This window comes from Pseudomonas sp. MWU12-2020 (assembly GCF_023100605.1).
Taxonomy (GTDB): Bacteria; Pseudomonadota; Gammaproteobacteria; order Pseudomonadales; family Pseudomonadaceae; genus Aquipseudomonas; species Aquipseudomonas fluorescens_H.
Genome location: NZ_JALMEX010000010.1, coordinates 1 through 57,219, shown reverse-complemented (window position 1 = coordinate 57,219; position 57,219 = coordinate 1). Strand labels below are relative to the sequence as shown.

Genomic DNA, 57,219 nt, shown 5'->3' with positions numbered 1-57,219 from the left:
AGCGACCGGATCGCGCTCGTCCTGCTGCAACGCATAGCGGTCGAGCAGACGGGTGGCGGCGGCGGAATACACCGCGCAGTTGCGGCAATGAATATGTTCGGCCAGCAACGGGCACGACTTGTCGCCATGAATACCGATACGGTTCCAGCAATCATCGATGGCCCGGGCGTCTTCGTGGGTGACGTTCAAGGTGTCGGACGGGATCATCGTTTACGCTCACTGTCGGCGGTGCGGCCGCTGCGGGCGGCGCGTTCCTGCAATCGTCTGGCACCGGCGCTGTCACCCTGGGCCTGCAGCAAGGCAGCCAGGTGCATCAACGCTTCGGGGTGTTGCGGTTCAAGGTACAAGGCCTTGCGGTAATAACTCTGGGCTTCGAGGGCGGCGCCGGCAACGTCGCTGAGCAGGCCGAGCCAGTAGAACACCTGGGCCACCGGTTCGTGACTGCGCAGATACTGCTCACATGCCGCGCGGGCTTCGGCACTCTTGCCTTCGTTAGCCAGCGCAGCGATGTTGGCGAGCAAGGTCGCCGCGTCCGGGTGGGCACTTTTGCTGTTGACGGGCAACGGTGCAACGCTGGCAAACGGCCGCGGACGCACCGGCGGTGGCGGCGGCGGACTGCGCAACGGTTGGCGCACGGGCAGTGGCGTGGGGGTCGGCAATGACACCGGCTCCGGCAGCGGATCATTGTGCCGACTGAAGCCGAACGACTGCGGAATGCCGATCGAACGCATGCCCAGGCGCCCGAGCAGACTGCCTTCGGCCGGGCCGATGAACAGCACGCCATCGACGTGAGTCAGGCGCTTGAGCACTTCGAAGACTTGCTTCTGGGTCGGCTGATCGAAATAGATCAACAGGTTGCGGCAGAACACGAAATCGAACGGTGGCTCGCCCGCCAGCAGCGTCGGATCCAGCACATTGCCGGCCTGCAGGCGCACCTGCTCGCGCACCGCTTCGTTGACCCGATGCCCCTCCGGCTCGGCGGTGAAATGACGCTCGCGATAGTCCAGATCCTGACCACGAAACGAGTTCTTGCCGTAAAGAGCCCGCCGCGCCTTGTCCACCGACAGCGGGCTGACGTCCATGCCGTCGACCTTGAACTGATGCGGTTTGAGACCGGCATCGAGCAAAGCCATGGCAATCGAATAGGGCTCCTCGCCGGTCGAGCACGGCAAGCTGAGGATGCGCAGCGCGCGCATGTTGTTCAATGCATCCAGACGCTTGCGCGCCAGCTTGCCAAGCGTGGCGAAGGATTCCGGGTAACGGAAAAACCAGGTTTCGGGGACGATCACCGCTTCGATCAGCGCTTGCTGCTCGTCACGCGAGCCTTGCAGCAGTTGCCAGTACTCATCGCTGTGCGCCGCTTGCGAAAGCGTGGTGCGCTGACGCACCGCCCGCTCGATGATCGCCGGGCCCACCGAGGTGACATCCAGACCGATGCGTTCCTTGAGGAAATCGAAAAAACGCTGGTCGCTGCTCATGACTGCGCCTCAAGCGGCGCCGGAAACAGCAGGCTGCGCACCGCGTCATCCAGCAAGTCGTTGACCCGCACCCACTGCACCAGTCCCTGGGCATCTTCGCGCACCGGGCCGAGGTACGGCGCCTGGCGATTGTCCAGACCATACGGCTGGAAGTCTTCGGGGTTGCAGCGCAGGGTATCGGTCGCCTGCTCAAGGATCAGCCCGAGCCAGCGCGACGGCTGCCGTTCATCCGGACGGTAATGCACCAGCACCAGCCGCGTACTGGTGCGCGCCTCGGCAGGCTGGCCGAAGGTCAGCGCACTGAGGTCGAGCGCCGGTACCACCGTAGCGCGATAGGCGAACACCCCGGCGACCCAGTCCGGTGCCTGGGCAATCGGCTTCAACGGCAGGCGCGGCAGCACTTCCGCCACCTCGGTGGCGCGCAAGGCGTAACGTTCGTTGCCGATGCGAAACAGCAGGAACAACGCCTGCTTCGCCACTGGCGCAGCGCTGCGTTTGGCGGTGATTTCACTCATCAGACTTTGAATCGCGAAACGCCGCTGCGCAGCCCGACGGCCACCTGGCTCAGTTCGTCAATGGCGAAACTGGCCTGACGCAACGACTCGACAGTCTGGCTGCTGGCATCGCCCAACTGCACCAGCGCGTGGTTGATCTGCTCGGCACCGGTGGCCTGGGCCTGCATGCCTTCGTTGACCATCAACACCCGCGGCGCCAGCGCCTGCACTTGATGGATGATCTGCGACAGCTGCTCGCCGACCTGCTGCACTTCGGACATGCCACGGCGCACTTCTTCGGAGAACTTGTCCATGCCCATCACGCCGGCGGACACCGCCGACTGGATCTCGCGAACCATTTGTTCGATGTCGTAAGTGGCGACGGCGGTCTGATCCGCCAGACGCCGCACTTCGGTGGCGACCACGGCAAAACCGCGACCGTACTCACCGGCCTTCTCTGCCTCAATGGCAGCGTTGAGCGACAGCAGGTTGGTCTGGTCGGCGACTTTTACGATGGTCACCACCACCTGATTGATGTTGCCGGCCTTCTCGTTGAGGATCGCCAGTTTGGCGTTGACCAGATCGGCCGCGCCCATCACCGAGTGCATGGTGTCTTCCATCCGCGCCAGACCTTGCTGGCCGGAACCGGCGAGCACCGAGGCCTGATCGGCAGCGGTGGACACTTCGGTCATGGTGCGCACCAGATCCCGCGAGGTAGCGGCGATCTCCCGCGAGGTCGCGCCGATCTCGGTGGTGGTGGCCGCAGTTTCGGTAGCGGTGGCCTGTTGCTGCTTGGAGGTGGCAGCGATTTCGGTCACCGAGGTGGTCACCTGCACAGAGGAGCGCTGGGCCTGGGACACCAGCGAAGTCAGCTCGGTCATCATGTCGTTGAAGCCGGTTTCCACCGCGCCAAACTCGTCTTTGCGGTCGAGGTTCAGACGGCTGCTCAGGTCGCCGGTACGCATGATTTCGAGGATCTTCACGATGCGGTTCATCGGCGCCATGATCGCGCGCATCAGCAGCAGACCGCAGGCACCGGCCGCCAGCACCGCCACCAGCAGCGAGACGAACATGCTGACCTTGGCCGCTGCCACAGCTTCGTCGATGTTGGCCATGGCCTGATCGGCAACCTTCTTGTTCTCGCCGATGATGTCATTGAGTTTCATGCGGCCGGTGTACCACGCCGGGGTCAGCTTCTCGGTGAACAGCTTGACCGCTTCGGCTTCCAGGTTGCGCTTGTGCAAGTCGAGCACCTGATCCTGGATCTGCATGTAGACGTCGTGGTCTTTCTCGAACGCGGCGAACTCCACCCGGTCTTCATCGGTGGTGACGGTGTTGCGGTAGTTGGCCATCTGCTCTTGCAGGCGCGTCTCGAATGCCTTGTAGTCCGCTGCGTCTTCGCTGCTGATGCCCTGCCCTTCCTTGAGGCCGAGCAGTTCCTGGGTCTGCAGATAGCTGTCGACCCAGGCGCCACGAATCATCGAGCTGTAATAGACGCCGGGCACCGCGTCGTCACGCACACTGCTTTCACTGGCTTCGATCTTCAGCAAGCGTGAATACGAAACAACGACCATCAGCAACATGATGGCGATAATCACCGCAAAGCTCGCCAAAATGCGTTGGCGCAACGTCCAGTTCTTCACAGTGAGTCCTCGTGCCTAAGTCGAAATGCGGGGAGTATAGCCGAGGGCGGTGTTTCATTTATAAGACGCTTTTTAACCCTCGGGCCGGCCCGACGTGGTTCGCGGGAAGGCTCTGGGGTGGGACTGTCCGACAATCCCGGGCTGGCGTGCCAGCGATGGAATGGCAAAAAGGGGCGATGGATCGGCCATTGCTGTTGTTGTGAGGCTGGAAACGCAATCGCGAGCAGGCTCACTCCTACACATTTCGGCGTCCAGTCCAAAACCTTGTAGGAGCTGCGGCACGCTGCGATCTTTTGATTTTTAAAGCCAACATCAAAAGATCGCAGCGTGCCGCAGCTCCTACATGAGTACCGTGTTCAGGTAGTTCTATAGCGACGCCTGTCGTACCTGTTTCTCCAGCTCTACCTTCAACCCCGGCTCCAGCTTCAGTTGCTTCGCCAACTCTTCCAGATAGGCCTTTTCCATAAAGCTTTCCTCATCCACCAGCATCACACTGGCGATGTACATCTCCGCGGCCATTTCCGGCGTACTGGCGGCGCGGGCGACATCGGCTGGGTCGAGGGGTTTGTTGAGTTCGGCGTGCAGCCAGTGTTGCAGTTCCTGATCGTTGTCGAGTTTGGTGAACTCGCCTTCGATCAACTGGCGCTCACGGTCATCAATGTGGCCGTCAGCCTTGGCGGCGGCGACCAGTGCTTTGAGAATCGCCTGGCTGTGCTGCTCGGCTTGCGCGGGTGGCAGTCGATCCAGCGTCTGCGGTTCGTTTTGTGGCGCGGTGCCTTTTTGCGCGTTCCAGTTGCCGTAAGCCTTATAGGCCAGCACACCAAGGGCAGCGAGGCCACCGTAGACCGCAACTTTGCCGCCGACCTTTCGCGCCTTTTTGCTGCCGAGCAGCAGGCCCATGGCCCCGGCAGCCAACGCGCCACCGCCTGCCCCCGAGAGCAGGCCGCCCAGCGCACCGGAGCCTGAAGATCCACCCAGCAAACCGCCCAGTCCGCCAGCAGCGGGTTTGTTCTGCGCGCCACCGGCCTTGTTCTGCAACAGATCCTGGCCAGACTTGAGAAGTTGATCGAGCAATCCACGGGTGTTCATGTTCCGCCTCCAAAACAGGGGTTATCCGGATCTATCAGGCCCTCAGCCTAGTTCGAAAGTGCCCCGGCCCGGCCTGCAAGTGTGCTTCCAGATGTTGCTCCGCCTGCAGCAGCCCTTCGTGAAAATAGATATACACTCCAGCCAATCTATAAAAGCCGCCCACCGGGTACCCTGCTCATGATGACCCTGCGTCAAATCCGTCACTTCATTGCGGTGGCCGAGACCGGCTCGATTTCCGCGGCGGCGCAAACCGCGTTCATTTCCCAATCGACGTTGACCCTGGCGATCCAGCAACTGGAAGAGGAAATCGGCGTCAGCCTGTTCAGCCGCCACGCCAAGGGCATGACCCTGACTCACCAGGGCCATCAATTCCTGCGGCAGGCGCACCTGATTCTGGCCACGGTGGATAACGCCAAGCGCAGCCTGCAACAAAGCACCGATCAAGTTGCCGGGCAGTTGATCGTCGGGGTGACCAGTCTGGTCGCCGGTTACTACCTCGCCGATCTGCTCACCCGTTTTCAGCGCGCCTACCCCAACGTCGAGATCCGCGTGATGGAGGACGAGCGGCCGTACATCGAGCATTTGCTGGTCAGCGGCGAAATCGATGTTGGCGTACTGATCCTCTCCAACCTCGAAGACCGTCACGCCCTGCAGACCGAAGTGCTGACCCACTCGCCGCACCGTCTGTGGCTGCCGGCCCAGCATCCATTGCTGGAACACGACAGCATCAACCTCGCCGACGTCGCTCGCGAACCGCTGATTCAACTGAATGTTGATGAAATGGATCGCAATGCCCAGCGACTGTGGCGCGGCGCCGGGCTGCAACCGAAGATCACCCTGCGCACGGCATCGACCGAAGCCGTGCGAAGCCTTGTCGCAGCAGGTCTGGGCGTATCGATTCAACCGGACATGACTTACCGCCCGTGGTCACTGGAGGGCGACATCATCGAAGCGCGGCCGATTGCCGACCTCAACCAGACCCTCGATGTCGGTCTGGCCTGGCGCCGCGGTACTGCACGCCCCGCTCTGGTCGACCCGTTTTGACTGTGGCCCGCGAACAACCGCACGGCGGACGCAAGCCATCTATTTAATCGAATGCCACCTTCAGTATTTAGAATTTGTCGACCTCGGAGCCGCGCACTAGTCTTGCAGCATCTATAAGACGGTCGGCTCCCGGGCACGGGAGCAACAATGACCACACAAGAAAAGAGATCGCGGAAAATGGCTGGCGTGCAGACCCCGATGTGTACCGCGTTATTGATCGACGGCGAACTGGTCGCCGGGCAAGGTTTTGTCGAACCGATCCTCAACCCGGCCAGCGGTGAAATCCTCACCCACATCGCCGAGGCCAGCACTGAGCAGGTCGAAACTGCGATCCTCGCCGCCCACCGCGCCTTTGCCGAATGGTCACGCACCACGCCGCAACAACGCTCGAACCTGCTGCTGGACATCGCCAGCGCGGTGGAAAAACACGCCGACTACCTCGCCCGCCTCGAATCCTTGAACTGCGGCAAGCCGCTGCACCTCGCGCGGCAGGACGATCTGACCGCCACCGTCGACGTGTTCCGCTTCTTTGCCGGCGCCGTGCGCTGCCAGACCGGTCAGCTCAGCGGTGAATACCTGCCGGGCTACACCAGCATGGTGCGCCGCGATCCGATTGGCGTCGTGGCGTCGATTGCGCCGTGGAACTACCCGATCATGATGGCCGCGTGGAAAATCGCCCCGGCCCTCGCCGCCGGCAACACCCTGGTGTTCAAGCCATCCGAACACACGCCGCTGTCGATCCTCGCACTGGCGCCAGCACTCGCCGAGATCCTGCCGCGCGGGGTGATCAACATCATCTGCGGCGGCGGTGAAGGCGTCGGCAGCCATCTGGTCGGGCACGCCAAGGTGCGCATGGTCTCGCTGACCGGCGATATCGTCACCGGGCAGAAGATTCTCCAGGCTGCAGCGAAAACCCTCAAACGCACACACCTTGAACTCGGCGGCAAGGCCCCGGTGATCGTCTGCAACGACGCGGATATTCAAGCGGTGGTCGACGGCGTGCGCACCTACGGTTACTACAACGCCGGGCAGGACTGCACCGCCGCGTGCCGGATCTACGCGCAAACAGGCATTCACGACAAACTGGTCGCCGAACTCGGCGCAGCGGTCAGCAGCCTGCGCTTCGCCGGCAAGCGCGATGCCGACAACGAGATCGGCCCGCTGATCAGCACCCGCCAGCGCGACCGCGTGGCCAGTTTCGTCGAACGCGCCCTCGGCCAGCCGCACATCGAGCGCGTGACTGGCGCGGCGGTGCATTCCGGCGCCGGGTTCTTCTACCAGCCGACGTTGCTGGCCGGTTGCAAACAGACTGATGAAATCGTCCAGCGCGAAGTGTTCGGCCCGGTGGTCACCGTGACCCGCTTCGACGAACTCGCGCAAGCGGTGGACTGGGCCAACGACTCCGAATACGGCCTCGCGTCGTCGGTGTGGACGCAGAATCTGGACAAGGCGATGCAGGTCGCCGCCCGTTTGCAGTACGGCTGCACCTGGATCAACAGCCACTTCATGCTGGTCAGCGAAATGCCCCACGGCGGGCTGAAACGTTCGGGTTACGGCAAAGACTTATCCAGTGATTCGTTGCAGGACTACAGCGTGGTGCGGCACATCATGGCCCGCCACGGCCAGCATCTCTGACTACGCTAATAACAAGCCGCAAAACGGCATGGCTTCACCGCGTTCACAACTGCCCCGACCATAATTTAAAGAAGAGGGTTCAACCATGTTCGTGCACAAGACCGCACTATTCAGTGCAATCACCACAGCCTTGCTGGCCAGCGCCAGCCTGCAAGCGGCCGAGCCGCTGAAGGCTGTCGGCGCCGGCGCCGGCGAAGGTCAGTTGGATATCGTGGCCTGGCCGGGCTACATCGAACGTGGCGAAAGCGACAAGGCCTACGACTGGGTGAGCGGTTTCGAGAAGGAAACCGGCTGCAAGGTCAACGTCAAGACCGCTGCCACCTCCGACGAGATGGTCAGCCTGATGGCCAAGGGCGGTTACGACCTGGTCACCGCGTCCGGTGATGCATCGTTGCGCCTGATCGTCGGCAAACGCGTGCAACCGATCAACACCGCGTTGATCCCGAACTGGAAAACCCTCGACCCACGTCTGAAAGATGCGCCGTGGTACGTGGTCAACAACCAGACCTACGGCACCCCGTATCAGTGGGGCCCGAACGTGCTGATGTACAACACCAACGTGTTCAAGACGCCGCCGACCAGCTGGAACGTGTTGTTCGACGCGCAGAATTTCCCCGACGGCAAGCCGAACAAGGGCCGCGTGCAGGCCTATGACGGCCCGATCTACATCGCCGACGCGGCGCTGTACCTGAAAACCGCCAAGCCTGAATTGGGGATCAAGGATCCGTATCAACTGACCGAAGTGCAGTACAAAGCCGTGCTCGATCTGTTGCGCGCGCAGCAGCCGTTGATTCACCGCTACTGGCATGACACCACCGTTCAGATGAGCGACTTCAAGAACGAAGGTGTGGTGGCGTCGAGCGCGTGGCCGTATCAGGTCAACGGCCTGATCAACGAGAAACAGCCGATCGCTTCGACCATTCCGAAAGAAGGCGCCACCGGTTGGGCCGACACCACCATGCTGCACGCCGAAGCCAAGCATCCGAACTGCGCGTACAAGTGGATGGACTGGTCGTTGCAGCCGAAAGTCCAGGGTGATGTGGCGGCGTGGTTTGGTTCCCTGCCAGCAGTGCCGGCGGCGTGCAAGGAGAGCGAACTGCTCGGCGCCGAGGGTTGCAAGACCAATGGCTTCGACCAGTTCGACAAGATCGCCTTCTGGAAAACCCCGCAGGCCGAGGGCGGCAAGTTCGTGCCTTATAGCCGCTGGACTCAGGACTACATCGCGATCATGGGCGGCAGGTAAGCCCGAGAGCAACTTGGTCTAACTCCCTTTCCCCCTCTCCCCCCTGGGGGAGAGGGCTGGGGTGAGGGGGTGGCTTTTGACTTTGCTCTTGATTGAAGGGCGACGGCCAATGAGGCCACCCTCACCCCCCGCCCTCTCCCGGAGGGAGAGGGCGCTAAAAGCGGATCGCATTCACCGTTAGATGTTTCAGCTTTTTCAGAAGTCCAGGCAGGGCCGCTGCGACGGCCCGCGCCTTTTTGGAGCACCGCACCATGACGCTTGCAGTCCAGTTCACCAACGTTTCCCGGCAGTTCGGCGAAGTGAAGGCCGTTGACCGGGTTTCCATCGATATCCAGGACGGCGAGTTCTTTTCCATGCTCGGCCCTTCCGGCTCGGGCAAGACCACCTGCCTGCGCCTGATCGCCGGTTTCGAACAACCGAGTGCCGGCTCGATCCGCATTCACGGCGCCGAAGCCGCCGGTCTGCCGCCGTATCAACGCGATGTAAACACCGTCTTCCAGGATTACGCGCTGTTCCCGCACATGAACGTGCTGGACAACGTCGCCTATGGCTTGAAGGTCAAAGGCGTGAGCAAAACCGAGCGCCACAAGCGCGCCGAAGAGGCGTTGGACATGGTCGCCCTCGGTGGCTACGGCGCACGCAAACCGGTGCAGTTGTCCGGCGGTCAGCGCCAGCGTGTCGCCCTCGCCCGCGCCCTGGTCAATCGCCCGCGCGTGCTGTTGCTTGATGAGCCATTGGGTGCCCTCGACCTGAAATTGCGCGAGCAGATGCAGAGCGAACTGAAGAAGCTGCAACGCCAGCTCGGCATCACCTTCATCTTCGTCACCCACGACCAGACCGAAGCACTGTCGATGTCCGACCGCGTGGCGGTGTTCAATAAGGGCCGCATCGAACAGGTCGACACCCCGCGCAATCTGTACATGAAACCGACCACCACCTTCGTCGCCGAATTCGTCGGCACCTCGAACGTGATTCGCGGCGATCTGGCGCGCCAGCTCAGCGGCCATCCGCAGCCATTTTCGATTCGCCCCGAGCACGTGCGTTTCGCCGAAGGGCCGCTCGCCAGCCATGAAATCGAAGTCAGTGGTCTGCTCCACGACATCCAGTATCAGGGCAGCGCCACGCGCTATGAACTGACGTTGGAAAACGGCCAGACCCTGAGCATCAGCCACGCCAACAATCAGTGGTGCGACAGCAGCGCGCAGCACCAGACCGGCCAGCGCCTGAGCGCACGCTGGGCGCGGGAAGCGATGATCCCGCTGCATGACACCGTCGCGAGCGGGGTCTGACATGAGCACGCTCGCAATGACCCAGGCACCGCCGTTGCGGCGGTTTTCCAACCTGCTCTATCGCAAGCCGAATCTTTATCTGTCGCTGCTGCTGGTGCCGCCGTTGCTGTGGTTCGGCGCGATCTACCTCGGCTCGTTGCTGGTGCTGTTGTGGCAAGGTTTCTACACCTTCGACGACTTCACCATGGCGGTCACCCCTGACCTCACACTGGCGAATTTTGCCGCGCTGTTCCAGCCGTCGAACTTCGACATCATCCTGCGTACGCTGAGCATGGCCATCGTCGTGTCGATCGCCAGCGCCATCGTCGCGTTCCCGATTGCCTACTACATGGCGCGCTACACCACGGGCAAGACCAAGGCGTTTTTCTACATCGCGGTGATGATGCCGATGTGGGCCAGTTACATCGTCAAGGCCTACGCGTGGACGCTGCTGCTGGCCAAGGGCGGCGTCGCGCAATGGTTCGTCCAGCATCTGGGACTGGAGCCGGTGTTGCAGTTCATCCTCGGCATTCCCGGCGTCGGCGGCAGTACCTTGTCGACCTCGCATCTGGGGCGCTTCATGGTGTTCGTCTACATCTGGCTGCCGTTCATGATCCTGCCGATTCAGGCCTCGCTGGAACGTCTGCCGCCGTCACTGCTGCAGGCCTCCGCCGACCTCGGCGCCAAGCCGCGCCAGACCTTCATGCAGGTGATTTTGCCGTTGTCGATCCCGGGGATTGCTGCCGGTTCGATCTTCACGTTTTCGCTGACCCTGGGCGATTTCATCGTGCCGCAACTGGTGGGCCCGCCGGGCTACTTCGTCGGCAGCATGGTCTACGCGCAGCAAGGTGCGATCGGCAACATGCCGATGGCCGCGGCGTTCACGTTGGTGCCGATTGTGTTGATCGCGGTTTACCTGTCCATCGTCAAACGTCTGGGGGCCTTCGATGCACTCTGAGCGCGCTTCACTGGGTCTGCGCATCGCCGCCTGGGGCGGGCTGGTGTTCCTGCACTTCCCGATCCTGATCATCTTCCTTTACGCCTTCAACACCGAGGAAGCCGCGTTCAGCTTTCCGCCGAAGGGCTTCACCCTGCACTGGTTCAGCGTGGCGTTTTCACGGCCGGATGTGCTGGAGGCGATCAAGCTCTCGCTGCAGATTGCCGCCATCGCCACGTTGATCGCGATGGTGCTCGGCACGCTGGCTTCAGCCGCGTTGTACCGCCGCGATTTCTTCGGCAAACAGGGCATTTCGCTGATGCTGATTTTGCCGATCGCCCTGCCGGGGATCATCACCGGGATCGCGCTGCTGGCGACGTTCAAGACGCTGGGGATCGAGCCGGGGATGTTCACCATCATCGTCGGCCACGCGACCTTCTGTGTGGTGATCGTTTACAACAACGTCATCGCCCGCCTGCGCCGCACGTCGCACAGCCTGATCGAAGCCTCGATGGACCTCGGCGCCGACGGCTGGCAGACCTTCCGCTACATCATCCTGCCGAACCTCGGCTCGGCCTTGCTGGCCGGCGGCATGCTGGCGTTTGCGCTGTCGTTCGACGAAATCATCGTCACCACGTTCACCGCCGGGCATGAGCGCACGTTGCCGTTGTGGCTGCTCAATCAACTCAGCCGCCCACGGGATGTACCGGTGACCAACGTGGTTGCCATGCTGGTGATGATGGTGACCATGCTGCCGATTCTTGGCGCGTATTACCTGACCCGGGGTGGCGAGAGCGTCGCCGGTAGCGGCGGGAAATGAATATCTGACAGACACCTAGATCCCCTGTGGGAGCGAGCTTGCTCGCGAAGGGGCCATGACATCCAACATTGATGTCGGCTGACACACCGCCTTCGCGAGCAAGCTCGCTCCCACAGGTTTCTCAATTCGGCCAGAACAATAAAAGTGTTAGCGAGGACAATGAAATGCAAACCAGACTCTTGATCAATGGCCACCTGGTCAACGGCGAAGGCCCAGCCCAACCGGTGCTCAACCCGGCGCTCGGCAGCGTGCTCGTGGAAATCAACGAAGCCTCCGAGGCCCAGGTCGACGCCGCCGTGCGCGCCGCCGATAACGCCTTCGCCGAGTGGTCGCAAACCACCCCGAAAGACCGTTCGCTGCTGCTGCTCAAACTCGCCGACGCCATCGAAGCCCATGGCGAGGAACTGGCGAAACTCGAATCCGACAACTGCGGCAAACCCTACAGCGCCGCACTGAACGACGAGATCCCGGCGATTGCCGATGTGTTCCGTTTCTTCGCCGGCGCCAGCCGTTGCATGAGCGGTTCGGCCGGTGGCGAATACCTGCCCGGCCACACCTCGATGATCCGCCGCGACCCGGTGGGCGTGATCGCCTCCATCGCGCCGTGGAACTACCCGCTGATGATGGTCGCCTGGAAAATCGCTCCGGCCCTCGCCGCCGGTAATACGGTGGTGCTCAAGCCGTCGGAACAGACCCCGCTGACCGCGTTGCGTCTGGCCGAACTGGCGTCGGAAATCTTCCCGGCCGGTGTACTCAATCTGGTGTTTGGTCGCGGTCCTAGCGTCGGCAGCCCGCTGGTGACTCACCCGAAAGTGCGCATGGTCTCGCTGACCGGCTCCATCGCCACTGGCTCGAACATCATTTCCAGCACCGCCGACAGCGTGAAACGCATGCACATGGAACTGGGCGGCAAGGCGCCGGTGATCATCTTTGACGACGCCGACATCGATGCGGCGGTTGAAGGCATTCGTACGTTCGGTTTCTACAACGCCGGGCAGGACTGCACCGCCGCGTGCCGGATCTACGCGCAGCAAGGCATCTACGACCAGTTCGTCGAGAAGCTCGGCGCAGCGGTCAGCAGCATCAAGTACGGCTTGCAGGATGATCCGTCGACCGAACTGGGGCCGCTGATCACCGCGCAACATCGCGACCGCGTCGCCGCATTCGTCGAACGTGCCGTAGCGCAGTCGCACATTCGCTTGATCACCGGCGGCAAGGCTGTAGAAGGCAACGGGTTCTTCTTCGAACCGACGGTGCTGGCCGACGCGCAACAGGATGACGAGATCGTTCGCCGCGAAGTGTTCGGGCCGGTGGTCTCGGTGACCAAATTCACCGATGAAGCGCAGGCGCTGGAGTGGGCCAACGATTCGGACTACGGCCTCGCCTCCTCGGTATGGACGGCGGATGTCGGACGCGCGCATCGCTTGTCCGCGCGGTTGCAGTACGGCTGCACCTGGGTCAACACGCACTTCATGCTGGTCAGCGAAATGCCGCATGGCGGTCAGAAATTGTCCGGCTATGGCAAGGACATGTCCATGTTCGGACTGGAGGACTACACCACGGTTCGGCATGTGATGTTCAAGCACTAAGGTCAAAAGCTTCGCGAGCAGGCTCGCTCCCACATTAATTGAAATGCGTTCCACCTGTGGGAGCGAGCCTGCTCGCGAAGGCGTCACCTCGGTTTCAGGAAGGAAACCGGCATTACGCACCACCAGGATCCCAAAACAATAACTACCGACCCGGGCGGCGCCCGCAAAGCCCCGCCACGGCCTCGGCCATCCGAAATCTGCCGATTTCCCGGAGCAAAACACATGAGTGCCTCACCCGAACTCTCGGCCGCCATTGCCGACAGCGATGCCGAACAACTGCGCAAACTCGGCTACACCTCGAACTTCAACCGCAGCATGAGCCTGTGGGAAAACTTCGCTTTAGGGTTCACCTATCTGTCACCGGTCGTAGGGGTTTATACCCTGTTCGGCCTGTGCCTCGCGGCCGGCGGGCCACCGATGTTCTGGGCCTACTTGCTGGTCGGTTGTGGTCAGTTGCTGGTGTGCCTGATCTTTGGCGAAGTGGTCTCGCAGTTCCCGATTTCCGGCGGTGTCTATCCATGGGCACGGCGTCTGGTCGGCAAGAAATGGGCGTGGATGGTCGGCTGGATCTACTCCATCGCCCTGTGCGTGACCATCGCGGCGGTGGCCGTGGGTGCCGGCCCGTATCTGGCGGCCATGCTCGGGTTTGAACCGAGCAACAACACCAACATCGTCATCGCGCTGGTGCTGACCTTGTTCGCCACGCTGGTCAATCTGAGCGGCACCAAAGTGCTGGCGCGCATCGCCATGTTCGGCTTCCTCTGCGAACTGGTCGGCGCGGTAATCGTCGGCGTGTACCTGCTGATCTTCGAGCGTCACCAGCCGCTGAGCGTGCTGTTCAACACCTTCGACATCCGCGTCGACGGCTCGTACCTGCCGGCGTTCCTCACCGCTTCGCTGGCGGGGATGTTCCTCTACTACGGCTTCGAGGCCTGCGGCGACGTTGCCGAAGAAACCCCGAACCCGAGCGCCAAAATCCCGGTGGCCATGCGCATGACCATCTACATCGGCGGCATCGCGGCGATGTTCGCCTGCCTGGCGCTGATCCTCGCCGTGCCGGACATGCAAGCGGTGATCAACGGCACCGACAAGGACCCGGTCACCACCATCCTCAACAACGCCTTCGGCCCGATCGGCTCGAAAGTGGTGATGGGCGTGGTAATGATTTCCTTCATCTCCTGCGTCATCAGCCTGCAGGCTGCGGCGAGTCGTCTGCTGTACTCCTACGCTCGCGATGAAATGGTCATCGGCAGCCGACTGCTGAAAAAGATTTCTCCTACGACCCAGGTGCCCGTTGCCGCGCTGTTCGTGTCCGGCGTCCTGCCCGCCCTGATCATCGCCCTCGGCTTCTTCCTGCAAGACGCCGTGGCCACCATCGTCAGCTTCGCGGCGATCGGCATCTACCTCGCGTTCCAGATGATCGTACTGGCCGCTTTGTACGCGCGAATGAAAGGCTGGAAACCCAGCGGCAAATTCACCCTCGGCGCGTGGGGCTGGCCCGTGAACATCGGCGCGCTGGTGTATGGCGTCGGCGCAATCATCAACATGGCCTGGCCACGTACGCCGGATGCGGCGTGGTACGTGAACTATGCGATGGTGTTGAGCACCGCGATCGTGATTGGGCTGGGGTTGGTTTATATGTGGATCGGCAAGCCGTATGACCATGGGAAGGCGCCGGCTGGGGATGCGTGGAAGGTGAGTCGCTAAATATCAGCAACCGGCCCGCAAGGATGCGGGCCGGTGCAGGGTGCTAGATGAGTTGAGGCTTGGATAATGTCTCGAACTCATCCATCAGCAAATGGATTTCCGTGCTGGGATTGGGCTCACCACTGACCGCGACATCCTCAAGCACTTTCGGCGCAAGCGTTCTCGCCCGCTGGAACGGCTCACCCAGCAACCGGGTGAAATAACTGATGTCTCTGCCCTTCTCATAACCCGCCATATCCGGCTTAGTCCTCAAGCACTTGTTCACCAGATCACCTGGGGAGTTTTTCCCGGCGGCCCGATATGGCTTCCGACTGAAGCCAAAGTGCAAAAGGAGCCAGAACTCGAAGCACGGATACGATGCGATGACGTTGATTTTTGGATGCAATTTGGCCGTCCTCAACGCACGCTCGAAGCACAGATGCGTATCGCGATCCAATACACAAAATACCTTGTCGAAGCGTTTCTGCCGCATCACTGCCCGCTCTACGATACCGCTCGGGTGTGTCACACCACAGTGGACGATCTCAACCTGAGCCCTGGCCCGAAAGTGAAATGCGGCTTCCTCCAGATAACGCTTTCCCGACTTGCTGTCCTCGCAGAGCACAAGCACTTTGGGTTGCGGTTTGAAGCGTGACGCTTTTCGATCAAACGACTTGTTCAAACTCACCATTGTCAGCCCTGCCTGATCAGCGGCAGCCCGCGATAGCGTCCCTCGAAATAACGTTTCTCAACGTCCTCGCTTTCTCGGCCTTCAAAGTCGTGAACGGAAAACAGACTCGTCGCACCGTAAGCATCACGTTCCGTAATCCAGAACTGATCACGCCGCAGAATCTTTTCATTCATCAGGTGCGTGTCGTGAGTGGTGAAAATCAACTGGGTATTCAGCCCGCTGTCCAAATGTTTGCCAATCAAGTCCACGACAATTTCAGGATGCAGACTGCTGTTCAACTCATCGACACAGAGAACGCCGCTGCCACCAGCCTGATTCATCATGAACCAAGGCAACCAGAAGCCGATCAGGCTCCTGGTACCGCATGACTCTTCGGCAAAATCGAATTCGGCTTCGCCTGAGATACTGGAGTGCGTAAGGGTCAATCTGTCTCCTTGTGCAGCCGCAACGAACTCCTTCAATGTCATTTTTCTGTTGGTTGGAGGCGCCACAGAATGTTCCGAACTGAGCTGGATGGCTGATACAGGAATATCCAGAGCACAGAGAAATTCGCGTAGATCGCTGGTATGACTTTCAGCCATCTGAAGAAAGCGAATCGATGCAGAAGACAGGCTGCGCATGTTGCTCTGTTCGACCACCAGCAGGCCTCTTTGAAACCAGCAAAACGGTGCGCGCAACTGGGTCAGCTCTTCGCTGCTATGGATAACGGCTTGCGCGATGAACAGCATCTTAGGACTGGTCAAACGCCCCCAGGCACAATGTACGTCTTTACCGCCTTCAAGAGTTTTACCAAAGGTGTAATGCTCGCCCTGAGTATCAACTTGACGGTCGTACAGCAAAGTCTCTTTTCCTTTTGGATAGCAGAGCAATTGTTCATGAACAATTCGCTGTGCCGTCAACGCGAGCACAAATCGGTAGCGCAGCCCACATTGCACGAAATCGTATTCAAAAATGCTGGGAGACTCTTTGAGCGCTGCGTCAAAGCGAAAGGATGCAACGGGTAACACGTCATCCTGGATGCCTGCTGGCGTCGCCAGCAACCTGCTCACTATCCCCATCGCACGAACTAGTGAGGACTTGCCTGAAGCGTTCGGGCCATAAATGGCAGCGACCTTGAGCAGGTCCGGAAGTTTTTCAGTGGTCGTGGTGACGTTGAAAGTGTTTCGGGTTTTGCTCAAGCGCGGGCTTGCTGCCATGGACAGGGTTTGCCTGTCACGGAACGAGCGATAATTGGAAACCGAAAATTCGATCAGCATGGAGAAAACCTGCAGTTCGTTGCATGGATCTCCATAAATAAATGAAAAAACGCGCCCCAGATGCAGGCCGGCTGCAGACAGCGCAAAAACAGGCATTTCCTACAGATACAGCCTTCGCGAAAAAGTACTGTTTCCTACGCTGTACTTGCACCTGGACTTGGCGCCGCTAGCGCCTGAACAATGGCGTTTATCCCGCTACTGCAGATTCAGCAGTCCGGGGTCAGAGGCTTGAAGTGCTGGAGTTGACGCACGGCCAGAAGCCGTATCCGGTGTTGGCTACTTGTCGCTGATGCTCACCCGAACAACAAACTTGTGGCTAAGGAGCTTGCTCCCTAGCCACAAGTGGCTATCCAAACACTAAAACCGCGAAACACTCCGCATCGCATCCACCAGATACCGCATCGCAATCCGGTCACTCTCCGACAACTCGCGATAACGCTCCACCAGCTTCAGCTCTTCAGAACTCAAACGACGCCTTCTGCGTCCGCTGCTCAGGCAGGGAAAGATGCCGAGCATTTCGGCGATGCCTTGTATTTTTGCCATGGACGATGTCCTTCTCTGATACTTCGAAGAATTGCTTGATCACCACATCGCCCTGCCCCTTACAGCAGCGCCTGTGCCCCGCCGGTCGTGCCGGCCATGTTCATAGAATAGAAATTTAATCGGCGCTGAAAAGCGGTTTTTAGAGTAATTAGTCGAAAAAAGCAGAAATGCCCTGTAAATCAGAAAGTGCCGTCGGACATTTAACCGACATGTCTTGTTTCATTGACACTCTGTCGGTGTGTATCAACGAATTTTGCAACGCGAGCGAACCGTTTAAGCTAGCCGGCATCTGTTTATAGTCCGTTGCGTTTGGCCGAAGGCTTGTCCGAACCGTAATTTCTGATCCAGCACGTGCCAGGAAAGGCGCGGGATTGCTCACGACAGGTTGTATTTATGCACCGCAGGAATTTGCTCAAAGCGTCGATGGCCATTGCGGCTTACACCGGTCTCTCGGCTTCCGGCCTGCTGGCCGCCCGTGCCTGGGCAGCCAATGGTGGCGCCGCCGATGGCGAGGCCCAGGCTTTCGACTTCGAAGCGCTGAAGCGCCAAGCCAAGCAATTGGCCGGAACGGCCTATCAGGACAGCAAACAGGTGCTGCCGCCGACTTTGGCGACCATGACCCCGCAGAACTTCAACGCGATCCGCTACGACGGCGATCATTCGTTGTGGAAAGAGAACAAGGGTCAGCTGGACGTGCAGTTCTTCCACGTCGGCATGGGTTTCCGTCAACCGGTGCGCATGTACAGCGTCGATCCGAAGACCCGGACCGCGCGCGAAGTGCATTTCCGCCCGACGCTGTTCAACTACGAGAACACCTCGGTCGATACCCAGCAGCTCAAGGGTGACCTGGGCTTTGCCGGTTTCAAGCTGTTCAAGGCGCCGGAGCTGGATCGCCATGACGTGGTGTCGTTCCTCGGCGCCAGCTATTTCCGCGCGGTGGATGCCACTGGCCAATATGGCCTCTCGGCCCGTGGTCTAGCCGTCGACACTTACGCGAAAAAGCGCGAAGAATTCCCGGACTTCACCAAATTCTGGTTCGAGACCCCGGATCAGAATGCCACTCGCTTCGTGGTCTACGCCCTGCTCGACTCGCCGAGCGCCACCGGTGCATACCGCTTCGACATCGATTGCCAGGCCGAGCGCGTGGTGATGGAAATCGACGCCCACATCAATGCGCGTACCGCCATCGAACAACTGGGCATCGCACCGATGACCAGCATGTTCAGCTGCGGCACCCACGAACGCCGCATGTGCGACACCATCCACCCGCAGATTCACGACTCCGATCGCCTGGCGATGTGGCGCGGCAACGGCGAGTGGATCTGCCGTCCGCTGAACAACCCGGCGACCCTGCAGTTCAACGCGTTCGCCGACACCGATCCGAAGGGCTTCGGTCTGGTGCAGACCGACCACGAGTTCGCCAACTATCAGGACACCGTCGACTGGTACAGCAAACGCCCGAGCCTGTGGGTCGAGCCTACAACCGCGTGGGGCGAAGGCTCCATCGATCTGCTGGAAATTCCTACCACCGGCGAAACGCTCGATAACATCGTCGCGTTCTGGACGCCGAAGAAGCCAGTGGCCGCAGGCGACTCGCTGAACTATGGCTACAAGCTCTACTGGAGCGCCCTGCCACCGGTCGGCACGCCGCTGGCGCGAGTACATGCGACCCGTTCGGGCATGGGTGGATTCGTCGAAGGCTGGGCACCGGGCGAGCATTACCCGCCAGTCTGGGCGCGGCGTTTTGCCGTGGACTTCACCGGCGGCGGTCTCGATCGCCTGCCGCAGGGCACCGGGATCGAACCGGTGGTCACCTGCTCCAACGGCAAGGTGCAGGACTTCAGCGTGCTGGTGCTCGATGACATCAAGGGTTACCGGATCCTGTTCGACTGGTACCCGACCAGCGACAGCGTCGATCCGGTAGAGCTGCGGCTGTTCATCCGCACCAATGACCGCACGTTGAGCGAGACCTGGTTGTACCAGTACTTCCCGCCGGCACCGGACAAGCGCAAGTATCCTTGAAGGTTGTCTAGCGTCTGATCGGGCCTCATCGCTGGCAAGCCAGCTCCCACAAGTTCGGTGCCGTACACAAATTTCGTGATCGACACCGACCACTGTGGGAGCTGGCTTGCCAGCGATGGCGTCCGTCAGGTCAGCGGCAAATACAAATGGATATCGCAGGGTTCCAGAGCGAATAACTCCGGATCCGCCTGATCAACCAACCGGCAACCCTGTCTCTGATAAAACTCCACGGTGTTGCGCGACTCAGTGGCTGAGACATACAACGCCTCGGCACCGAACCGCCGCCCCTGCTCACAGGCCAGCGCAAACAACTTCGCCCCCAGTCCCTGCCCCCGGTAGTCGCGGCTGATGTGCAGAAACTTCATCTGCCGCATGCTCAGTCCCTGATTGTGAATAACCTGGTTATCCACAACCACCGCCGCGATCAGCGCCTGCCCGTCGAAAACCCCGTATAACCAGCCACCTCGGCGCAAGCACTTCGCCAGCGCCCGCGCATTTTCTTCGGCCTCCCCTTCCGGCCATCCGCGCATGTCGAAACGTGCCGGGTAAAGCACCAGCACGCCGTTCTCCAGGCGATAGCACTCTTCCACCAGCTCACTGCGGTCGATCTGCGCCAGCAGCGGCAAGTCGTGTTCGGTCAGTTCTCGTTCGATCAACATGCTCGACTTCCTTGGCAAATGGCAGGCAAGAAAAAACCCGCCGGTTCAATGGCGGGTTTTATAGACGTTACGTCGGTTTGAAATCAATCGCGCAGATCAGACTCGTGGATCGGCTGATCACGATGGGTCGCGCGTTGATACTGCGCCGGCCACACCGCCTGACGCCCGCCGAGATCATCGTCGGCGTGCAGCGGCCAGTAAGGATCGCGCAGCAACTCGCGGGCGAGGAAGATGATGTCGGCCTGGCAGGTGCGCAGAATGTGCTCGGCCTGCGCCGGCTCGGTAATCATGCCCACGGTGCCGGTGGCAATGCCTGACTCCTTGCGCACCCGTTCGGCGAAGCGCGTCTGATAACCCGGCCCCACAGGAATCTCGGCGTTGGCGGCGGTACCACCGGAGGAGACGTCGATCAGATCCGCTCCCAGTGCCTTGAGGCGACGCGCCAGTTCCACGGTTTCATCCGGGTTCCAGCCGTCTTCAACCCAGTCGGTGGCCGAGACCCGGACGAACAGCGGCAGCTCTTGCGGCCACACCTCACGAACGGCCTCGGTGACTTGCAGTACCAGCCGAATGCGGTTTTCGAACGAACCACCGTATTGATCGCGGCGCTGATTGCTCAGCGGTGACAGAAACTGATGCAGCAGATAACCGTGGGCGGCATGTACCTCGACCACGCTGAAACCCGCGGTCAACGCGCGTTTGGCGGCCGCAACGAAGGCCTGAATGACCTCAGCGATCTGCCCTTCATCAAGCTGTTTCGGTTGTGTGTGTTGCGGATCGAAAGCAATCGGCGATGGCCCGACCGGGGTCCAGCCGCCATCCTCCGGTTTGACGCTACCGTGTTTGCCGATCCATGGCCGATGAGTGCTGGCCTTGCGCCCGGCGTGAGCCAGTTGAATGCCGGCAACAGCGCCCTGAGCGGTGATGAAGCGGGTGATGCGTTGCAGCGGTTCGATCTGTTCGTCGTTCCACAAACCGAGGTCTTCAGCGGTGATCCGCCCGTCGGCGGTGACCGCCGTGGCTTCAGTGAATATCAGGCCGGCGCCGCCCACCGCGCGGCTGCCCAGGTGCACGAGATGCCAGTCGTTGGCCAGACCGTCGACGCTGGAGTATTGGCACATCGGCGACACGGCGATGCGGTTGGGCAGGATCAGTTGGCGGAGGGTAAAGGGTTCGAGCAGCAGACTCATGGGGCACCTCTCAAATCAGTGGGCAGGCTCCAGGGTTCTGTTTGAAAAGTCGACGAGTGACAGGAAAAGGTGCAGCACCCGCCCCCGCGGGCAAAAAATTCGACAAGACGTCACAAGGCCAATCAAGCAGTGCTTAGAGCCTAGTCGACAACCGGGGATGAGGGAGGGTTCAGAGCAATTCTGTGTATGAAAGACCGCCTTCGCGAGCAAGCCCGCTCCCACAGGGGCAACACTGTACCTGTGGGAGCGGGCTTGCTCGCGAATGGCGTCAGCGCGGTTCGATGTGGGCAATCATCAGTTGCACCGTCTCGTTGCCACGAAACTCGTTGACGTCGAGCTTGTAGGCCAGCTCGACCCACTGAATGGTCGGATTCGGCCAGACGTCACGGTCAATACCAAAGGCAATGCCATCGAGCTTCACCGAACCGCACTCGCTTTTCAGCACCACTTTCAGGTGCCGCTCGCCGACCACTCGCTGCTCGACCAACTGGAACACGCCATGGAACAGCGGCTCCGGGAAGTGCTGGCCCCAAGGCCCGGCATGACGCAATGCGCGAGCCAGCTCCAAGTGGAACTCCTCGACCGCAAGCGTGCCGTCCGAGAGCATCCGCCCGGTCAGGTCTTCTTCGCGAAGTTGCCGACGCACTTCGGCATCGAAAGCCTCGGCGAACAGCGGAAAATTCTCTTGCGGCAAGGTCAGGCCGGCCGCCATCGCATGACCGCCGTACTTGGCGATCAGGTTCGGATGCTGCGCCGCCACCACGCTCAAAGCATCGCGGATGTGTAAGCCCTGCACCGAACGGCCCGAGCCCTTGAGCAAACCGTCACCGGCATCGGCGAAGGCAATGGTCGGGCGGAAATAACGCTCTTTCATGCGCGAGGCGAGAATGCCGATCACGCCCTGATGCCACTCGGGATCGAACAGGCACAGGCCGAACGGCATCGACTCCACCGGCAAGTCCTTGAGCTGGGCCAACGCCTCGCGCTGCATGCCCTGCTCGATGGATTTGCGATCCTGGTTCATGCCGTCCAGTTGCGCGGCCATTTCCCGGGCCAGATTGGCGTCGGCGGTGAGCAGGCATTCGATCCCGAGACTCATGTCGTCCAGACGCCCCGCCGCGTTCAAACGCGGGCCGACGATGAATCCCAGGTCTGTGGAGGTAATCCGCGCCGCGTCACGCTTGGCGACTTCAAGAATCGCCTTGATCCCCGGACGGGCACGCCCGGCGCGAATCCGCTCGAGGCCCTGATGCACCAGAATCCGGTTGTTGGCGTCCAGCGGCACCACGTCGGCGACGCTGCCCAGCGCCACCAGATCCAGCAGTTCACCGATGTTCGGCTGCGGTTTGCTTTCGTACCAGCCGAGGCTGCGCAGGCGCGCGCGCAAGGCCATCAACACGTAGAAAATTACCCCGACCCCGGCCAGCGCCTTGCTCGGAAACTCACAGCCTGGCTGGTTCGGGTTGACCAGAGCATCGGCCTGCGGCAGTTCATCGCCGGGCAAGTGGTGGTCAGTGATCAACACCTTGAGCCCGGCCTTTTTCGCCGCGGCCACGCCTTCGACGCTGGAGATGCCGTTGTCGACGGTGATCAACAACTGCGGCTCGCGGGTCAGGGCGACTTCGACGATTTCCGGGGTCAGGCCATAGCCGTATTCAAAACGGTTCGGCACCAGATAATCGACATGCGCCGCGCCCAGCAGACGCAAGCCGAGCACGCCGACCGTACTGGCGGTTGCGCCATCGGCGTCGAAGTCGCCGACGATCAGAATCCGCTGACGCTGCTCCAGCGCCGTCACCAGCAGATCCACCGCCGCCTCGATGCCCTTGAGCTGCTGGAACGGAATCAGCCGCGCCAGACTTTTATCCAGCTCCGCCTCGCACTGCACGCCCCGCGCGGCGTACAAACGCGTCAGCAAAGGTGGCAGGTCACCGAGAAACGGCAGCGTGGCAGGCAACGGTCGAGGATCAATACGCATGGGGTAACGGAAACTTCTCTTGAATACGTGGGATTAATCAGTGAACGACGCAGGATCAGCCGCGTTCACCGGCCAGCCATTCCAGCTGGACTTCATGCTGACCACGATCGTCAGTGACGAAGATCGTGCCTTCGCTGATCATTACGTCCCACTTGATGACGCGCGGCATGTCCTTGGCCAGGGTTTCCAGCACCTCTTGCGGCACGGCGGCGATGTTGACGTTTTTCAGGTTCTTGGCCACCGGTACCACTTTGCCTTCCCAAACGCGCAGGCTGCCGTAGGCCAGCAGGCTGGTGCGTTCGGTACGACGCGAGCACCAGGTCAGACGATCGGCGTCCGGCTGACCGACTTCGATCCAGTGCAGAACGCGGTCATCCAGGCTTTTTTCCCACAGCGCAGGTTCATCCACGTCCGACAGACCACGGCCAAACGACAGCAGTTCGTTGTACCAGAGGGCGTAAGCCAGCAGCCGCACGGTCATGCGTTCTTCGGTTTCCGAAGGGTGACGGGCGATGGTCTGCTTGACGCTCTCGTAGACGCTACGGTCGAGGTCGGTGAGGTTCAGTTCGAATTTGTACGTGGTAGACGGCTGGGCCATGAACGGGCTTCTTGATACGAGGAAAGTCGGCAAGTCTAACCGATGCCGTAGGCAATCATCGAATTGATGGCGATCAACCTGCGGCGTCTGACAGCCGGCTATGTTAAAACGCTGTATCCGCTCAGCCTTGTCCTACAGGATTCAGTATGCCGTTCGCCAACAAACCGCTCAGCGGTGTGAAAGTCATTGAATTGGGTACGTTGATTGCCGGGCCGTTTGCCTCGCGCATTTGCGGCGAGTTCGGCGCCGAAGTGATCAAGATCGAATCGCCCGACGGCGGCGATCCGCTGCGCAAGTGGCGCAAATTGTATGAAGGCACCTCGCTGTGGTGGTTCGTCCAGGCGCGCAACAAAAAGTCGCTGACGCTGAACCTCAAGCACCCCGAGGGTCTGGCGATCCTGAAAAAACTCCTCGGCGAAGCCGACATCCTGATCGAGAACTTTCGCCCCGGCGTGCTGGAAAAACTCGGGCTGAGCTGGGAAACCCTGCACGCGCTGAATCCGAAACTGGTGATGGTGCGCCTCTCCGGTTTCGGCCAGACCGGGCCGATGAAGGATCAACCGGGCTTCGGCGCGGTCGGCGAGTCCATGGGTGGTTTGCGCTACATCACCGGTTTCGACGACCGGCCACCGGTGCGCACCGGGATTTCCATCGGCGATTCGATTGCCGCGCTGTGGGGCGTGATCGGCGCGCTGATGGCGCTGCGTCATCGCGAGGTTAACGGTGGTCTTGGCCAAGTCGTCGATGTGGCGCTGTACGAGGCGATTTTCGCCATGATGGAAAGCATGGTGCCGGAGTTCGACGTGTTCGGTTTCATCCGCGAGCGCACCGGCAACATCATGCCGGGCATCACGCCGTCATCGATCCACACCAGCGCCGACGGCAAGCACGTGCAGATCGGTGCCAATGGCGACGCGATCTTCAAGCGCTTCATGTTGATCATCGGCCGCGAGGATCTGGCCAACGACCCGACGCTGGCGAGCAACGATGGGCGCGACAGTCGTCGCGACGAGTTGTATGGCGTGATCGACCGCTGGGTCAATTCGCTGCCGCTGCAAAATGTGCTCGACCTGCTCAATCAGGCGGATGTACCGGCCAGCCGGATCTTCAGTGCCGAAGACATGTTCAGCGATCCGCAGTACCTCGCCCGGGAAATGTTCCTGCAGGCGAAACTGCCGGACGGCAAGCCTTTCAAGATGCCGGGCATCGTGCCGAAACTCTCTGAGACACCGGGCTCTTCCGAATGGGTCGGGCCGCAGCTCGGTGAACACAATGCGCAGGTACTGCACGATCTTGGCTACGACGAACAGCAGATCGCCCGACTGCGCGCAGACGGAGCCATTTAACCTGAAACATCGCCAGACATCGGACGCCAACCGCGCCCACCACTGGTGGACGTGGCGGCTGTTCGGCCTGTTGTTTCTGCTGATTCTGCCCGCCTGGGCGCAGGCAAAACCGACGCTGATCTGGTTACTGCGCGATCTGCCGCCCCTGACCATCTTCGAAGGCCCGAAAAAGGGCCAAGGCGTCATCGACCAACTGCTGCCGATGCTGATCGCTGGCATGCCGCAATACGAACACACGCTGATGCGGGTCAATCGCGCCCGCGGCATGCAGATGCTGCACGAGCCGTCCTTCACCTGCGACCCCTCGCTGATCTGGAGCAAGGAGCGCACGCAATGGATCGCCTTCTCTATCCCGGCGTTTCGCGCTGTCAGCAATGGTCTGGTGGTGCGGCAGAAAGATCGCGACGTACTGGCACCTTACCTGGTCGATGGCGAAGTCGATCTGACGGCATTTCTGGCCAATGGCGAAATCAAGGTCGGGGTCGTCGCAGAGCGTAGTTACGGCGAATTTCTCGACAATCTGCTCAAGCAGGCACCCGGCGGCGCACTGACGCCGCATTACGGCAACGATGCCCTGAGCAGCCTGCTGTCGATGCAGCGTCTGGGGCGTCTGCAAGTGGTTTTGGGTTACTGGCCGGAAATCCGCTATCAGGCGCAGCAGGCGCAAATTGCCGAAGATGAATTGGTGTTCTACCCGATTCGCGGCACCGGCAAGTATCTGTCTGGCTATGTCGGATGTTCCGATACGCCCCAGGGCCGTCAGGCGATCAGCGAGATCAACCAACTGCTGCGTACCCTGCCCCATGCGCAACTTGACCAGTCGTACGCCGACTGGCTGGATCCCGAGATGCGCACGGATTACCTGCAACAGGCGCGGATGTTTTTCGAGCAGCAGACCGCGCAATAAAACCTGCGGGCAAAAGAAACCCCGAGAAGTGGGGAGACGACTCGGGGTTAAACGTGGTCTACATAAAGACCCGTAGCAGCAAGCGACAAGCACCGGAGCACAATGCTTGATCCTGCTGTTATGGGGTCTGACTGACGGGAGTGCAGGAAGGTTCCCACAAAAAATATTTCATCTTTACAGTGCCGCGCGCTTATCCAACGCTGCATTGCGCAAAGCCGCGATCACACAGGGCTCCAGTCGACCTTCGGCGATCAGCACATCACGGTGCAGACCGTCGACCACATCGGTCAGCAGGCGCTTGTCGGTCAATTGCGCCTGATTGAATTCGCGCTCCACCACGATGGCCCCGTTGCTGTTCTTCAGCGTCACCAGGCATTCGCCATGGGCGCCACACGGAGTCAACGTGACCTGGTACGGGCTCAGAGCCTCACCGAGCAATAGACTGATACTTTCCATCTCGATCTCCACTCAATAGTCCGAAAACATTGTGCCTGGGGCGTGTTCACAATAAATGACCACCCGCCCGAGAAGAAAGTTCTGAATACCGCGCTGCTCCCGGAGCAGTTAGCGGTCTGTCAAAGAATGCACGGTGAAGATGACAGAAACAAAACCGTCGGTTCAGGCACCCGACGGATGGGCTGCCGTTTGCAGGTAGCTGTCCAGCAACCCGCGCATCAGTACCGCCGAGACCGGCGTCTGCAGGCGCCCCAGCAGCTTCAGGTCCTGAGCGTGCAGCATGCTTTCGAGATCGCTCAGCAGACCCGGTGCCATCCGCCCCAGCAGGATGACGGCGCTGGCCTCCCGTCGGGCCGCCAGATGCCGGATCAGTGCCAGGCCTTCTCCGCCTTCCAGTTGCGGATCGCAGATCGCGATGTCGACCCGGGTACGACGCTCCAGCGAACAGCGCGCCGAAGCCAGCGACGGCGCCGTCAGTACGTCATAGATGCCGACCGCGTTGAGCATCTGGTGCAACGCCATCATTCGATAAGGATCAGGTTCTAGAATCAGGACTTTGAGCGAGCGCATGGGCGACCTCGGAAACGGCAATCGCGGATTTGTCCGCAGTTGCCGCCCACTTTAGGGCAGCCTCCTTCAGTCCCCCATCGGAAAAGGAGGCGCGTGACATAGGAAATTTCCCTGTATCACTGCGATGTCATACCGTTGTTGCGTAGCGCTGAGTGATATCCGTCCAGCCGCCGAGCAGGCCTCGCAATTCGCCTTTCGCGCTGTAGAACGGCACGGTCCACTGATAGATTTCCCGATTGCCATTATTGAATTGCAGACGGCGTCTGCTGAAGCGGGTTCTGCGTGTCCTCAACTGAATCATGAACTCATCATGCAGCATCCCGGCAGTGGCTCGTGGCAGCGCATCGACGTCGATCAAGCGGCATCCTTTCACCTGTTCAAAGCGGATCGACAACGCCTCTTCATAACTTTTGTTGCACAGAATCAGGCGCCCCTCCAGGTCACGAACGAACACCGGATCAGGCATGGCATCAATCAACGCACGCTGGAACACCAATTGATCGCCGAGTTCGCTTTGCACGTCTCGATGCTGTTTGATCACGGCCGCCATTCGTCGATTCCATAACAGCGACATCACACAAAAGCCCCCGACCAGAACCACACCCCAGCAACTCGAGCGGAGCCAGTGCTGCCAACCGGCGGCGGCCGGCTTCTGGCCGATGCCGCCCAGCCATTTCAGGCGAATGGCTCGTAGCTCTGAGGCCGGGAATGCTTCCAGGGTCTTGTTCAGAATGCTCAGCAATTGCGGCTGGCCTCTGCGCACCGCCAGAAGATCGGCCTCCCACTTGCCCTCCAGCAGTTCGCCGACCTTCAGCAGGCCTGAAGGGTAGAGTTGCGCGCCGATTTCGTTTTCGATGGTGGCATAGGCTTCGCCGCTTTCGACCAACGCCCGCGCCTCGGCATAGGTTTTGACCGAACGTAATTCGATGGACGGATAATCGCGCCGGATCATCCCCTCCAGCGCGTGCCGGCCAGGTAATACCAGCACCCGTTTGGCCAACTGCTCCAACGAATGCAGCCCGGGTTCGCCGGTACGGCCGACAAACACCCAGCCGGCACCGCCAAAGGCATGGCTGAAATCCAGACTCGATCTGCGCTCGTCATTCATCGCCAGGGTCGTGCTCATGTCCGCTGCACCGGTTTCCAGGCGCTCGAGCATCTGCGCGGTCGAGAAGGATTCCCGGTAGATGAACTGTAATCCGGTCATGGCACTGATGCGTTTGAGCACATCACTGTTAAGGCCACTCCAGTGACCGTGCTCATCCAGGAACAGGTACAACGGGTACTGCTCCGCTGCCACGATCACCGTCGGGTTATCCCGGATCCATTGCAGCTCTTCCTCATCCAGCACCACGGTGCCGATGTTCAACTGCTCTTCATCATGCGCCAGGTGCGCCGCCGCACCCACGCGCCAACCCCACAACAGGCATAACAGAAGTACCCGCTTCAGGGTGTGTTTCCATCCTCTTTCAAACAGCATTGCCACTTCCTTCGTGATCGACTCACCCGTCCTTCATGGGCGAAAACCCGAGCAGTGTGGCAGCAGAAACAAAAAAGCCCGTCAGGAGACGGGCTTCAAAATGTGACAGCTTTTTCGACTTACAGCGGCTTGCCGCGGTTGCCATGCTGGCTGACAAAGGCCTGTACGGCTTTCAGTTCGTTTGGCAAAACGGTGCAGCGCTCGTTTCGCTCAAACAAATCAGAAAGATGTGCAGGCAGTTCGAGAGCTTTTCCTACACCTGCTTTCTCTACGGCATCCGGGAACTTCACCGGATGCGCCGTGCCCAGGATCACCATCGGGATGTCCAGACTGCGACGGCATTCGCGTGCGGCCTTGACGCCGATGGCGGTGTGCGGATCCAGCACTTCGCCGCACTGCGCGTAGACTTCGGCAATGGTTTCGCAGGTTTGCGCATCGTCCACGGCCAGCGAGTCGAACAGTTTGCGGGCTTCAGTCCAGCGTTCTTGCTCGACACTGAAACCGCCGCCCTGCTTGAACGAATCCATCAAACCGGCAATCGCCGCGCCGTTGCGACCGTGCAGGTCGAACAGCAGGCGTTCGAAGTTCGACGAGACCATGATGTCCATCGACGGCGACAGCGTGGCGTGCAGGGTTTCCTTGACGTACTGGTTGCCGCTCATGAAGCGGTGCAGGATGTCGTTGCGGTTGGTGGCGACGATCAACTGGTTGATCGGCAGGCCCATGTTGCGTGCCAGGTAACCGGCGAAGATGTCGCCGAAGTTGCCGGTCGGTACCGAGAACGCCACCGAACGTGCCGGGCCGCCCAACTGCAGGGCTGCGTGGAAGTAGTAAACGATCTGGGCCATGATCCGCGCCCAGTTGATCGAGTTCACCGCGACCAGGCGCGTGCCCTTGAGGAAGCTCTGGTCGGCGAAGCTGTTCTTGACCATTTCCTGGCAGTCATCGAAGTTGCCTTCGATGGCGATGTTGTGGATGTTCTCACCGAGGATGGTGGTCATCTGCCGACGCTGCACTTCGGACACACGGTTGTGCGGGTGCAGGATGAAGATGTCGACGTTTTCGCAATGCTTGCAGCCTTCAATGGCGGCCGAACCGGTGTCACCCGAGGTGGCGCCGACGATCACCACGCGCTCGCCGCGCTTTTCCAGCACGTAATCGAGCAGCCGACCGAGCAGTTGCAGGGCGAAGTCCTTGAACGCCAGGGTCGGGCCGTGGAACAGCTCGAGCACCCATTCGTTGCCGTTCAACTGACGCAGCGGCGCAACGGCGCTGTGCGAGAACACACCGTAGGTTTCTTCGAGGATCTTTTTGAAATCGGCGTCAGGAATGCTGCCGGTGACGAACGGGCGCATGACGCGGAAAGCCAGCTCGTGATACGGCAGGCCGGCCCAGGAGGCGATTTCTTCCTGGGTGAAACGTGGCAGGTTTTCCGGGACGTACAGACCGCCGTCAGTGGCCAGACCGGCCAGCAGGACGTCTTCGAAATTCAGGGCCGGTGCCTGACCGCGGGTACTGATGTAACGCATGACTGACTCCAATGCAGAGTGTTCGCAATGCCGGACCCGCGCACGGGTCCGGGCAACGATGGCGACTTAGTTCAGGTGCTCGACGCGGATCCGCACAACCGGACCGTTGACGCCGGCCAAGGCTTCCAGAGCGGCAATCGCATCGTTCATGTGCTGTTCCAGCACGCGGTGGGTCAGCAGGATCATCGGCACCAGTCCGTCGTGTTCCTCGACTTCCTTCTGCATGATCGACTCGATGTTGATGCCGCGCTCCGAGAGGATGCTCGCCACCTGGGCCAGTACGCCCGGATGGTCCTTGGCCTGGATGCGCAGGTAGTAGGCGCTTTCGCAGGCTTCGATCGGCAGGATCGGATGCGCCGACAGCGAGTCCGGCTGGAAGGCCAGGTGCGGTACGCGGTTTTCCGGATCGGACGTCATGGCGCGAACCACGTCCACCAGGTCGGCGATCACCGACGAAGCGGTCGGCTCCATGCCCGCACCGGCACCGTAGAACAGCGTCGAACCGGCAGCGTCACCGTTGACCATCACGGCGTTCATCACGCCGTTGACGTTGGCGATCAGACGATCCGCCGGGATCAGCGTCGGGTGTACCCGCAGCTCGATACCGGCCGCGGTGCTGCGCGCCACGCCGAGGTGCTTGATGCGGTAGCCCAGCGCTTCGGCGTAGTTCACGTCAGCAGTGGTCAGTTTGGTGATGCCTTCGGTGTAAGCCTTGTCGAATTGCAGCGGAATGCCGAACGCGATCGACGCCAGAATCGTCAGCTTGTGCGCTGCGTCGATGCCTTCGACGTCGAAGGTCGGATCGGCTTCGGCGTAACCCAGCGCTTGCGCTTCGGCCAGCACGTCTTCGAAGGTGCGACCCTTCTCGCGCATTTCGGTGAGGATGAAGTTGCCGGTGCCGTTGATGATCCCGGCGACCCAGTTGATGCGGTTGGCGGACAGGCCTTCACGGATCGCCTTGATCACCGGAATGCCACCGGCCACGGCCGCTTCAAACGCCACGATCACGCCTTTCTCGCGTGCCTTGGCGAAAATTTCATTACCGTGAACGGCAATCAGTGCCTTGTTCGCGGTGACCACATGCTTGCCATTCTCGATGGCCTTGAGTACCAGCTCGCGGGCAACGGTGTAGCCGCCCATCAGCTCTATGACGATGTCGATCTCAGGGTTCGTGGCCACTTCGAAGACATCGTTGGTAATCGCAATACCGGTCGTCTGGAACTGAGGCTTTGGCGTGCGCGTGGCAATTTGTGCCACTTCGATCCCACGCCCGGCACGACGAGCAATTTCCTCGGCGTTGCGCTGAAGTACGTTGAAGGTACCGCCACCGACGGTCCCTAACCCACAGATGCCTACTTTGACCGGATTCACTGTGAACTCCCCATGAAACGGCCGACGCAAGGTCGGCCGGAAAACAACCGCGTGTTCGCGGCTCTCTATTAATGGCCCGGCGAAGTTACCGCCGGACCATGATCGTCAAAGGCTGACCGTGACGATGCGAATTACTTGGCGCCCAGCGCCAGTTTGGCGACTTGTGGCGCCGGCTGGTAGCCCGGAATGACCTGTCCGTCGGCCAAAACGATGGCCGGTGTACCGTTCACACCGATCGACTGACCCAAAGCGAATTGCTTGGAAACCGGGTTATCGCACTTGGCGGCCTTGATTTCCTTGCCATCGACCATTTTGTCCATGGCCGCTTTCTTGTCTGCCGAGCACCAGACCGCTTGCAACTGCTCGTCACCCGGCGAGCCGAGGCCCTGACGCGGAAACGCTACGTAACGCACTTCGATGCCGCGCTTGTTCAGCTCAGGCACTTCGGCGTGCAGCTTGTGGCAGTACGGGCAGGTGGTGTCGGTGAACACGGTGATGTGCGATTTGGTCTCGCCCACGGCCGGATACACCACGGTTTCGGCCACCGGAATGGCATTGATCAGTTTGGAAATGCCCGCGCGCTCGGCTTTCTCGGTCAGGTTGACCGGCTTGCCGTCCTTGAGCTGGAACAGGTAGCCCTGAACGATGTACTGGCCGTCGGCGCTGGCGTACAGCACGCGGCTGCCCTTGAGCTTGACTTCATACATGCCCGGCAGCGGGCTGGCGCTGATGCTTTCTACCGGAACCTCGAGTTCGAGTTTTTCCAGGCTTTGACGAATGGCTTTGTCGGCCGCGTCATCGGCGACGGCAAAGGTGCTGACCAACGCAATGGCGGCGGCGGCGAAAATCTGGGTCAGACGCATGAGAACTCCTGAAGGCGGACAAATGAAACGGTAAGAACGCCCGAGCCGGAACACCGGGTCATAACCGTCCATCGTGCAAACCGGCAAAGCCTACCACATAAGGCTCGCATGGCCGAATGCGCCTGTCGCCAGAGATTGTGGGCGACGCAAACCCTGTGGGAGCGGGCTTGCTCGCGAAGGCGTCTTGGCAGGCGACAAATATCTCGTCTGTGACGGCCTCTTCGCGAGCAAGCTCGCTCCCACAGGTTTTTCATTAGCCTCTTGGGTGATGTTTGGCGTGCAGGTCTTGCAGACGGGCCCGGGCCACATGGGTGTAGATCTGCGTGGTCGACAAATCACTGTGGCCGAGCAGCATCTGCACCACCCGCAGGTCGGCGCCGTGGTTGAGCAGGTGCGTGGCGAATGCATGACGCAAAGTGTGCGGCGACAGCGATTTGCCGATCCCGGCGACCTTGGCCCAATGCTTGATGCGGTGCCAGAAGGTCTGGCGGGTCATCTGCTCGCCGCGCTGGCTGGGGAACAGCACGTCACTTGGGCGCCCACCGAGCAGCTCGCTGCGGCCATCGCGCATATAGCGCTCGATCCAGACGATCGCCTCCTCGCCCATCGGCACCAACCGCTCTTTGCTGCCCTTGCCCATCACCCGCAGCACGCCCTGGCGCAGATTGACTTGCTCCAGCGTCAGGCTCACCAGTTCGGTCACCCGCAAGCCGCAGGCGTACAGCACTTCAAGCATGGCGCGGTCACGTTGACCGATGGCTTCGCTCAGATCCGGCGCCTTGAGCAGCGCCTCGACGTCAGCTTCCGACAATGACTTGGGCAGCGGCCTGCCCAGTTGCGGCATGTCGACGCGCAAGGTCGGATCGACCGTAATCAGCTTTTCCCGCAGCAAATAGCGATAAAAGCCACGCACACCGGAGAGAAATCTGGCGGTGGAGCGCGGTTTGTAGTTCTGCTCCAGACGCCAGGACAGGTGATCGAGGATCAACTCGCGACCGGCATTGATCAGCTCGAGGTTTTTCTCCTGCAGCCAGCCGTTAAACAGCGCCAGATCGCTGCGGTAGGCGCCGCGGGTGTTGTCGGACAGACCTTTTTCCAGCCACAGGGCGTCGAGGAATTGGTCAATCAGTGGATGGTCGATGGCAGGCATGGGCGCTCAAGACACGCAACCTCGAGGGCTGCGCGCAAATGTAGAGTGAACTGTAGGAATGGCCGCTAGTCTTTCATAGCCCGCAATTTCAAGGAACAGGGAGCTTCAATGAACGAGCAGCAAATTCTCTTGGCATTTGGCGGGATCGGCGCCGCTGCGCTGGGTTGCCAGTGGCTGGCGTGGCGCCTGAAGCTGCCGGCGATTCTGTTTCTGTTGCTGACCGGGATTCTGGCTGGCCCGGTACTGGGCTGGCTCGATCCGCAAGAAATGTTCGGCCCGCTGCTGATGCCGCTGGTGTCGCTGGCGGTGGCGTTGATCCTGTTTGAGGGCAGCCTGACCCTGCATCTGTCGGAATGGCGCGAAATCGGCAGCGTCGTGCATCGGCTGGTGACCCTCGGCGCACTCACGACCTGGGTGGTGATTGCCGTCGCGACCCATTTCCTGCTCGGCTTCGACTGGTTGCTGGCGATTCTGTTCGGCAGCCTGACGCTGGTGACCGGGCCGACGGTGATCGTGCCGATGTTGCGGGTGGTGCGGCCGAAAGCCTCGATCGCCAACATCCTGCGCTGGGAAGGCATCGTCATCGACCCGATCGGCGCCCTGCTCGCGGTGGTGGTCTACAGCTTCATCATCGCGCGCGCCGAAGGCAACGGCCTCGAACAGAGCCTGCTGACCTTCGGCGGCGTGATTGTCTGCGGCAGCGTATTCGGGGTGGTCGGCGGCTGGGTGCTGGGCACCATCATCCGGCGCCAGTGGTTGCCCGAGTACCTGCATAACCTCGCCTCGCTGGCGGCGGTGTTGGGGATCTTCATTGCGTCCAATCAGGTGATGCATGAGTCCGGCCTGCTCGCGGTGACGCTGATGGGCATGTGGCTGGCGAACATGAAGGGCGTGGATGTGCGGCACATCCTGCACTTCAAGGAAAACCTCAGCGTACTGCTGATTTCCGGGTTGTTCATTCTGCTGGCGGCGCGGCTGGATCTGCATGCCTTGATCGGCCTCGGGCCGTTGGTGCTGATTCTGCTGCTGGTGATTCAGTTGATCGCGCGCCCGTTGAACGTGCTGTTGAGCACCGCCGGCTCCAGCCTGAGCTGGCGTGAACGCGCCCTGCTGTGCTGGATCGCCCCGCGCGGGATCGTGGCGGCGGCGGTCTCGGCGATTTTCGCGATTCGCCTGGATCAGGCCGGACATGAAGGCGCGCTGCTGCTGGTGCCGCTGACCTTCGCGGTGATCATCGGCACCGTGGTGCTGCAAAGCGCAACAGCACGCCCCTTGGCGCGCTTGCTGAACGTGGCCGAACCGGCGCCGAGCGGCTTCCTGATCGTCGGCGCCAACGGCCCGGCGCGTCTGTTGGGCAAGTCGTTGCAGCAATTGGGCAGCCGGGTGCTGTTGACCGATTCGAGCTGGGAGAATATTCGTGCGGCGCGCATGGAGGGGTTGCCGACGTACTTTGGTAACCCGGCTTCGCAGCATGCCGATGCGCATCTGGATCTGGTGGGGTTGGGGCACTTGTTGGCGCTGTCGCCTTCAGGCGAGCTGAATACCTTGGCGGCGATGCGCTTTCGCCATGACTTCGGTCATCAACGGCTGTTTGGCCTGGCCAGCGGTCAGGAAAGTCGTCGCAGCGACAAGCACCGGGCGAGTCTTGAGCATCGTGGCAATCAGCTGGGGAGCGAGGCGCTGACCTATGCCAAGCTGGCCAGTCTGATCAGCAATGGCGCCGAGTTGTACAGCACAACGCTGACGGACGGTTTTGGATGGGAGGACTACCAGGCATTGCATGGCAGTCGGGCGACGCTGCTGTTCATGCGCGATGACAGCGGGTGGGTGCATGTGGTGACGCCGGAGACTGCTTTGAAACCGGGATCCGGGTGGACGTTGTTGGCGTTGATCCAGCCTGAGAGCAGCGGCGCCTGATCTGACGAATTCGCGAGCAAGCCCGCTCCCACAGTGTCCGTGTCGTACATAAACGTTGTAAACGACACAAAACCTGTGGGAGCGGGCTTGCTCGCGAAGGCCGCGACTCGGTTTCAGATCAGGCAGGAAATCCGGGCAGTACCGGCACCGGCCGCTTGTCATCGTCGATGGCCACAAAGCTGAACTGCCCATGGATCGCCTTCTCGCGCCCGTCACAGCTCATGCTCTCAACAAACACTTCCACCTCGACCTTGAGGCTGGTGTTACCCACTTTGATCACCCTGCCCACCAGTTCGACGATGGAGCCGGCCGGTATCGCGTGATTGAAGTCGATACGGTCGGTGGACACGGTCACCAGCGGCAAACGGCAGAAACGCGTGGCGGTGATGAACGACACTTCGTCCATCCACGCCAGCGCGGTGCCGCCGAAGAGGGTGTTGTGGTGGTTGGTGGTCGGCGGGAAGACGGCTTTGGTCACGCGGGTCACCGAGAGTTCGGTGCGGCGTTCGATTTCCTGGTCACGGGTGGTCATGAAGAATGGCTCTGATTTCTGGCTCCCGAAACACAAGCAAGATCAAAAGATCGCAGCCTTCGGCAGCTCCTACAGTGGGGGCAGTTTATTGCAGGCAACAAAAAAGCAGCCCGTAGGCTGCTTTTTTCTGCATCGGAAGCTGGACTTAAGCCAGTTTTTCCTTGATGCGAGCTGCTTTACCCGACAGGTCGCGCAGGTAGTACAGCTTGGCTTTACGTACGTCACCGCGACGTTTAACAGCCATGCTGTCGATCTGCGGGGAGTAGGTCTGGAAAGTACGTTCTACGCCAACACCGTTGGAGATTTTACGAACGGTGAACGCACTGTTCACGCCGCGGTTACGCTTGGCGATTACAACGCCTTCGAACGCTTGCAGACGGGAACGATCGCCTTCCTTCACTTTCACCTGAACGACAATGGTGTCGCCTGGGGCAAAGGTAGGGATTTCTTTGGTCATCTGCTCTGCTTCGAGTGCAAGGATGATTTTGTTGGTCATGCTGTGCTCCTAAGGTAAATCAACTGATCTACCATCGATACGTTGTTAACTATCGTCCCGCTCGCGGATGTATTCCTCGAGCAGCTTCTTCTCTTCTCCAGAAAGCGAGCGGCTTTCCAGAAGATCGGCGCGTCGTTCATAGGTCCTACCAAGGGACTGCTGTAAACGCCAACGCCGGATATGCGCGTGATTGCCACTTAGCAACACGTCGGGAACACGCTGATCCGCATACACCTCAGGTCGGGTGTAGTGCGGGCAATCCAGCAGACCATCCGTAAAGGAATCTTCCTCAGCGGAATCCGCATGCCCTAAAGCTCCGGGCAGCAGTCGTGTAACCGCATCGATCATGACCATGGCCGGCAGCTCGCCGCCAGACAGTACATAGTCACCAATCGACCACTCTTCATCGACATGAGCCTCAATAAAGCGCTCGTCAACACCTTCATAGCGGCCGGCAATCAGGATCAATGCATCCGATTTTGCCAACTCGCGTACCGCCGACTGAGTCAGTTGACGGCCTTGGGGGGACAGGTAAATCACCTTCGCCGCCTCCCCGGCTGCTGCCTTGGCCTGAACCAGAGCATCTTCCAGGGGCTTGATCTTCATCACCATGCCCGGACCACCGCCAAACGGGCGATCGTCCACAGTGTGATGCCGATCCGTCGTGTAATCCCGCGGATTCCAACAGGTCAGCTGCAACAGCCCCTGTTTGACCGCACGACTGGTAATGCCGTACTCACTGATGGCCGAGAACATCTCGGGGAACAGCGTAATGACGTCTACGCGCAGGCTGGCCATTGCTTAGAAGTCCGCGTCCCATTCCACCCGCATCACGCCTGCATCCAGGTCGATGGCCAGCACGCATTGCTCTGTATAGGGCAACAACCGCTCGCGATCATCCAGGCTGCCCGCGCAGGGCTTGACCACCAATACATCGTTCGCGCCGGTCTCCAACAGGTGATCAACCTTGCCGAACAATTGCTCGTCCTGGTTGATGACGCTCAGACCCTGCAACTGGTACCAGTAGTACTCGTCGCCTGTCAGGTTGGGCAAAAGGCTTCGCGAGATGCAGATCTCATAACCGCTCAGAAGACGGGCTTCATCGCGATCGTCGAGGCCTTTGAGCTTGGCAACCAGATCCTTTTGAGTGGATCGGCCGCTGACCAGCTCGACCTGTTTCACCACGCCTTCGCGCCGAAGCGTCCAGTTGCGGTAGTCCAACAGGTTTTCAATCGGATCGGTAAAGGAAAAGACCTTCACCTCGCCGCGAACGCCGTGAACCGAAAAAATCTTGCCGACAACGATCAGGTCATCAGCTTTTTCTGGCGTCGCGCTCATACTGCTCAGGCTGCAGCCTTGGCAGATTCCTTCAGCAACTGAGCAACACGCTCAGAAGGCTGTGCACCAACGCTCAGCCAGTAGGCTACGCGCTCTTGGTTCACGGACAGACGGATTTCCTGACCACGGGCAACAGGGTTGAAGAAGCCAACCTGTTCTTTGTGGGAGCCGTCACGCGGGTTACGCGAGTCGGTTACGGTCAGGTGGTAAAACGGGCGCTTTTTGGAGCCGCCAAGGGCAAGACGGATTGTTAGCATGTGAACATCGTTCCTGTAGTCGGTGCTGCAAATCTAAATGCACAGCGGGCATGGGTGCCCGAAAGGCCGCATATTCTAAGGAATATCCGGACTTTTGCAAATGACTTTTTCCGGCGCCTATGGCATGCCGTGCGGATTTGCATATAGAGCCGTCGATGAAAACGGCCAGTCAGCTCCCGCCGAGTGCGGGTTTGCTGTTGATCCTGCGTCCTTGCAGGGTCTGCGCCGGTGCGACGACCGGCGAAGTCTTGGTGTCCTGAATCACATTTTCGGCATGCCGCCGCCGGGCAACATACCGCCCATGCCGCGCATCATTTTCGCCATTCCGCCTTTGGCGGTGAATTTCTTCATCATCTTCTGCATCTGCTTGTGCTGCTTGATCAAGCGGCCGATGTCCTGCACCTGAGTGCCGGAACCCATGGCGATCCGGCGCTTGCGCGAACCGCTGATCAGCTCAGGGTCGCGGCGCTCGGCCGGGGTCATGGAGTTGATGATGGCTTCCATCTGCTTGAACTGCTTCTCTGCCGCGTTCTGGGCATTGCCCATCTGCGACAGGTTGACGCCGCCGATGCTCGGCAGTTTGTCCATGAGCCCGCCGAGGCCGCCCATGTTCTTCATCTGTTGCAGCTGATCGCGGAAGTCTTCGAGGTCGAAGCCCTTGCCCTTCTTCAGCTTCTTGGCCAGTTTGTCGGCCTTGTCCTTGTCGAGGGTCGCTTCAGCCTGTTCGATCAGGCTGAGCACGTCGCCCATGCCGAGGATCCGCGAAGCGATACGCTCAGGGTGGAACGGATCGAGCGCTTCGCTCTTCTCGCCCATACCGATGAACTTGATCGGCTTGCCGGTGATCGCGCGTACCGACAATGCGGCACCGCCACGGGCATCGCCGTCGACCTTGGTCAGGATCACACCGGTCAGCGGCAGCGCATCACCGAAGGCCTTGGCCGTGTTGGCCGCGTCCTGACCGGTCATGGCGTCGACCACGAACAGGGTTTCAACCGGGTTGATCGCGGCGTGCAGCGCCTTGATCTCGCCCATCATCTCTTCGTCGATGTGCAGACGACCGGCGGTATCGACGATGACCACGTCGATGAATTTCAGTTTTGCTTCTTTAATAGCAGCGGTCGCGATGTCGACCGGCTTCTGGCTCAGGTCGGACGGGAAGAACGTCACGCCGATGTCGTTGGCCAGGGTTTCCAGCTGTTTAATAGCAGCAGGACGGTAGATGTCCGCCGACACGACCATCACCGACTTCTTCTTGCGCTCCTTGAGGAAGCGCGCGAGTTTGCCGGCGGTGGTGGTTTTACCGGCGCCCTGCAGACCGGCCATCAGAATGACGGCGGGCGGCACGGCGCTCAGGTTCAAGTCTTCGTTGGCCGCGCCCATCAGGCTTTCGAGTTCGGCCTGGACGATCTTCACGAACGCCTGGCCCGGCGTCAGGCTGCGCGACACCTCGGTGCCGACAGCGCGCTCCTTGACCGAATTGACGAAGTCCTTGACCACCGGCAGGGCGACGTCGGCTTCGAGCAACGCCATGCGCACTTCGCGCAGGGTGTCTTTGATATTGTCTTCAGTCAGCTTCGCCTTGCCGGTGACATGGCGCAGCGTCTGCGAGAGACGGTCGGTTAAGTTTTCAAACATTGCGCGATCCTTTCAGGCCCTGTGTAGACCGGGATAATGGCGGCCCAGACCGGATTCAACATGTGCTCGGCGAGCCTGCGGCGTGGGCAGGTCGCGGATTATAGCGAAGACTGCGTCGGGCGGACACCTCGCACTTTCGTGGTGTGGCGGTTCTATGCCAAACTCAGCGCCTTTCGGGCCTGCCTAACAGGATTTATGCTCCCCTTGTCACCCAGTTTGCTGACCACGCTCGCCGCCGCTCTCCTTTATGCCGCTGCGACCCTTTATCAGGGCACCCGCCTGGCCTCCGGCGCCAAGGCGAACAAGCGCCTGCTGGTTACGCTCGGCATCTTCGCCGTGCTCGCCCACAGCGCCAGCCTGCTCACTCACCTGCTGACGCCGATCGGCCTGGGCCTGGACTTCTTCAGCGCCGCCAGCCTGATTGCCGCGGCCGTCATCGCTCTGACGCTGCTGGCCTGCTCGCGGATCCCGGTGGAAAACCTTTTGGTGCTGCTGTTTCCGCTCGGCGCGGCCACGGTGCTGCTGGCCCAGTTCGCGCCGGCCGGCACGGTGCAGATCATCGACGAAGAACCAGGCATCCTCGCCCATATCCTGCTGTCGATCCTCGCCTACGGCATGTTCACCATCGCGGTGTTCCAGGCCTTGTTGCTGCTGGTGCAGGATCACCAGCTCAAGCACAAGCACCCGTCGGGCCTGATCAAGAACTTCCCGCCGCTGCAAACCATGGAAAGCCTGTTGTTCGGCTTCCTCTGGGCTGGCTGGACGCTGCTGTCGCTGTCGCTGATCTCCGGCTGGCTGTTCGTCGAGAACCTGTTCGCCCAGCATCTGGTGCACAAGACCTTGCTGGCGTGCCTGGCCTGGATCGTGTTCAGCGTGCTGCTGTGGGGCCGCAATCGCCTCGGCTGGCGTGGCCACAAGGCGATTCGCTGGACTCTCGCCGGTTTCTGCCTGCTGATGTTGGCGTATTTCGGCAGCAAACTGGTTCGTGAATACATCCTGCACATCTGACGGGCGGCATAAATGGACGGTTTGCCCATAGGGCCGATGCTCGCGGTATTTGTCCTGCTGATTTTATGGTCGGGGCTGTTTACTGCCGTCGAAGTCGCTCAGCAGCACCTGCTGGCGCAACGCACGGCCTCGCGTGCCAGCGACAAGCCGCTGGCGAAGCTGAGCTTTCCGCTCGACAGCCTGATCCTGTGCAACACCCTGTGCCGAGCGCTCGCGGTGATCATCGCCACACTGCTCGCTATCTTCCTTTGCGAAGAAAACGGCCCTTGGGCTGCCTGCCTGGGCGCCGGCGCCGTGTTGCTGGTGTTTGCCGATTACTTTCCGCGCAGCGTAGCCCAGCGTTATCCCGATGCGGTGCTGTCGTTCGGCAATACCCTGCTGACCGTTCCACTGAAAATCCTTTACCCGCTGGCCTGGCTGCTGAGCAGCCTCAGCGGTTGGCTGCTGCGGCCCTTCGCGCGCAAGCCCCAAGTGGTCCAGCAGAGCGAAGACGAAGATCCCGCTGAGCACAACGACGACCCGGAACACCCGTCTCGCACACACCCGGTTTCGGGAATCCACGCGCTGGACAACATCACGGTCAACGACATTCTGGTGCCGCGCAGCGATGTCGACGGTATCAACCTTGACGACTCGATCGAAGAGATCATCGAACTACTGCGCCAGAACAAGCGCACACGCCTGCCGGTGTTCCACAGCGACATCAACCAGGTCGAAGCGGTGCTCAACACCCGGCAGATCCGCCATCTGCTCAACGATGGCAACCTCACCCGCGAAGCGCTGCTGGCCGCCAGCTACGAACCGTATTTCGTCCCGGAAAGCACCCCGCTGCAACTGCAACTGCTGAACTTCCACAAGCAGCAGCGCCGGCTGGGCATGGTGGTGGACGAGTACGGCGAAGTGCTGGGCATCGTGACTCTGGAAGACATTCTCGAAGAAATCGTCGGCGAATTCGAAAGCGAGCACAGCCTCGACAACCCGCACATCCATCCGCAGCCCGACGGGCGCATGGTGATCGACGGCACCGCGTCGATCCGCGAGTTGAACAAATGCCTGGGCTGGCATTTGCCGAGCGACGGGCCGAAGACCCTTAACGGCCTGGTGACCGAAGCACTGGAGACCATTCCCGACAGCGCGGTGTGCCTCAAGATCGGCCGCTATCGGCTGGAAATTCTCGAGACCGAAGACAACCGGGTGAGCAAGGTGTTGATCTGGCATACGACCTCGGTGCCCGCCAAGGTTTAAGCGCTGTTGTGGCGAGGGAGCTTGCTCCCGCTGGGTTGCGAAGCGCCCCACCCTCTTGGCGGCCGCTGCGCGCCCGAGCGGGAGCAAGCTCCCTCGCCACAGAAAGCCCAACGGCTGCGATCCTTTGCTCTTGTTTGATTGTTAGCCCCCTTCCTATAATCGAGCCGCTTACCCAAGCGCCGCCGAGCCCTGTGCTTACCCCGCACGCCAACGGTTTCGGTAATTTTCCGCACCACCCCGACGACTGTTCCTACTCGAAACAGCGCTCGCGCCTGATCCCACATCCCTGGGTGTTCGACCATAATAATTCGCTCCAACGGAGCTCATGACTGTCAGGGATCACCGCATGACGACCAGTACCGCTTACCGCGACACCGCGCCTGCCCAACCGACCAACTCCGCCACCCGCGTGGCGACGGCGAGTTTCATCGGCACCGCCATCGAGTTCTACGACTTCTACGTCTACGCCACTGCCGCCGCACTGGTGATCGGGCCGGTGTTCTTTCCGCAGACGTCCGGCACCGCGCAGATGCTTTCGGCGTTTCTCACCTTCGGCATCGCCTTCCTCGCCCGCCCGCTGGGTTCGGCGCTGTTCGGCCATTTCGGTGACCGCATCGGGCGCAAATCGACACTGGTCGCCTCGCTACTTCTGATGGGCGTGTGCACCACGCTGATCGGCGTGCTGCCGGGTTACGCCAGCATTGGCGCCTGGGCACCGATTCTGCTGTGCGTGCTGCGTTTCGGTCAGGGGTTGGGACTGGGTGGCGAATGGGGTGGCGCCGCGTTGCTGGCCACGGAGAATGCGCCCAAGGGCAAACGGGCGTGGTTCGGCATGTTTCCGCAGCTTGGCCCGTCGATTGGGTTTCTCGCGGCCAACGGGCTGTTCCTGACCCTGGCCATGACCCTCAATGACGAGCAGTTCCGCAGTTGGGGCTGGCGGATTCCGTTTCTGCTCAGTGCGGTACTGGTGATGGTCGGCCTGTACGTGCGCCTGAAACTCCACGAAACCCCGGTGTTCGCCAACGCCATTGCCCGTCAGGAACGAGTGAAAGTGCCGCTGGTCGAGCTGTTCAGCCAGTACTGGGCGCCAACCCTGCTCGGCGCGGCGGCGATGGTCGTGTGTTATGCGCTGTTTTACATCTCGACGGTGTTTTCCCTGAGCTACGGCGTATCCACACTGGGTTACAGCCGTGAGACGTTCCTTGGACTGCTGTGTTTTGCCGTGCTGTTCATGGCCGCGGCAACGCCATTGTCCGCCTGGGCCAGCGACCGTTACGGGCGCAAACCGGTGCTGATCGTCGGTGGTGTGCTGGCGATCCTGTCCGGATTCCTGATGGAGCCGCTGCTGACGCAAGGTTCGACCTGGGGTGTGGCGCTGTTCCTGTGCATCGAGCTGTTCTTGATGGGCGTGACGTTTGCCCCGATGGGCGCGCTGTTGCCGGAACTGTTTCCGACGCACGTGCGCTATACCGGCGCATCGGCGGCCTACAACCTGGGCGGCATCGTCGGCGCCTCGGCCGCCCCGTTCTTCGCGCAGAAACTGGTGGCGATGGGCGGTTTGAGTTATGTCGGCGGGTATGTGTCGGCGGCAGCGGTTCTCAGCTTGATTGCTGTGCTGTGCCTGAAGGAAACGCGCAATAACGATCTGAATCAGGTTGCCTGACAGAAGATCAAAAGCTTCGCGGGCAAGCCCGCTCCCACAATTGGTTTTGTGTACGCCACAGATCCAATGTGGGAGCGGGCTTACCCGCGAATGCCGCGCCTCGGTTTACAGCTCTACAACAACAGCCTGAGCAGCCCGGGTCGCCTTGGCACGCGCAGCTTCGATCGACTCATCCCGCGCCAACGCCACGCCCATCCGGCGCTGACCATTGACTTCAGGCTTGCCGAACAGACGCAACGCCGTATCCGGCTCGCTCAACGCAGCGCCCAGGTTGGCGAACGCGGTCTGGGTCGACTGACCTTCCACCAGAATCACTGCCGAAGCCGAAGGGCCGAACTGACGGATCAGTGGCACCGGCAGACCGAGAATGGCGCGCGCGTGCAGGGCGAACTGCGACAGATCCTGAGAAATCAGGGTCACCAGACCGGTGTCATGCGGGCGCGGCGAGACTTCACTGAACCACACCTGATCGCCCTTGATGAACAGCTCGACGCCGAACAGACCGCGACCGCCCAAAGCCTCGGTCACAGCTTTGGCCACGCGCTCGGACTCAGCCAGGGCAATCGGGCTCATGGCCTGCGGCTGCCAGGATTCCTGATAGTCGCCCTTCTCCTGACGGTGACCGACTGGTGCGCAGAACGTAGTGCCGCCGATGTGGCGCACGGTCAGCAGAGTGATTTCGTAGTCGAAATCGATGAAGCCTTCGATGATCACCCGACCTTTGCCGGCGCGACCGCCCTCTTGTGCGTAATCCCAGGCTTTCTGCACGTCATCAGCGCTGCGCAGCAGGCTCTGACCTTTGCCCGACGAGCTCATGACCGGTTTCACCACGCACGGAAAACCCAGATCCTGAACGGCTTTGCTGTAGTCCTCGAAGGTGTCGGCAAAGTGGTACGGCGAGGTCGGCAGGTCCAGCTCTTCAGCGGCCAGACGACGGATGCCTTCGCGGTTCATGGTCAGTTGCGCGGCGCGCGCGGTCGGGATCACAGTGAAGCCTTCGGCTTCCAGTTCGACCAGCGTGGCGGTGGCGATGGCTTCGATTTCCGGCACGATGAAGTGCGGCTTCTCGGCTTCGATGACGGCACGCAGGGCCGCGCCGTCGAGCATGTTGATCACGTGGCTGCGGTGCGCAACCTGCATGGCCGGCGCGTTGGCGTAACGGTCGACGGCAATCACTTCAACGCCCAGGCGTTGCAGCTCGATCACCACTTCCTTGCCCAACTCACCACAGCCACACAGCAATACGCGGGTCGCGGTTGGCGACAATGGAGTTCCGATACGGGTCATCTCAGGTCCTCAAAGAAGCGGATCATCGAGGAAAGCAACGCCAGACGCGCTTTCCATGGGGAGAAAGCGCGGCATTTTACATGAACCGGAGGGTTTGGCTTAGCTGGCGACAGCCTGTTTGCGCTCGCGCCAAGCCATGATCAGCCAAACGGCAGTGACACCAGCGAACTTCGAGACCAGCGCGGTGATGATCACCGGTGGCGTCATCAGGTCGATCATGCCGAAAAAGATGAAGGTATCGAGGGGAATGCTCAGTGCCGAACTGATCCACAAGCGGTCACGCAACGGGCGTTTGGTGACGCTGAACACCAGCCAGTCGATGCACTCGGAGATCGCGAACGCGGTGGCGCTGGCCAGGGCGATCGACGGATCAGAGGTGACGTAGGACAGCACCAGCGCCGCCAGCATCGCCACGATGGCGCCGTGGCCGAAACGGGTTTGCACCATGTCGCGCAACACGAACACCAACCCGCCCCAGGCCGACCAGATGATGTCCAGGTGTGGCGCGGTGGAGAAAGCGAAGTTGATCAGCACGACGCTGCTGACGTAGGCGATGAGGAAAATCATGGGGGCGACCTGTCAAATTGGCGCACAGGTTACTTGAGGCAGAGAGTTCGGCCAAGTCGATCGAAAATTGTATACACCCGTAATGGCAAGCGGCTTACCTGTGGCGAGGGAGCTTGCTCCCGCTGGGCTGCGCAGCAGTCCCTGCTTTCAAGAGCAAAAGAAGGGCCGCTTCGCGACCCAGCGGGAGCAAGCTCCCTCGCCACAAAAGCACTTCAACCAATATCTCAGCGCTTGGCCGGGATCATCCACACCAACCCGCTCGCCTTCGCCCGCTCATGGCACAACCCGAGCACCGCCCGCCGCTCGTCGTTGGTCATCCGCCCCCAGCGCGTAATCTCCGCGACCGTGCGCTGGCAGCCGGTGCAAATATCGTCCTCATCCAGGGCGCAGATATTCACGCACGGCGAGGCAACGGGTCTTTCAGGCGTGCTCATTCTTCCTGCTCTACCAGGTCACGCGCATAGCGCTGCGAGTTGTGCACATAGTGCGCGGCGCTGGCTTCGAGCATTTTCTTCTGCGGCTCGGTGAGTTCACGCACGACCTTGCCCGGCGAGCCCATCACCAGCGAGCCATCGGGAATTTCCTTGCCTTCGCCGATCAGCGAATTGGCGCCGATGATGCAGTTCTTGCCGATTTTCGCGCCGTTGAGGATCACCGCGTTGATGCCGATCAGGCTGTAGTCGCCGACGGTGCAGCCATGCAGCATGGCATTGTGACCGATGGTCACGCCGGTGCCGATGGTCAGCGGATAGCCCATATCGGTGTGCATCACGGTGCCATCCTGAACATTGCTGTTCTTGCCGATCAGGATCAGTTCGTTGTCACCGCGCAGCACGGCGTTGAACCAGACGTTGGCGCCCTCTTCAAGTTTGACCTTGCCCACCAGCACGGCATTGGGCGCTACCCAGCTCTGTGGATGGGTGTCGACGCGGGCGTCGCCCAGGCGGTATTTCATCTTGTTTTCCTCAGGGCTCACGAACGGGCCATTCGAGCGATGGCTTCAGGTATTGATAAAACTTTTGGGCGGGTGATGCAGGCTGATCTGTTCGTCATAGAGCAGATTGATCAGCTCGACGATCATGATAGCCGTCAACCCCCAGATCTTGAACTCGCCGTAGCGATAACTCGGCACGTACCAGCTGCGACCCTGGTAGTCGATACGATGCGTGTGTTCGCGCGGGTCTTTGCGGAAGAACTCCAGCGGCACGTTGAATACTGCGGCAATCTCGGCATCGTTGGCCTGGTATTCGACAAAGTCCGGGATCACCCCGACATACGGCGTGACCTTGATGCCATGCAGGGAGATCAGCGGGCTGAGCGGGCCGATGACCTCGACCAGCCCCGGTGGCAGGCCGATTTCTTCCTCGGCTTCGCGCAGGGCGGTAAAAATCAGGTCGGGGTCTTCCGGGTCACGGCGCCCGCCGGGGAAGGCGACTTCGCCACCATGGGTCGAAAGGCCGCTGGCGCGCAGGGTCAGTACCAGCTCGGGCTCGTCACTGCGGGTGATCGGCACCAGAACAGCGGCCTCGGGGAAACGTTTATCGGTCTCCAGCGTGCGCGGTGTGTGGTTGCTTACCCTATGCAGTAGCTCGTCCAGCATGAGTGTTCTCGATCTGTGCCTTACCCTGCATCATGCACCAATCATGGCAGCCGCCCAAGCCCCTGACCGGGCCATGTCGCGAAACGACAACTTGCCGACCGGCACCGCTGCACGCCAAGATAGGCGCAGCATTCAGGAACCCCAGCATGAAATTTTGCAGCCAGTGCGGCAACCCGGTGACCCAGCGCATTCCCGAAGGCGATTCGCGGCTGCGATTTGTCTGTGACAGTTGTCAGACCATTCACTATCAAAACCCCAATATCGTCGCCGGTTGCGTTGCGACCTGGGGCAGCCAAGTGTTGCTCTGCCGCCGCGCCATCGAGCCCCGTCTCGGCTACTGGACGCTACCCGCCGGTTTCATGGAAAACGGCGAGACCATCGAGCAGGCCGCGATCCGCGAAACCGCCGAGGAAGCCTGCGCCCGGGTGCGCAACCTGAGCATCTATACGCTGATCGATGTGCCACACATCAGCCAGGTGCACGTGTTCTTCCGTGCCGAACTGGCCGATCTGGACTTTGCCGCCGGCCCCGAGAGCCTCGAAGTGCAACTATTCGACGAAGCCGACATCCCGTGGGACGAGCTGGCTTTTCGCACGGTGGGGCGTACCTTAGAATGCTTCTTCGCTGATCGCCGCCGCGAGACCTATCCGGTTCGCTCCGAATCGATTCCGCCGCTGGCCCAGCCCGCCATCACCTGAAAACATCTATAAATAAAATATCTGCATCACTCCTGGGGAATCGTTTCAATGCGCTGGTTGCTTGCCCTGCTCTGCCTGTCGTTCGTCACCGTGTCCCAAGCGTCATTCGTGACCACCGTGACGCCATCGAATAGCCCCCGGATCGACAAAATACTGGTGTTCAAATCGGCGCATCAACTGCAATTGATCTCCGACGGCAAGCCACTCAAGACCTATCGCATCTCCCTGGGCAAGGGCGCGAAGAAAGGTCCGAAACTGATTGAGGGCGACAAACGCACCCCGGAAGGTCTGTACTGGATCGACTGGCGCAAGGTCAGCGAAAAATTCAACCTGGCGATGCACATTTCCTACCCGAACATCAGCGATTCGGCCCGCGCCCGCCGCGAAGGCGTCGAGCCTGGCGGGATGATCATGATCCACGGCACGCCCGACACCGAGGACACGCCCGAAGACCTGTTCCACACCCTGGACTGGACCGACGGTTGCATCGCCATGCGCAACATGGACATGCGTGAAGTCTGGGGCCTGGTGCCGGACGGCACGATGATCGAAATCCGCCCTTAGGCTGACCGAAAACCTGTGATGAGGGAGCTTGCTCCCTCGCCACAAAGTGCTGATTCAGCCGTTACCGTCGGTCGGCGTTAAAAAATAAATCAAAAGATCGCAGCCTGCGGCAGCGCCTACAGGGTTGATACCACTTCCCACTGTAGGCGCTGCCGCAGGCTGCGATCTTTTGCTTTCTGCATTCCACCTCTAATACCACTTCAATACATCACTCCCGAGACCCGCCATTTCATTGGCCTACAGGCCAATTCCCTGCGTTGACATGGTATTCAAGTGGTATTAATTTCCGCCCCACAAGCGAACAACAACAATCCTACACTCGCGTCGGAAATGACCTACATGAACGACCTCCAGGCCCTACGCCCAGATGACTCTCAGCCGACACCGCTGTACCTGCAGCTGGCGCGTAATCTGGAGTCGGCGATCCATTCCGGGCAGTGGAAGGCCGAGCAGGCGATGCCCTCCGAGCGCAATCTCAGCGAGCAACTGGGTATCTCCCGGGTCACCGCCCGCAAGGCGCTGGAAGTGCTGCTTGATCAAGGTCTGATCCGCCGCCTGCAAGGTTCCGGCACCTTCATCACACCCCGTCTGGAACAACCACTGTCGCGCCTCTCGGGCTTCAGCGAAATGCTCCGCCTCAAGGGTTTCGTGCCCAGCTCGCAGTGGCTGGAGCGCGAAATCACCCTGCCGACTCACGAAGAACTGATCCGCCTGAGCCTGTCGCCGAACGACAAGGTGGCGCGCATGAAACGCCTGCGCAAGGCCGACGACACCGTGATGGCCATCGAGATGAGCACCCTGCCCGCCTCGATCATGCCCAAGCCGCAATTGGTCGGCGATTCGCTCTACGAATATCTCGACGGCATCGGCAAACCGATCGTCCGCGCCCTGCAGCACATCCAGGCGATCAACGCCTCGGACGAGTTCGCCGCGCTGGTCGGCATCGCCCCCGGTACCGCCATGCTGCTGATGACCCGGGTCGGCTATCTGGAAGACAACACGCCGATCGAAGTCACCGACACCTATTGCCGCAACGACTACTACGACTTTGTTGCAGAGCTGCGCCGCTAACCGGGCGAAGCCGTCAAACAGCGAGAACCGAAATGTCCGAAGACAACATCCTCACCGCTCACGGCTGGGTTCGCGGCCGGCTGATCCACGAACACGGCAAAGTCGTGTCGATCGAAGGCGTGCCCTGCGATCCGGCCGACAATGACTTGCCCTACCTGCTGCCGGGTTTCATCGACCTGCACGTCCACGGCGGTGGCGGCAAAGACATCATGGAAGGCGCCAGTGCCTTCGAGACCATCACCAAAACCCACGTGCGCTTCGGCACCACTTCGCTGCTGGCCACCACCATGACCGCGCCGAGCGCCGAGATCTCCAGCGTGCTGAAAGAGGTCGGCGAGTTCTGCGAACAGCGTCCGCAAGGCGCCGCCCGGGTACTCGGTGTGCATCTCGAAGGCCCGTACATCAATCCCGGCAAACTCGGCGCGCAACCGAACTTCGCCCACACCGCGTTGATGGCCGAAGTCGAGGAATACCTGGCGCTGGCGCCGATCCGGGTGATCACCATCGCCCCGGAAATTGCCGGCCACGACGGGTTGATCCGCGAACTCAGCAGCCGCGGCATTCGCATGCAGATCGGCCACACCCTCGGCAGTTACGAGGAAGGCGTCGCCGCGCTGGAGGCTGGCGCGACCAGTTTCACTCACTTGTACAACGCCATGAGCCCGCTGCATCACCGCGAGCCGGGCATCGTCGGCGCCGCGTTGGCCCACGCCAAATTCGCCGAGCTGATCCCGGATCTGCTGCACGTGCACCCCGGCGCGATCCGCGTGGCCCTGCGATCGATCCCATGCCTGTATTGCGTCACCGATTCGACCGCGGCCGCCGGCATGCCCGACGGTGAATACAAGCTCGGCAGCCACACCGTGACCAAATGCCTGGGCGGCGTGCGCCTGCCCGATGGCACGTTGGCCGGCAGCACCCTGACCATGGATCAGGCCCTGCGCAACCTGGTGAAGATCGGTTTGCCGATCAGCGAGGCCTCGCAGCGTCTGTCGCAATTTCCCGCCGACTACCTCGGCATCACTGAACGCGGGCGCCTGCAACCGGGTGCCTGGGCCGACTGCGTGCGGCTGGATCGCTCACTCACACTGACCGCCGTCATGGTCGAAGGAGAAGACATTGACTTCAAAAATGCTTGAAGAGGCGCTGTCCTCGTTCGAGGCCGTGCAAGCCCAACTGCAACAGCTCGACCCGCAAATGATCGAGATCGCCGGGCGCCTGCGCCGCCAGCCGCCGCAAGTGGCGATGACCGTCGCGCGCGGCAGCTCCGACCACGCGGCGAGCTACTTCGCTTACCTGACCATGCAGCAACTGGGTGTGCCGGTGGCGTCGTTGCCGATGTCGGTGGTGACCATGCAGCAGGCGCCGCTGAAGGTCAGCGGTCAGGTGGCGTTCGCGTTCTCGCAATCGGGGCAAAGCCCGGATCTGGTCAACAGCCTGCGTCTGTTGCGCAAGCGTGGAGCCCTTAGTGTGTCGATGGTCAACGCTGACGATTCGCCGTTGGAAGCCGCATGTGAATTCAGCCTGCCGCTGCTCGCCGGCACCGAAAGCAGCGTCGCCGCGACCAAGAGTTTTATCGCCACCCTGAGCGCCAGCGCCCGCCTGATCGCGCACTGGAAAGAAGACAGCGAACTGCTGGAAGCGCACAACGCCCTGCCCGAAGGCCTGCGCGAAGCGACGCAGCAGGACTGGAGCGTAGCCATCGACGCGCTGCGCGATTGTGAGCGCCTGATGGTCATCGGCCGTGGTGCCGGTTTTGCCATCGCCCAAGAGGCCGCGCTGAAGTTCAAGGAAACCTCGGCGATCCAGGCCGAAGCCTTCAGCAGCGCCGAAGTCCGTCACGGCCCGATGGCACTGATCGACGAGCATTACCCGCTGCTGGTGTTCGCCCCGCGCGGTGCCGAACAGGCCGGCCTGATCAGCCTTGCGGCGGAGATGCGTCAACGCGGCGCCCGTGTGCTGCTGGCAGCGCCGGACGACATCCTCGAACGCGACCTGACCCTGAGCCGCGCCGAACACCCGGCCCTTGATCCGATTCTGGCGATCCAGAGCTTCTATGTGATGGCCGCCAACCTGGCCGTGGCCCGAGGCATGGACCCGGATCAGCCGCGCCACCTGAGCAAAGTGACGCGTACGCACTAAGTCCGAATGACTGCACACCTGATGAGACCGAGCCATGCACAACAACAATAAAGAGCTGACCCTCAGCGCCCCGCTCAGCGGCCCGGTGCTCACGCTCGCCAAAGTCCCGGACGCGGTGTTCGCCAGTGGCGCGATGGGCGACGGCATCGCCATCGATCCGCTGAACGACACCCTGTACTCGCCCTGCGCCGGGGTGATCATCCACGTCGCCCGCACCGGCCACGCACTGACCGTGCGTGCCGACAACGGCGCGGAAATCCTCCTGCACCTGGGCCTCGACACCGTTGAACTGAACGGCGAAGGCTTCTCGATGCTGGTCAAGGAAGGTACGCGGGTCAGCAAGGGCCAACCATTGTTGCGCTACGACCTGGACAAGGTCGGCCAGCAATGCAAAAGCCTGGTCAGCCTGTTGATCCTGACCAACAGCCAGGACTTCCAGGTGCGCCCGATCACGCTCAAACCGGTAAAGGTCGGCGATCCGTTGCTGCACATCGTTGCGCGCAACAGTTCGGTGGCAAATGCTGAAACGCTGGACGGACCCGAGGTTCACGGTCATGTGCTGGTGGCGCATCGCGGCGGCCTGCATGCGCGTCCCGCCGCGCTGATTCGGCAGACCGCACAAGGCTTCAAGAGCCAGTCGCAGCTGCACTTCGCTGGTAAGTCGGCGCCGTGCAACAGCCTGATCGGGCTGATGGGACTGGGGGTTGGCGAGCAGGATGAAGTGCAAGTCAGCTGTCAGGGGCCGGACGCCGAAGCCGCGCTGCAAGCCTTGCTCAATGCATTGGCGACTGCCCTGCCCGAGGACCATCACGCCGCAGCACCGGTCAGCGCCGCACCGCGCAAACGCCCGGCCGAAGCCGGTGTGCTGCACGGTGTGTGCGCGGCGCCGGGACTGGTCGGCGGGCCGCTGTTTCGCTTGAGCGCGATCAGCCTGCCGGCAGATGCGGGCAATCATGCTCCGCTTGAGCAACTGCAGAAACTTGAAGCCGCGCTGAATCAGGTTCGCGGCGAAATCAACGCTACCCTCGCCCAAGCGAAAAAGCACAAGAGCACCGACGAAGAAGCAATCTTCGCCGCGCACCTGGCACTGCTCGAAGACCCGGCCCTGCTCGACGCTGCGCAGCATGCTATCGACCAAGGCACGGCGGCGACTCACGCCTGGAGCCAGTCGATCGACGTGCAGTGCGAAGTGCTGCAACACACCGGCAGCGCACTGTTGGCCGAACGCGCCAACGACCTGCGCGACCTCAAACAGCGCGTCCTGCGTGCCCTGCTCGGTGAAGCCTGGCATTACGACGTGCCGACCGGCGCCATCGTCGCTGCGCATGAACTGACGCCGTCGGATCTGCTGCAACTCAGCGCGCAGGGTGTCGCCGGGTTGTGCATGGCCGAGGGTGGCGCGACGTCGCATGTCGCGATTCTGGCGCGCGGCAAAGGCCTGCCGTGCCTGGTTGCACTGGGCGCCGCTTTACTCGATCAAGCACAGGGTCAGTCGGTGGTGCTGGATGCCGATGGCGGCCGCCTCGAACTGACGCCGAACACCGAACGCCTGGCCGAAGTACAACAGGCGCAAATCGAGCGTCAGCAACGCCGCGACGCCCAACAAGCCAAAGCCCATCTGCCCGCCGAAACCCGCAATGGCGTGGCGATCGAAGTGGTCGCCAACGTGGCCTCCAGCCATGAAGCGGCGGACGCCTTTGCCAACGGCGCCGATGGCGTCGGCCTGCTGCGCACCGAGTTTCTGTTCGTCGACCGGCAGACCGCGCCGGACATCGAAGAGCAGCGCGCCGCCTATCAAGCCGTGCTCGATGCCATGGGTGAGCACTCGGTGATCATCCGTACCATCGACGTCGGCGGCGACAAGCAACTCGACTATCTGCCGCTGCCCGCCGAAGCCAACCCGGTGCTCGGCCTGCGCGGCATTCGTCTGGCTCAGGCCCGTCCGGAAATCCTCGATCAGCAACTGCGCGCACTGCTACAAGTCAGCCCGCTGCGCCGTTGCCGGATCCTGTTGCCGATGGTCACCGAAGTCGACGAACTGCTGCACATCCGCCAGCGGGTCGATGCGCTGTGCCTGGAGTTGGGCATCAATCAGCGCCCGGAAATCGGCGTGATGATCGAAGTCCCCGCCGCCGCGTTGCAAGCCGAACAACTGGCCGAGCACGCCGACTTCCTGTCGATCGGCACCAACGATCTGTCGCAATACACCCTGGCGATGGACCGCGACCACGCAGGTTTGGCCGCTCGGGTCGATGCCCTGCACCCGGCGCTGCTGCGACTGATCGCCATGACCTGCGCAGGTGCGGCAGTGCACAAGCGCTGGGTCGGCGTCTGCGGTGCCCTCGCCTCCGACCCACTGGCGACGCCGGTGTTGATCGGCCTCGGCGTGACCGAGTTGTCGGTGAGCCCGGTGCAGATCGGTGAAATCAAGGATCGCGTGCGCCAGTTGCACGAGGCCGAATGCCAACGCCTCAGCCTCGACCTGTTGAAACTGAACAGCGCCGCTGCGGTTCGTCACGCCTGCCACCAGCATTGGCCTCTGCACTAACAACAAGCTCTCTATAAAGAGCAGGGAGAACCACCATGTACCAACTCTTCATCGAAGGCCTGCAACGCCTCGGCCGTGCGCTGATGCTGCCGATCGCGATCCTGCCGATTGCCGGCCTGCTGCTGCGTCTGGGTGACACCGACCTGCTGAACATCGCGATCATTCACGATGCCGGGCAAGTGATCTTCGCCAACCTGGCCATGATCTTCGCCATCGGCATCGCGGTCGGGTTCGCCAAGGACAACAACGGCACCGCCGGCCTCGCCGGGGTGATCGGTTACCTGGTGATGATCTCCACCCTCAAAGTGCTCGACCCGAGCATCAACATGGGCATGCTCGCCGGGATCGTCAGCGGCCTGATGGCCGGCGCGCTGTACAACCGCTTCAAAGACATCAAGCTGCCGGAGTACCTGGCGTTCTTCGGTGGCCGACGCTTCGTGCCGATCGTCACCGGTTTCGCCGCCGTCGCACTGGGCGTGGTGTTCGGCTACATCTGGCCGCCGATCCAGCACGGCATCAACAGCTTCGGCGCGTTGATGATGGAAAGCGGCAGCCTAGGCGCGTTCGTATTTGGCGTGTTCAACCGCCTGCTGATCGTCACCGGCCTGCACCACATCCTCAACAACATGGCGTGGTTTGTGTTCGGCAACTTCACCGACCCGACTACCGGCGCACTGGTCACCGGCGACCTGTCACGCTACTTCGCCGGCGATCCAAAGGGCGGCCAGTTCATGACCGGCATGTTCCCGATGATGATCTTCGGCCTGCCCGCCGCGTGCCTGGCGATGTACCGCAATGCGCTGCCGGAGCGGCGCAAGGTGATGGGCGGGATATTCCTGTCGATGGCCCTGACCTCGTTTTTGACCGGCGTGACTGAACCCATCGAATTCGCATTCATGTTCCTCGCCCCGCTGCTGTATTTGCTGCATGCACTGCTGACCGGGTTGTCGATGGCGATCACCAACGCGCTGAACATCCACCTCGGTTTCACCTTCTCCGGCGGCTTCATCGACATGGTGCTCGGTTGGGGGCGCTCGACCAATGGCTGGCTGGTGATTCCGGTCGGGCTGGCGTACGCCGTGGTGTATTACGCGGTGTTTGATTTCTGTATCCGCCGCTTCAATTTGAAGACGCCGGGGCGTGAGGATGTTGCGGCGGCTGACAAGGCTGTTCTCACCGAGAACGAGCGCGCGGCGGCTTACATCAAGGCACTCGGTGGTGCGGAGAATCTGGTGACTGTCGGTGCCTGCACTACCCGGTTGCGTCTGGAAATGGTTGATCGCAACAAGGCTTCCGACGCTGATTTGAAGGCACTGGGCGCGATGGCCGTGGTACGCCCGGGCAAGGGCGGCAGCTTGCAGGTGGTGGTTGGGCCATTGGCCGACAGCATCGCCGACGAAATCCGCCTCGCCATGCCGGCGCTGGGGCGTGCGTTGGTGGCTGCGCCTGCGGTGGTGGTCGAGGAATCGAAAGCCGTATTGGTCACAGCACCGGAAGCCCAACAATGGCTGACTGCCTTGGGCGGTAGCGAGAATGTGCTGCAACTGGACTGCATCGCCCTGACCCGTATTCGCCTGCAACTGGCCGATGGTAAAGCGTTGTCCGAGGCGCAGTTGAAAGAGTTGGGTTGCCAGGGTGTCAGCCCGTTGGAAGGTGGAGTCTGGCATTTGTTGATTGGCGAGAAAGCGGCGAGTTTGAGTGGGGCGATTGAGGCGTTGGTTAATCGGAGTGAGGTCAGCGTCAAGGTATAACCCACAGCGAAACTCAAAGCCTCACTGATAAACGGAAGGCCGCTGGGATGTGGAGCTCAGCGGCTTTTTATCCAGTGTTTACTAGGCTTTGACGGTGAACGTACGTGCTTGGGAGTGAAGGACCCGTCCTCTGGCCGTGATCGAATGAACCCCCAATGACAAAGCCGTCAAGATAAAGTGCCAAGTGCCTGCAGCGTCAGCGACAACTCGCCCCTTCAAAGTAGCACCGTCGAAAATCTGGAGTTCATCGCCGGCAGACGCCAAGCCGCTCGACTGCACAACAGTGGAGGAGGTGGTACCGCTGTTTGGAATCTCCTCGCCTTGGCTGTCTTTCATGGAGGTAATTACCGGCACAGTGTTTTTTTCAGTAGACATAGCAAAATCCTTCTTACCTGTTGTGAATGGAAGTCTCATCAGACAGAAGTTTGCCGAATCGCACCACTGTCAGAAATTACAGGTAAGCGGTGGTTTCCGATGATTGGTCATCATCAAGGCGGCCCTGGGCATTGAACCCAAAACTCGATCGCCGAAGGCTCGCTACCACGTGAGGTCTCAACTCCCTAAAAGGAAATGAGATCCGCGACGGGACGAGCCGGTTTGCGATGATCATCCGATGAATCAGGTCTGTGGATCGACTCGATCCAGCGCGCGGTTTACCGCGAGTTCGGCGAGCATGATGATTTGCTGGATCGCCAGAGCGGTGCTGCGTTGCAGGCCGCTGAGTTCATTGGCGAAGTTGCTGGCCATGGCACTGGCCGAGGCCAACGATTCGTAGGCCTGGGCTAGCAGGGTTTCGGTGTCGATGCTTGGGTTGACCAGGAACACTGTGCTGGGCTGATGCACCTGAGCGGGTTGCGGGGTGAAGTAGAAATCGACAGCGCGCTTGATGGCTTCACGGTCTTTCGTCAGGTCTTCAACCCGGATGGCGTCGACGGGTGGTGCTGTGGTTTCGTGGGGTGGATCGGGTATTAGCTTATCCATGTCTCAATTTCCTCTAATAAGTGCGAGAGCCACTTATTCCCGATCTCACTCGAAGAAAAGGTGGCAGCCATGTACGGGGTGAGATCACCGGTATGGATAAACCCGGCAGGACATTCGTCCACCCGCACACAGCCGCCATAGAGAATCGCGTCAGTTTAAGCTGGCAGCGATTATGGAGGGACATGCACAAGTATCCAAATGAATAGCCGGGGATCTCACACCCGGTCGCTGAATTGGCAGCGACAAGCAAAGCCTAGAGACCGGGCGTCCGAGGGACAACCTGAAAACCTTGTGGGAAGGTTCTGGTTATTTGACACAGATTTAAACAGGACCAATGCCCTTGGTGACCAGACTGACCCCATCGCCAGCAGGCTAGCTCCC

Annotated in this window: 53 protein-coding genes and 1 pseudogene (1 of these 54 only partly in view); 22 read left to right on the top strand and 32 right to left on the bottom strand. The window is 60.9% G+C overall.

The genetic code is table 11. The features are described 5' to 3' along the window. The 5 genes from M0814_RS21155 to M0814_RS21135 all read right to left on the bottom strand — a co-directional run. Positions 1–207: the start of a chemotaxis protein CheW gene (locus M0814_RS21155; RefSeq protein ID WP_003222039.1), read on the bottom strand. 489 nt of this gene lie to the left of the window's left edge; the window shows 207 of its 696 coding nt (coding positions 1–207); its start codon is at positions 205–207; its stop codon lies off the left edge, out of view. Continuing rightward, positions 204–1,478, bottom strand: coding sequence for a protein-glutamate O-methyltransferase CheR (locus tag M0814_RS21150; protein WP_103485383.1), 1,275 nt, complete (start codon positions 1,476–1,478; stop codon positions 204–206). Before M0814_RS21150 ends, M0814_RS21155 begins: the two co-directional genes overlap by 4 nt. Next, complete coding sequence (locus tag M0814_RS21145; RefSeq protein WP_103485382.1) at positions 1,475–1,993, bottom strand: chemotaxis protein CheW; 519 nt, start codon at positions 1,991–1,993, stop codon at positions 1,475–1,477. The genes M0814_RS21150 and M0814_RS21145 overlap by 4 nt, the downstream gene beginning before the upstream one ends. After that, positions 1,993–3,615, bottom strand: a complete 1,623-nt coding sequence (locus M0814_RS21140; protein WP_003222034.1) for a methyl-accepting chemotaxis protein — start codon at positions 3,613–3,615, stop codon at positions 1,993–1,995. Before M0814_RS21140 ends, M0814_RS21145 begins: the two co-directional genes overlap by 1 nt. A gap of 366 nt (positions 3,616–3,981) precedes the next feature. Next, a complete protein-coding gene (locus M0814_RS21135; RefSeq protein ID WP_103485381.1) occupies positions 3,982–4,704 on the bottom strand; it encodes a tellurite resistance TerB family protein in 723 nt (240 codons plus the stop codon). A 177-nt stretch (positions 4,705–4,881) separates the two neighbouring features. On the opposite strand from M0814_RS21135, the pseudogene M0814_RS21130 reads away from it, so the two are divergent. From M0814_RS21130 to M0814_RS21095, 8 genes and pseudogenes are all read left to right on the top strand, one after another. Next, positions 4,882–5,795 (top strand): annotated as a pseudogene (locus tag M0814_RS21130) (LysR family transcriptional regulator). Between the two features lie 130 nt (positions 5,796–5,925). Continuing rightward, positions 5,926–7,383 carry a gamma-aminobutyraldehyde dehydrogenase gene (locus M0814_RS21125; RefSeq protein ID WP_103485379.1) on the top strand — a complete coding sequence of 486 codons (1,458 nt, stop codon included), beginning with the start codon at positions 5,926–5,928 and terminating at the stop codon, positions 7,381–7,383. Between the two features lie 85 nt (positions 7,384–7,468). Then, positions 7,469–8,626: a putative ABC transporter substrate-binding protein YdcS gene (gene ydcS / locus M0814_RS21120; RefSeq protein WP_103485378.1), complete on the top strand. Its 1,158-nt coding sequence runs from the start codon at positions 7,469–7,471 to the stop codon at positions 8,624–8,626. 251 nt (positions 8,627–8,877) lie between these two features. Next, positions 8,878–9,915, top strand: coding sequence for an ABC transporter ATP-binding protein (locus tag M0814_RS21115; RefSeq protein ID WP_003222026.1), 1,038 nt, complete (start codon positions 8,878–8,880; stop codon positions 9,913–9,915). A 1-nt stretch (position 9,916) separates the two neighbouring features. After that, entirely contained in the window at positions 9,917–10,852 is a 936-nt protein-coding gene (locus tag M0814_RS21110; protein WP_045122310.1) for an ABC transporter permease, read from the top strand. Further along, complete coding sequence (locus M0814_RS21105; protein ID WP_003222021.1) at positions 10,842–11,651, top strand: ABC transporter permease; 810 nt, start codon at positions 10,842–10,844, stop codon at positions 11,649–11,651. Before M0814_RS21110 ends, M0814_RS21105 begins: the two co-directional genes overlap by 11 nt. A 164-nt stretch (positions 11,652–11,815) precedes the next feature. Then, a complete protein-coding gene (locus M0814_RS21100; protein ID WP_103485377.1) occupies positions 11,816–13,240 on the top strand; it encodes a gamma-aminobutyraldehyde dehydrogenase in 1,425 nt (474 codons plus the stop codon). 222 nt (positions 13,241–13,462) lie between these two features. Then, a complete protein-coding gene (locus M0814_RS21095) occupies positions 13,463–14,947 on the top strand; it encodes an amino acid permease (protein ID WP_103485376.1) in 1,485 nt (494 codons plus the stop codon). A 43-nt stretch (positions 14,948–14,990) separates the two neighbouring features. Here M0814_RS21095 and M0814_RS21090 read toward each other — a convergent pair whose 3' ends face one another. The 3 genes from M0814_RS21090 to M0814_RS21080 all read right to left on the bottom strand — a co-directional run bounded on the left by M0814_RS21090 (position 14,991) and on the right by M0814_RS21080 (position 17,416). After that, positions 14,991–15,617, bottom strand: a complete 627-nt coding sequence (locus M0814_RS21090; RefSeq protein WP_003222016.1) for an RloB family protein — start codon at positions 15,615–15,617, stop codon at positions 14,991–14,993. Between the two features lie 2 nt (positions 15,618–15,619). Next, complete coding sequence (locus M0814_RS21085; RefSeq protein WP_103485375.1) at positions 15,620–16,873, bottom strand: ATP-binding protein; 1,254 nt, start codon at positions 16,871–16,873, stop codon at positions 15,620–15,622. 357 nt (positions 16,874–17,230) lie between these two features. Further along, positions 17,231–17,416: a hypothetical protein gene (locus M0814_RS21080; protein ID WP_041063212.1), complete on the bottom strand. Its 186-nt coding sequence runs from the start codon at positions 17,414–17,416 to the stop codon at positions 17,231–17,233. 393 nt (positions 17,417–17,809) lie between these two features. Between M0814_RS21080 and M0814_RS21075 the strand changes: the two genes are divergently transcribed. Continuing rightward, positions 17,810–19,438 carry a glucan biosynthesis protein D gene (locus M0814_RS21075; RefSeq protein WP_103485374.1) on the top strand — a complete coding sequence of 543 codons (1,629 nt, stop codon included), beginning with the start codon at positions 17,810–17,812 and terminating at the stop codon, positions 19,436–19,438. Positions 19,439–19,563: 125 nt separating this feature from the next. Here M0814_RS21075 and M0814_RS21070 read toward each other — a convergent pair whose 3' ends face one another. The 4 genes from M0814_RS21070 to M0814_RS21055 all read right to left on the bottom strand — a co-directional run bounded on the left by M0814_RS21070 (position 19,564) and on the right by M0814_RS21055 (position 23,863). Continuing rightward, complete coding sequence (locus tag M0814_RS21070) at positions 19,564–20,097, bottom strand: GNAT family N-acetyltransferase (protein WP_103485373.1); 534 nt, start codon at positions 20,095–20,097, stop codon at positions 19,564–19,566. 83 nt (positions 20,098–20,180) lie between these two features. Next, on the bottom strand, positions 20,181–21,287 hold the full coding sequence (locus tag M0814_RS21065; protein ID WP_003222005.1) for an NADH:flavin oxidoreductase/NADH oxidase: 1,107 nt from the start codon (positions 21,285–21,287) through the stop codon (positions 20,181–20,183). 268 nt (positions 21,288–21,555) lie between these two features. Next, the gene (gene recJ / locus M0814_RS21060) at positions 21,556–23,265 is read right to left on the bottom strand and encodes a single-stranded-DNA-specific exonuclease RecJ (protein WP_103485372.1); all 1,710 of its coding nucleotides are present in this window, start codon (positions 23,263–23,265) and stop codon (positions 21,556–21,558) included. A gap of 55 nt (positions 23,266–23,320) precedes the next feature. After that, positions 23,321–23,863 (bottom strand): YaeQ family protein, encoded by a 543-nt coding sequence (locus M0814_RS21055; RefSeq protein WP_003222001.1) that lies wholly within the window; start codon positions 23,861–23,863, stop codon positions 23,321–23,323. A gap of 146 nt (positions 23,864–24,009) precedes the next feature. Between M0814_RS21055 and M0814_RS21050 the strand changes: the two genes are divergently transcribed. Both M0814_RS21050 and M0814_RS21045 read left to right on the top strand, forming a co-directional pair. Then, entirely contained in the window at positions 24,010–25,209 is a 1,200-nt protein-coding gene (locus M0814_RS21050) for a CaiB/BaiF CoA-transferase family protein (RefSeq protein ID WP_103485371.1), read from the top strand. Then, positions 25,157–26,116, top strand: coding sequence for a TIGR02285 family protein (locus tag M0814_RS21045; protein ID WP_177434736.1), 960 nt, complete (start codon positions 25,157–25,159; stop codon positions 26,114–26,116). The genes M0814_RS21050 and M0814_RS21045 overlap by 53 nt, the downstream gene beginning before the upstream one ends. Positions 26,117–26,290: 174 nt before the next feature. Here M0814_RS21045 and M0814_RS21040 read toward each other — a convergent pair whose 3' ends face one another. The 7 genes from M0814_RS21040 to xerD form a co-directional block, all read right to left on the bottom strand. Next, on the bottom strand, positions 26,291–26,572 hold the full coding sequence (locus M0814_RS21040; protein WP_003221998.1) for a DUF3509 domain-containing protein: 282 nt from the start codon (positions 26,570–26,572) through the stop codon (positions 26,291–26,293). A 162-nt stretch (positions 26,573–26,734) separates the two neighbouring features. Beyond that, the gene (locus tag M0814_RS21035) at positions 26,735–27,142 is read right to left on the bottom strand and encodes a response regulator (protein WP_103485370.1); all 408 of its coding nucleotides are present in this window, start codon (positions 27,140–27,142) and stop codon (positions 26,735–26,737) included. Between the two features lie 127 nt (positions 27,143–27,269). Further along, entirely contained in the window at positions 27,270–28,622 is a 1,353-nt protein-coding gene (locus tag M0814_RS21030; protein ID WP_103485369.1) for a transporter substrate-binding domain-containing protein, read from the bottom strand. A gap of 119 nt (positions 28,623–28,741) precedes the next feature. Next, the gene (gene thrC / locus M0814_RS21025; protein WP_003221994.1) at positions 28,742–30,151 is read right to left on the bottom strand and encodes a threonine synthase; all 1,410 of its coding nucleotides are present in this window, start codon (positions 30,149–30,151) and stop codon (positions 28,742–28,744) included. Between the two features lie 66 nt (positions 30,152–30,217). Further along, entirely contained in the window at positions 30,218–31,522 is a 1,305-nt protein-coding gene (locus M0814_RS21020; RefSeq protein ID WP_003221992.1) for a homoserine dehydrogenase, read from the bottom strand. 131 nt (positions 31,523–31,653) lie between these two features. Then, positions 31,654–32,385, bottom strand: coding sequence for a bifunctional protein-disulfide isomerase/oxidoreductase DsbC (gene dsbC / locus M0814_RS21015; protein ID WP_003221989.1), 732 nt, complete (start codon positions 32,383–32,385; stop codon positions 31,654–31,656). Between the two features lie 253 nt (positions 32,386–32,638). Further along, positions 32,639–33,535 (bottom strand): site-specific tyrosine recombinase XerD, encoded by an 897-nt coding sequence (gene xerD, locus M0814_RS21010; RefSeq protein WP_003221987.1) that lies wholly within the window; start codon positions 33,533–33,535, stop codon positions 32,639–32,641. Positions 33,536–33,643: 108 nt separating this feature from the next. Between xerD and M0814_RS21005 the strand changes: the two genes are divergently transcribed. Next, positions 33,644–35,452: a sodium:proton antiporter gene (locus M0814_RS21005; RefSeq protein ID WP_103485368.1), complete on the top strand. Its 1,809-nt coding sequence runs from the start codon at positions 33,644–33,646 to the stop codon at positions 35,450–35,452. Positions 35,453–35,570: 118 nt separating this feature from the next. On the opposite strand, the gene M0814_RS21000 is transcribed toward M0814_RS21005, so the two are convergent. The 6 genes from M0814_RS21000 to ffh form a co-directional block, all read right to left on the bottom strand. Further along, entirely contained in the window at positions 35,571–35,984 is a 414-nt protein-coding gene (locus M0814_RS21000; RefSeq protein WP_098967381.1) for an acyl-CoA thioesterase, read from the bottom strand. A 145-nt stretch (positions 35,985–36,129) separates the two neighbouring features. Further along, positions 36,130–36,480 carry a 50S ribosomal protein L19 gene (gene rplS, locus M0814_RS20995; RefSeq protein WP_003175895.1) on the bottom strand — a complete coding sequence of 117 codons (351 nt, stop codon included), beginning with the start codon at positions 36,478–36,480 and terminating at the stop codon, positions 36,130–36,132. A 45-nt stretch (positions 36,481–36,525) separates the two neighbouring features. After that, on the bottom strand, positions 36,526–37,278 hold the full coding sequence (gene trmD / locus M0814_RS20990) for a tRNA (guanosine(37)-N1)-methyltransferase TrmD (protein ID WP_103485367.1): 753 nt from the start codon (positions 37,276–37,278) through the stop codon (positions 36,526–36,528). 3 nt (positions 37,279–37,281) lie between these two features. After that, positions 37,282–37,818 carry a ribosome maturation factor RimM gene (rimM, locus tag M0814_RS20985; RefSeq protein ID WP_003221979.1) on the bottom strand — a complete coding sequence of 179 codons (537 nt, stop codon included), beginning with the start codon at positions 37,816–37,818 and terminating at the stop codon, positions 37,282–37,284. 5 nt (positions 37,819–37,823) lie between these two features. Continuing rightward, complete coding sequence (gene rpsP, locus M0814_RS20980) at positions 37,824–38,075, bottom strand: 30S ribosomal protein S16 (protein WP_003185073.1); 252 nt, start codon at positions 38,073–38,075, stop codon at positions 37,824–37,826. A gap of 261 nt (positions 38,076–38,336) precedes the next feature. After that, positions 38,337–39,713 (bottom strand): signal recognition particle protein, encoded by a 1,377-nt coding sequence (gene ffh / locus M0814_RS20975; protein WP_003221977.1) that lies wholly within the window; start codon positions 39,711–39,713, stop codon positions 38,337–38,339. Positions 39,714–39,908: 195 nt separating this feature from the next. Here ffh and ccsA point away from each other — a divergent pair, with 195 nt between their 5' ends. From ccsA to M0814_RS20960, 3 genes are all read left to right on the top strand, one after another. Then, positions 39,909–40,721: a cytochrome c biogenesis protein CcsA gene (ccsA, locus tag M0814_RS20970; RefSeq protein WP_045122309.1), complete on the top strand. Its 813-nt coding sequence runs from the start codon at positions 39,909–39,911 to the stop codon at positions 40,719–40,721. A 12-nt stretch (positions 40,722–40,733) separates the two neighbouring features. Then, positions 40,734–41,966, top strand: coding sequence for a transporter associated domain-containing protein (locus M0814_RS20965; RefSeq protein WP_103485366.1), 1,233 nt, complete (start codon positions 40,734–40,736; stop codon positions 41,964–41,966). Positions 41,967–42,312: 346 nt separating this feature from the next. After that, on the top strand, positions 42,313–43,629 hold the full coding sequence (locus tag M0814_RS20960; protein WP_103485365.1) for an MFS transporter: 1,317 nt from the start codon (positions 42,313–42,315) through the stop codon (positions 43,627–43,629). 105 nt (positions 43,630–43,734) lie between these two features. On the opposite strand, the gene purT is transcribed toward M0814_RS20960, so the two are convergent. From purT to M0814_RS20935, 5 genes are all read right to left on the bottom strand, one after another. Beyond that, complete coding sequence (gene purT, locus M0814_RS20955) at positions 43,735–44,916, bottom strand: formate-dependent phosphoribosylglycinamide formyltransferase (RefSeq protein WP_003221968.1); 1,182 nt, start codon at positions 44,914–44,916, stop codon at positions 43,735–43,737. A gap of 99 nt (positions 44,917–45,015) precedes the next feature. Then, complete coding sequence (locus tag M0814_RS20950) at positions 45,016–45,483, bottom strand: VUT family protein (RefSeq protein WP_103485364.1); 468 nt, start codon at positions 45,481–45,483, stop codon at positions 45,016–45,018. A 224-nt stretch (positions 45,484–45,707) separates the two neighbouring features. Beyond that, positions 45,708–45,917 (bottom strand): DUF1289 domain-containing protein, encoded by a 210-nt coding sequence (locus tag M0814_RS20945; RefSeq protein ID WP_103485363.1) that lies wholly within the window; start codon positions 45,915–45,917, stop codon positions 45,708–45,710. Next, positions 45,914–46,438: a gamma carbonic anhydrase family protein gene (locus tag M0814_RS20940; protein WP_003221962.1), complete on the bottom strand. Its 525-nt coding sequence runs from the start codon at positions 46,436–46,438 to the stop codon at positions 45,914–45,916. Before M0814_RS20940 ends, M0814_RS20945 begins: the two co-directional genes overlap by 4 nt. Positions 46,439–46,483: 45 nt before the next feature. Further along, positions 46,484–47,083 (bottom strand): CoA pyrophosphatase, encoded by a 600-nt coding sequence (locus M0814_RS20935; RefSeq protein ID WP_003221960.1) that lies wholly within the window; start codon positions 47,081–47,083, stop codon positions 46,484–46,486. Positions 47,084–47,229: 146 nt separating this feature from the next. Here M0814_RS20935 and M0814_RS20930 point away from each other — a divergent pair, with 146 nt between their 5' ends. From M0814_RS20930 to nagE, 7 genes are all read left to right on the top strand, one after another. Beyond that, a complete protein-coding gene (locus tag M0814_RS20930) occupies positions 47,230–47,781 on the top strand; it encodes an NUDIX hydrolase (RefSeq protein WP_103485362.1) in 552 nt (183 codons plus the stop codon). A gap of 48 nt (positions 47,782–47,829) precedes the next feature. Next, positions 47,830–48,345, top strand: coding sequence for a L,D-transpeptidase family protein (locus M0814_RS20925; protein ID WP_003221956.1), 516 nt, complete (start codon positions 47,830–47,832; stop codon positions 48,343–48,345). 330 nt (positions 48,346–48,675) lie between these two features. Beyond that, positions 48,676–49,416, top strand: coding sequence for a GntR family transcriptional regulator (locus tag M0814_RS20920; RefSeq protein ID WP_166496649.1), 741 nt, complete (start codon positions 48,676–48,678; stop codon positions 49,414–49,416). A gap of 32 nt (positions 49,417–49,448) precedes the next feature. After that, on the top strand, positions 49,449–50,555 hold the full coding sequence (nagA, locus tag M0814_RS20915; protein ID WP_003221954.1) for an N-acetylglucosamine-6-phosphate deacetylase: 1,107 nt from the start codon (positions 49,449–49,451) through the stop codon (positions 50,553–50,555). After that, a complete protein-coding gene (locus M0814_RS20910; protein WP_103485361.1) occupies positions 50,548–51,558 on the top strand; it encodes an SIS domain-containing protein in 1,011 nt (336 codons plus the stop codon). Before nagA ends, M0814_RS20910 begins: the two co-directional genes overlap by 8 nt. 34 nt (positions 51,559–51,592) lie before the next feature. Then, positions 51,593–54,106 (top strand): phosphoenolpyruvate--protein phosphotransferase, encoded by a 2,514-nt coding sequence (ptsP, locus tag M0814_RS20905; protein WP_103485360.1) that lies wholly within the window; start codon positions 51,593–51,595, stop codon positions 54,104–54,106. Positions 54,107–54,141: 35 nt separating this feature from the next. After that, a complete protein-coding gene (gene nagE / locus M0814_RS20900; RefSeq protein WP_103485359.1) occupies positions 54,142–55,857 on the top strand; it encodes an N-acetylglucosamine-specific PTS transporter subunit IIBC in 1,716 nt (571 codons plus the stop codon). Between the two features lie 81 nt (positions 55,858–55,938). Here the strand turns inward: nagE and M0814_RS20895 are convergent, their stop codons facing one another. Together M0814_RS20895 and M0814_RS20890 are read right to left on the bottom strand one after the other, a co-directional pair. Further along, entirely contained in the window at positions 55,939–56,232 is a 294-nt protein-coding gene (locus M0814_RS20895) for a hypothetical protein (protein WP_003221947.1), read from the bottom strand. Positions 56,233–56,475: 243 nt separating this feature from the next. Beyond that, positions 56,476–56,838, bottom strand: a complete 363-nt coding sequence (locus M0814_RS20890; protein ID WP_103485358.1) for a DUF6124 family protein — start codon at positions 56,836–56,838, stop codon at positions 56,476–56,478. Positions 56,839–57,219: the final 381 nt, after the last annotated feature.

Bases quoted from the DNA above. Each gene is read 5' to 3' on its own strand.
- xerD (WP_003221987.1), bottom strand. From the start codon at position 33,535: ATGCCTGCCATCGACCATCCACTGATTGACCAATTCCTCGACGCCCTG.
- M0814_RS21080 (WP_041063212.1), bottom strand. From the start codon at position 17,416: ATGGCAAAAATACAAGGCATCGCCGAAATGCTCGGCATCTTTCCCTGC.
- M0814_RS20965 (WP_103485366.1), top strand. From the start codon at position 40,734: ATGGACGGTTTGCCCATAGGGCCGATGCTCGCGGTATTTGTCCTGCTG.
- ffh (WP_003221977.1), bottom strand. From the start codon at position 39,713: ATGTTTGAAAACTTAACCGACCGTCTCTCGCAGACGCTGCGCCATGTC.
- M0814_RS21000 (WP_098967381.1), bottom strand. From the start codon at position 35,984: ATGACCACCCGTGACCAGGAAATCGAACGCCGCACCGAACTCTCGGTG.
- rplS (WP_003175895.1), bottom strand. From the start codon at position 36,480: ATGACCAACAAAATCATCCTTGCACTCGAAGCAGAGCAGATGACCAAA.
- M0814_RS20910 (WP_103485361.1), top strand. From the start codon at position 50,548: ATGCTTGAAGAGGCGCTGTCCTCGTTCGAGGCCGTGCAAGCCCAACTG.
- recJ (WP_103485372.1), bottom strand. From the start codon at position 23,265: ATGCGTATTGATCCTCGACCGTTGCCTGCCACGCTGCCGTTTCTCGGT.
- ydcS (WP_103485378.1), top strand. From the start codon at position 7,469: ATGTTCGTGCACAAGACCGCACTATTCAGTGCAATCACCACAGCCTTG.
- M0814_RS21110 (WP_045122310.1), top strand. From the start codon at position 9,917: ATGAGCACGCTCGCAATGACCCAGGCACCGCCGTTGCGGCGGTTTTCC.
- M0814_RS21125 (WP_103485379.1), top strand. From the start codon at position 5,926: ATGGCTGGCGTGCAGACCCCGATGTGTACCGCGTTATTGATCGACGGC.
- M0814_RS20940 (WP_003221962.1), bottom strand. From the start codon at position 46,438: ATGAAATACCGCCTGGGCGACGCCCGCGTCGACACCCATCCACAGAGC.
- M0814_RS20950 (WP_103485364.1), bottom strand. From the start codon at position 45,483: ATGATTTTCCTCATCGCCTACGTCAGCAGCGTCGTGCTGATCAACTTC.
- M0814_RS21095 (WP_103485376.1), top strand. From the start codon at position 13,463: ATGAGTGCCTCACCCGAACTCTCGGCCGCCATTGCCGACAGCGATGCC.
- M0814_RS20895 (WP_003221947.1), bottom strand. From the start codon at position 56,232: ATGTCTACTGAAAAAAACACTGTGCCGGTAATTACCTCCATGAAAGAC.
- M0814_RS21035 (WP_103485370.1), bottom strand. From the start codon at position 27,142: ATGCGCTCGCTCAAAGTCCTGATTCTAGAACCTGATCCTTATCGAATG.
- dsbC (WP_003221989.1), bottom strand. From the start codon at position 32,385: ATGCGTCTGACCCAGATTTTCGCCGCCGCCGCCATTGCGTTGGTCAGC.
- rimM (WP_003221979.1), bottom strand. From the start codon at position 37,818: ATGAGCGCGACGCCAGAAAAAGCTGATGACCTGATCGTTGTCGGCAAG.
- M0814_RS21105 (WP_003222021.1), top strand. From the start codon at position 10,842: ATGCACTCTGAGCGCGCTTCACTGGGTCTGCGCATCGCCGCCTGGGGC.
- M0814_RS20935 (WP_003221960.1), bottom strand. From the start codon at position 47,083: ATGCTGGACGAGCTACTGCATAGGGTAAGCAACCACACACCGCGCACG.
- M0814_RS21040 (WP_003221998.1), bottom strand. From the start codon at position 26,572: ATGGAAAGTATCAGTCTATTGCTCGGTGAGGCTCTGAGCCCGTACCAG.
- thrC (WP_003221994.1), bottom strand. From the start codon at position 30,151: ATGCGTTACATCAGTACCCGCGGTCAGGCACCGGCCCTGAATTTCGAA.
- M0814_RS21090 (WP_003222016.1), bottom strand. From the start codon at position 15,617: ATGGTGAGTTTGAACAAGTCGTTTGATCGAAAAGCGTCACGCTTCAAA.
- M0814_RS21085 (WP_103485375.1), bottom strand. From the start codon at position 16,873: ATGCTGATCGAATTTTCGGTTTCCAATTATCGCTCGTTCCGTGACAGG.
- ccsA (WP_045122309.1), top strand. From the start codon at position 39,909: ATGCTCCCCTTGTCACCCAGTTTGCTGACCACGCTCGCCGCCGCTCTC.
- M0814_RS21100 (WP_103485377.1), top strand. From the start codon at position 11,816: ATGCAAACCAGACTCTTGATCAATGGCCACCTGGTCAACGGCGAAGGC.
- M0814_RS21145 (WP_103485382.1), bottom strand. From the start codon at position 1,993: ATGAGTGAAATCACCGCCAAACGCAGCGCTGCGCCAGTGGCGAAGCAG.
- nagA (WP_003221954.1), top strand. From the start codon at position 49,449: ATGTCCGAAGACAACATCCTCACCGCTCACGGCTGGGTTCGCGGCCGG.
- M0814_RS21075 (WP_103485374.1), top strand. From the start codon at position 17,810: ATGCACCGCAGGAATTTGCTCAAAGCGTCGATGGCCATTGCGGCTTAC.
- M0814_RS21115 (WP_003222026.1), top strand. From the start codon at position 8,878: ATGACGCTTGCAGTCCAGTTCACCAACGTTTCCCGGCAGTTCGGCGAA.
- M0814_RS21070 (WP_103485373.1), bottom strand. From the start codon at position 20,097: ATGTTGATCGAACGAGAACTGACCGAACACGACTTGCCGCTGCTGGCG.
- M0814_RS21055 (WP_003222001.1), bottom strand. From the start codon at position 23,863: ATGGCCCAGCCGTCTACCACGTACAAATTCGAACTGAACCTCACCGAC.
- M0814_RS21135 (WP_103485381.1), bottom strand. From the start codon at position 4,704: ATGAACACCCGTGGATTGCTCGATCAACTTCTCAAGTCTGGCCAGGAT.
- rpsP (WP_003185073.1), bottom strand. From the start codon at position 38,075: ATGCTAACAATCCGTCTTGCCCTTGGCGGCTCCAAAAAGCGCCCGTTT.
- M0814_RS21005 (WP_103485368.1), top strand. From the start codon at position 33,644: ATGAACGAGCAGCAAATTCTCTTGGCATTTGGCGGGATCGGCGCCGCT.
- M0814_RS20925 (WP_003221956.1), top strand. From the start codon at position 47,830: ATGCGCTGGTTGCTTGCCCTGCTCTGCCTGTCGTTCGTCACCGTGTCC.
- ptsP (WP_103485360.1), top strand. From the start codon at position 51,593: ATGCACAACAACAATAAAGAGCTGACCCTCAGCGCCCCGCTCAGCGGC.
- M0814_RS20960 (WP_103485365.1), top strand. From the start codon at position 42,313: ATGACGACCAGTACCGCTTACCGCGACACCGCGCCTGCCCAACCGACC.
- M0814_RS21050 (WP_103485371.1), top strand. From the start codon at position 24,010: ATGCCGTTCGCCAACAAACCGCTCAGCGGTGTGAAAGTCATTGAATTG.
- M0814_RS20920 (WP_166496649.1), top strand. From the start codon at position 48,676: ATGACCTACATGAACGACCTCCAGGCCCTACGCCCAGATGACTCTCAG.
- M0814_RS21030 (WP_103485369.1), bottom strand. From the start codon at position 28,622: ATGCTGTTTGAAAGAGGATGGAAACACACCCTGAAGCGGGTACTTCTG.
- M0814_RS20930 (WP_103485362.1), top strand. From the start codon at position 47,230: ATGAAATTTTGCAGCCAGTGCGGCAACCCGGTGACCCAGCGCATTCCC.
- trmD (WP_103485367.1), bottom strand. From the start codon at position 37,278: ATGGCCAGCCTGCGCGTAGACGTCATTACGCTGTTCCCCGAGATGTTC.
- nagE (WP_103485359.1), top strand. From the start codon at position 54,142: ATGTACCAACTCTTCATCGAAGGCCTGCAACGCCTCGGCCGTGCGCTG.
- M0814_RS21150 (WP_103485383.1), bottom strand. From the start codon at position 1,478: ATGAGCAGCGACCAGCGTTTTTTCGATTTCCTCAAGGAACGCATCGGT.
- M0814_RS20890 (WP_103485358.1), bottom strand. From the start codon at position 56,838: ATGGATAAGCTAATACCCGATCCACCCCACGAAACCACAGCACCACCC.
- M0814_RS21065 (WP_003222005.1), bottom strand. From the start codon at position 21,287: ATGAGTCTGCTGCTCGAACCCTTTACCCTCCGCCAACTGATCCTGCCC.
- M0814_RS20945 (WP_103485363.1), bottom strand. From the start codon at position 45,917: ATGAGCACGCCTGAAAGACCCGTTGCCTCGCCGTGCGTGAATATCTGC.
- purT (WP_003221968.1), bottom strand. From the start codon at position 44,916: ATGACCCGTATCGGAACTCCATTGTCGCCAACCGCGACCCGCGTATTG.